Genomic DNA, 57671 nt, shown 5'->3' with positions numbered 1-57671 from the left:
ACCCGGTCCATGGTCTCCTCGTCCATCTCGGCCAGCGCGCCCTTCTCCAGGATGCCGGCGGTGACCACCACGTGGTCGATCCGGCCGGTGGCCTCGAACGCGGTCTTCAGTGCGGCCTCGACGTCGCCGGTCTGCTCGACGTGGGTGCCGGTGCTGGAGCGGCTGAACGCGAAGACCTGCGCGCCGTAGCCCCGGGCCAGCTCGGCCAGGTCGTGCCCGATGCCGTAGCTGCCGCCGAAGATGACGATCGTGCGCCCGGCCAGCTCCTCGGTGTAGCTGCGGTGCGACAGCCGGGGGGCCTGGGCGGCGGCGAGCTGGAACAGCTTGTCGGCGAGGTGCACGTCGACCGGGTGGGTGACCTTGATGTTCTCGTCCGACCCGTCGATCACCTTGATCGGGGTGCCGGGCAGGTAACGCAGCACCACACCGCAGTCGTCGGTGGCGGCGAAGTCCGGGTCGCCCTCGGCCCGCCGGTACGCCTCCCGGATGGTGCCCGAGCGGAACGCCTGCGGGGTCTGCCCCCGGCGCAGCCGGGACCGGACCGGGATGTCGGTGATGCACTCGTCCTCGTCGACCTGGATGATCGTGTCGGCGGAGGGGATCGCCACGTCGACGGCGGAGTAGCTCCACAGCGCGTTCACGCACTCGCGGACGATCCGGGCGCTGACCAGTGGGCGGACCGCGTCGTGGAAGAGGATGTTGACGTCGCCGTCGCCGACCGCGTCCAGGGCGGCCCGGGTGGTGGCGTTACGGGTCTCGCCGCCCTCGATGACCTTGCTGACCTTGCGGAAGCCGGCCTTGTCGACGATCTGCTGGGCGTCGGCGACGTGCCCGGTGGCCATCAGCACGATGATCTCGTCGATCTCCGGGGCGGCCTCGAAGACGGCCAGGGTGTGTTCGATGATCGGCTTGCCGGCGATCTTCAGCAACTGCTTCGGGATGCCCAGGCCGAGCCGGGTCCCGGTGCCTCCGGCCAGCACCACCGCCACCGTCCGCGAGGGCCGCCACGGTGCCGGGGTCTCCGGTGTGGCGTCCGGGCCAGTGGTGTGGTCCTGCGTCATTGCCGATCCTCACTCTCGGGGGATGTCTGCACGCGTCCCGGGGGTCACCCTGAACGAAGGATTGCGCCAGCGTGGCGACGGGATGAACCTTAACGCGCGGACCGCGCCGCCCCAACGGGACGACGCGGTCCGTGGAGCATCGGATCGATGCCGTACGTGCGCCCGGAATACTACTTGCCGTTGGCGAATGCCTCGTACGCCCGGATCACCTCGTCGGTGGGCCCGTCCATCCGGATCAGCCCCGACTCCAACCAGATCGTCCGTTCACAGGTGTCCCGTACCGAGGAGAGCTGGTGGCTGACCAGGAAGACCGTGCCGGCCCCCTCGCGTAGTTCCCGGACCCGCTGCTCGCTGCGCTTACGGAAGCCCTTGTCGCCGGTGGCGAGCGCCTCGTCGATCAGCAGCACGTCGTGCTTCTTGGCGGCGGCGATGGAGAACCGCAGCCGGGCCGCCATGCCCGAGGAGTACGTCCGCATCGGCAGGCTGGCGAAGTCGCCCCGCTGGTTGATCCCGGAGAACTCGATGATCTCCGGCGTCATCCGGGCCACGTCGTCGGGCTGCATCCCCATCGCCAGGCAGCCCAACGTGACGTTGCGCTCACCCGACAGGTCGTTGAGCAGGGCGGCGTTCACCCCCAGCAGGGACGGCTGGCCCTGGGTGTAGACCGCGCCCCGGTTGACCGGGAGCAGCCCGGCGATGGTCCGCAGCAGGGTCGACTTGCCGGAGCCGTTGCTGCCGATCAGGCCGATCGCCTCACCCCGGTACGCGGTGAAGGACACCCCCTTGACCGCGTGCACCTCCTGTATGTTGGGCGCGGAGGAGCGCTTGACCAGCCGGCGCAGCGCGGCCACCGGTGTGCTCCCGCCCCCGGCGCCCTTGTGCACCCGGTAGATCACGTGCGCGTCGTCCACCACCACGGTGGGGATCCGCTCGACGACCCGGGGCAGGGTCACGGTGACGTCGTTGGACGTCTCGTACCGGTCATCCACGGCCGTACTCCTGTTCGCCGCGCCAGAAGTAGACGTACCCGGCGATCCCGCCCAGAATCGCCCAGCCGGCCGCCACCAGCCAGAGCTGGGTCAGCGACTCGTTGAGCAGTGGCGCCTGCTCCAGCAGGGCGTACCGGGCCAGCTCGATGTAGACCAGGATCGGGTTGAACTGGATGAGCGTCGAGGCCCACTCCGGCAGCCGGTCGAACAGCTTGACGCTGTAGAGCACCCCGGAGCCGTACATCCAGGTGCGCAGGATGAACGGCATGACCTGCTTGAGGTCGCTGGCCTTGGAACCCATCCGGGCGACCACCATCACGACCCCGGCGTTGAAGGCCGCTTGGAGCAGCAGTGCCGGCGGCAGCATCAGCCAGGCCAGGGTGAGCGGCTCGCCGGTCACCAGCACGATGCCGACCAGCACGATCATCGAGGCCAGCAGCTGCTGGAACTGGGTCAACGTGGCGGCCAGCGGCAGGCAGGCCCGGGGGAAGTGCAGCGCCCGGATCAGCCCCAGGTTGCCGCTGATCGACTGGGTGCCGGCCAGCACGGCGCTCTGGGTGAAGTTGAAGATGAACAACCCGGTGGTCAGGTACGCGATGAAGTTCGGGATGGTGTTCTGCCCGAGCACCACGCCGAAGATCAGGTAGTAGACGGCGGCGTTGGTCAGCGGGGTGAGCACCTGCCAGATCTGGCCCAGCTTGGCGTTGCTGTACGAAGCGACCAGTTTGGCGTTGGCGTACGCGGCGGTGAAGTGCCGGTAGGCCCACAGTCTGCGGCTGTACTCGGTCAGAGAGGGGCGCTCACCGGCGACCCGTAGTCCGTGCCGAGCGGCCAGCTGCGCCTGGGTCAGGCCCGTTTCGGGGTCGACCAGCGCGGTGGTGGCCATGGGAAGGGCGCTCCGATCTTTCGTACCAACGGGATGCGCGCGACGATGGGAACTGTGGGTCGGCGCGGTGCCGGGGCAGCCTCGTCGCTGCGTGGACGGTAGTCCATAACACGTCGGGACGCAACCGTACCGTCGTTGCGCTACATTGGCCCACGTGACAGGTGCGAAGAGTCCCCGATGACCAGCGACAAGAGGCGTGCGCCGGCCGGTGCCGCAGTGCTGAGAGGCGACATCACCAGGGCCATCCGCCGCGCGTTGATGCAGGAACTCGCCGCCGTCGGATACGGGCGGCTCTCCATCGAGGCGGTGGCCCGCCGGGCCGGCGTCAGCAAGACCGCGATCTACCGGCGGTGGAGCTCGAAGCTCGACCTGGTGATCGAGACCGTGGTCGCCGCCGCCGGCAGCAAACTGCCGGCGCTGGACACCGGCAGCCTGCGCGGCGACCTGACGCTGCTGTTCCAGGTGGTCGCCCACGCGCTGAGCCACCCGCTGGCCTCGCAGATCATCCCCGACCTGCTCGCCGAGGCGGCCCGCAACCCGACCATCGACGAGACCCTGCAGCAGTTGCTGCGGGCCAAGCAGCAGGAGATCGGCGGCCGGCTGATCGGCCTGGCGGTGGAGCGCGGCGAGCTGCCCGCCGACACCGACGCCGACGCGGCGGTCGACCTGATCGTCGGGCCGCTGTACTGGCGACTGGCCATCGCCCGTACCCCGCTGACCCCGACCTACCTGGACCTGCTGGTGGAGTCGGTGGCCATCGGGCTCACCGCGAACGGCACCGTGCCCCGGCCGCGGGCGGCCCCGGTGTCCGGTTGACCCGGCATCCACCCCACCCGGCCAACTCCGGGACACCGCCACGCCGCCCACCGGCCATCGACGGACGATGGTTGCGGTTACCCTGCTTTCCGGACCGGAGCCGGGCGACCGTCCGCCGCCCGCCGGCCGTACGACTCTCGCGTACCGTGCCCGCACGACGACAAGGACGATCCGTGCCGAACGCCGACCCCGTTGCCGTCGCGCCTCCGCCCGTCGCACCACCCCCCGCCGCACGGCCGCGGCCCGCGCACTGGTTGCGGTCGGCGCTCGCCGCGGCCCCGGCCGTCGTCACCGACGCGGCCGTGCTGGGCTTCGCGCTGTGGACGGTGCTCTACCACGCGTCCTTCCTGTTCGGGCTGCGCCCGTCGGTGACGTTCCTGATCTGGCTGGTCGGCTGCGCCCTGATCACCGCCCTGGTGGCGGTGCGTGCCCTGCGCCGGGCCCGGGTCCCCGCCCCGGCGGGTGCGGCTTCCGACGCCGCCGGAGCGCCGACGGCTACCGAAGCCGTCCCGGCGGGCGGCACGGGCCAGCCGCGCCGCTGGCTGCTGCCCGTGGTCGCCGCCGGGGTGGTCGCCGCCGTCACCGCCGGCCTCGCCGGCACCCCGGCCGGCGACGTGCTCTCCTGGTGGGTCCCGGCCGCCGCCGGCGCGGTCGCGGGCGTCGGTGCCATGCTGCTCACCCGGCGGGCGTGGCGGGCTGACGACGCGGCGCCGCCCGCGTCACCGGTCCCCACCGCCCTCCAGGCCGGGTACGCGCTGCTGATCTCGGTCGGGGTGGCGATCTCCTCGCTCTACCTGGCCCGCAACACCCCGGACGACGTCTACTACGTCGGCAAGACCGTCTGGGTGGCCGACCGTGACCTGGTGCCCACCAACGACTTCCTGTTCACCGAGAACGTCGCCCCGGCGATGGGTTCGCTGCCACCGACCCCGTCGATCGAGGTGTTCGACGGCGCGCTCGCGCACGTGCTCGGCATCCACGGCGCGTCCGCCACCTGGTACCTGGCGCTGCCGGTGATGGCGGTGCTGGCCGTCCTGGCGTTGTGGCGGCTCACCCACCGGTGGGCCCCACGCCGGCCGGTGCTCGCGTTCAGCGTCGCGGTCACCTACCTCTACCTGGTGGCCGGCTCGGACGCCGCGCTCGGCACCTTCCACCTGCCCCGCCTCTACGAGGGCAAGGGGATGTTCGTCTCGGCGGTCATCCCGCTGATGTGGCTCTACCTCACCGAGTGGTTCGACACCCGGTCGCGCCGCTCGCTGCTGCTCGTCTTCGCCCTCTCCGTCACCGCGGCCGGCCTCACCACCACCTCGGCGATCATCCTGCCGATGCTGGTCGGCGCGGCCGGGCTGGCGATGCTGCTGGTCGGCCGCTGGAAGGACGCGGTGGTCGGCGGGCTGGCCGCCGTGGCGTACCCGGTGGGGGCGATCGTGGTGTCCCGGCTGGTGCTGGGCGGTATGGACGCGGCCGGCGCGGACGACGCCTTCTTCGACGCCGAGTACACCTACCGGCGGACGCTGCTGGTCGGGATCGTCGGCGTGATCAGTGGCCTGGCGCTGTGGTGCGGGCCGCTGCTGGCCCGTCGGCGCACCCCGGCCCTGCTGGCCGCCGGTGCCGCCCTGGTGATGAGCGTGCTGCTGGTGCCCGGCGTGCTGGAGACGCTCGGCGCGCTGACCGGCATCTCCGTGGTGCTCTGGCGGGTGCCGTGGCTGCTCGCCCTGCCGACCCTGATCGGCCTGCTCTGCACGGTGCGCGTCCCGTCGCCGTCGCGGCTGCTGCGCGGTGCGGTCGGCGGGCTGGTCGCCGCCGCGATGGTCACCTCGTTCGCCGTCTGGGCCACCCCGATGTGGTCGAAGGACAGTTGGGTCGAGACGCACACCCGCCCCACCTGGAAGCTGCCCCAGCAGCGGCAGGAGATCGCCTTCTGGATCTCCCGGCAGGACCGGCCGGCCGGGTTGCTCCTCGCCCCGTCGACGATCATGCGGACCTCACTGATCGTCACCAGCCGGGTCCGGGTCGTCCTGCCCCGCGACTTCTACCTGGTGGAGTACGACCTCAACTCCGACTTCGCCAAGGACCGGCTGTTGCTGGCGCACTTCGCCGACGGGCGGGAAAAACCCGCCCGGGACCAGGTCGACGCCGCCGTCGACCGGCTCGGGGTGGGCACCATCTGCGTCTACAACGGCAACCGGTACGCCCGGGACATGGCCGTCGAGCTGGGCTTCAAGGAGTTCGCGACCCGACCGGGACCGGGCGCGACGACCTGCTACGGCCGGGCGGGCTGAGCGGCGGACGTCAGGTGTCGCCCGAGGGGTATCGTCGCGTCTGACCGAAATGGACCTGGATACCCGAGCGACACCGGGACGCCCTCTCGCGTTAAAGTCGCAATCACCCGCAGACCGGCACGTTCGGTCGCGGTGCTGCGGTCACGCCCGTCGCACGACGAGGCCGTCGACCGCCGGGCCCCGCCCGTCAACGACCTCGTAGGGAGCGTCCTCCTTTGTTCGGCACGTTACTGGAACGCACCGGCACCGCCGCCCGAGGCGCACTGCTGGTGCTGTTCTACCTGGTCATGCTCGTCGCGGGCGTCTTTGGATGGGTGGTCCTGTTCGCCGTGGCCGGGCTGGCCGCGGTGGTCGGTGAGTTCGCCGTCACCCGCTGGTCGCCGCCCTCGGACACGCTGCTGGAAAAGGTCGGTCTCAACCGGGGCTACCGGCAACTGAGCCGGGACCTGGCGTCCGTGCTCCTGGTCGCCGCCACGGTCCCGCTCACCGGGGTCGAGCTGACCTGGCTGCTGGTGCTCCCGGCGGCGGTCTGGGTGATCGCCGTCTTCGCGGGTGCCCTGAACACGATGATCGACCGGCGCAACCCCGTCTCCGCCCTGGTCCGCAACATCGAGCTGGGGCCGATCCGCTCGGCGCCCCGCCCGCCGGACTGGATCGCCAACCTGGCCGGTGTGCCGCTCGCGGTGCTCAACGTGCTGCTGATCCCGGCCGCCGTGGTCGCCGCGGTCCGCGTCGACGCCACCCCCGTGCTGGCGGTCGCCGCGGTGGCCGCCGGGCTCGCCGCGCTGATCGGCGCGGTGGTCGCGGTGACCTGGCTGCGCGGTCGGGGCACCGGCAAGAGTCCGGTGCTGCCGGTGTTGCAGCGCTGGCTCGACAACCACCGGCCCGAGGTCGCGCTCTACTTCGCCGGCCCGGCCAAGGACGTCTACCAGGCCAACATGTGGCTGGCCCCGACCGAGGCGCTGCACCAGCGGGCGGTCGTGCTGATGCGCAGCAAGGAAGCGTTCTGCGAGCTGGCCGACACCCGGCTACCGGTGATCTGCGTGCCCACCGGGCCCGACTTCATGAACCTCGAACTGGGCACCGTCCGGGCCGCCCTCTACGCGGCGAACGTCGGCGCCAACATCCACATGTTGCGCGAGCCGGGCATGAAGCACGTCTTCGTCGGTCACGGCGACAGCGACAAGCAGGCCAGCGTCAACCCCTACAGCAAGGTGTACGACGAGGTGTGGGTCGCCGGCCTGGCCGGCCGGGAGCGGTACGCGCGGGCCGCGGTCGGCGTCCGGGACGACGACATCGTGGAGATCGGCCGGCCGCAGCTCGCCGGGGTGCACACCTTCGGCTCGACGGCCCCCGACCGGCCGTTCACCGTCCTCTACGCCCCCACCTGGGAGGGCTGGCTCGACGACGACCCCTACCACACCTCGCTGGTGCTGATGGGGGAGCGGATCGTCCGGGGTGTGCTCGCCTCGCCGCAGGTGCGCCTGGTCTACAAGCCGCACCCGCTGACCGGTTCCCGGTCCAAGGAGGCCAAGGCGGTGCACGAGCGCCTGGTGTCGCTGATCCGGGCCGCCGGTGGTGACCCGGACGCCGGTTCGCTGGACGGCCCCGGGCACCGGGTGGTCACCGGCCGGGTCCCCGCGCTGTTCGACTGCTTCAACCAGACCGACCTGCTGGTCAGTGACATCTCCAGCGTGGTCTCCGACTTCGTGCAGAGCCAGCGGCCGTACGTGGTGGCCAACCCGAGCGGGCTGCCGGAGGACGAGTTCCGGCGCGAGTTCCCCACCTCCCGGGGGGCGTACCTGCTCTCCCGCGACTGCGGTGAGCTGCCGAAGATCCTGGCGCTGACCCGGGCCGGCGACGACCCGATGACCGACGCCCGGCGGGAACTGAAGACCTACCTGCTCGGCCCGGCCGAGGCCAACCCGATGGACCGGTTCCAGGAGGAGATCGGCCGGCTCTGCCGCTGACCGGACGGGGTACGGGGCCCGGGGCGAACACCCGTCCCGGGCCCGGTCCCGTTCGCTGGCCGGCCCGGCACCGGCCGACCCGTGTTCCCCGTGGTTTCCGGCGGGCCGGTGCTTCTGCCACCATTCGCTCGTCATCCGTACGACGAATGGGGGTCACCGGTGCGCATCCTGCTGGTCGAGGACGACCGACGGGTGGCCGCCGCCCTCGCGTCGGCGCTGACCCGCCGCGGCTACGAGGTGGAGCACGCGGCCACCGTCGCTGCCGCGCTCTCGGCCGCCCCCTGTGACCTGGTGCTGCTCGACCTCACCCTGCCCGACGGGGACGGCACCGAGGTGTGCCGGGAGTTGCGGCGGCGCAGCAGCCAGCTCGGCATCATCGCGGTGACCGCTCGCGGTGAGGAACGGGACCGGGTGCTCGGGTTGCGGCTCGGTGCCGACGACTACGTGGTGAAGCCGTTCTCCATGGTGGAGTTGCAGGCCCGGATCGAGGCGGTGCTGCGGCGGGCGGCCCACGCCGCGCCGGCGCGGGACCTGATCGAGGTCGGGTCGGTGCGTATCGACGTCGCCGCCCGGACGGTCGCCGTCGACGGTCGGCAGGTGGCGTTGACCCGCAAGGAGTTCGACATTCTGCTCTCGCTGGCCCGCCAGCCCGGGACGGCGGTGTCCCGGGACCGGATCCTGCTCGACGTCTGGGGCACCACCTGGGCCGACCGGCACACCGTCGAGGTGCACGTCGGTTCGCTGCGGGGCAAGCTCGGCGACCCCCGGCTGGTGGAGACCGTACGCGGGGTCGGCTACCGGCTCCGGGGCGAGTGAGGGGCAGCCGGTGCGGCGTCGACTGGTGATCAGCTACCTGCTGCTGATGGTGCTGGTGCTCCTGGCGTTGGAGACGCCCCTCGCGGCGACGCTGGCGTCCCGGGAGACCGACCGGGTCCGGGCCGACCGGCTCGCGGACGCGACCCGGTTCGCCTCGCTGGCCGGGCCGGCGCTGCGGGGCGGCGGCGCCGGGCCGTTGACCGGCGAACTCGTCAGCTACGACCAGCTGTACGGCATCGGAGCCGCGGTCGTCGACCGGGACGGCCGGGCGCTGGTGGTGTCGACGAGTTGGCGTACGGGCCGGGACACCCGGGCGGCGCTGGACAGCGCGTTGGCCGGGCAGCAGTTCAACGGGCCGGACTCGGTCTGGCCGTGGGTGGACGGCCCGCTGGTGGTGGCGGTGCCGATCAACGACGGTGGTGAGGTGCTCGGCGCGGTGGTCACCAGCACCCCGGTGGCGAAGGTCCGGCGCACGGTCACCGCCTGGTGGCTGCTACTCGCCGGGATCGGCCTGCTTGCCGTGCTGGCCTGTGTCTCCACCGCGTTCGGGCTGGCCGGTTGGGTGTTGCGCCCGGTGACCGAGCTGGACGCGGTGACCCACGAGATCGCCGAGGGGGACCGGGGCGCCCGGGTGCAGGACCGGTGGGGGCCGCCCGAGCTGCGCCGGTTGGCAGCCAGCTTCAACCACATGGCGGTGGTGGTGTCCGACGTGATGGACCGGCAACGGGCCTTCGTCGCGCACGCCAGCCACCAGCTGCGCAACCCGCTGACCGCGCTGCGGCTGCGGGTCGAGGAGCTGGGGCCCAGCGTCACCGACCAGGCCGGCCAGGTCGAGCACCGGTTGGCCCTGGAGGAGACCGACCGGTTGGCGCTGGTCCTCGACGGGCTGCTCACCCTGGCCCGCGCGGAGCGGGAGCAGAACGAACGGGTCACCGTGGACGCGGCGGCGGTGGCCGCGTCCCGGGTCGCCGCGTGGGAGCCGCTGGCCCGGCACCGGTCGGTCACCCTGCTCCTGGCGGCGTCCGGCCCGGCGTACGCGCGGACCGTGCCGACCGCCGTCGACCAGGCGCTGGACGCGCTGATCGACAACGCGATCAAGTTCAGCGGGGAGGGCGGCGAGGTGACGGTGGCGGTCCGGCACGTCGACGGGGGCACCGCGCTGGAGGTGCGCGACACCGGCCCGGGGATGACCTCGGAGCAGCTCCACCAGGCCACCGAGCGGTTCTGGCGGGCCCCGGACGCGCAGAACATCGAGGGTGCCGGCCTCGGCCTGACCATCGTGGCGGTGCTGGTGGACGCCTCCGACGGTCGGCTCACCATGCATCCGGGTCAACCGCGCGGTCTGGTCGCCGAGCTGTGGTTCCCCGGCCCGTCCGACATCGCCCCCCCGTCGGACACCGGCTCCCCGTCCGACGCCGACTCCCCGCCGGACGCCGTCGTCCCCGCCCTGCCCGGCGGGGCGGGCTGAGTCAGGGTTTGGCGGACCGGTACCAGGCGGCTGCGCCCGGGTGCAGCGGTAGCGGGGTGGTGGCGATCGCCGAGCGGGGACTCATCCGGCCGGCTGCCGGGTGGGCGGCGGCCAGCTCCGACCGACGTTCCATCAGCAACCGGGTCACCTCGCGCACCAGGGGCTCCGGCAGGTCCGCCCGGACGATCAGGTAGTTGGGGTTGGCGACCGTGGTGACCGGGTCCACCCCGTACACCGAGCGGGGGATGTCCCGGGAGACGTACACCTCCCGGTAGGCGCGACGTAGCGGCTCGGTCCACTCGCCCAGGTTCACCAGCCGGATCGAGGTGGCGTCGGCGAGCGCCTTCACCCCGCGTACCGGCAGGCCACCGGAGAAGAAGAAGGCGTCGATCCGGCCGGCCCGCAGCGCGGCCACCGAGTCGTCCAGCCCGAGGTGTTCCTGCCGGACCTGGTCGCCGCCGAGCCGGGCCACCTCCAAAAGCCGGGTCACCGTGACCTCGGTGCCGGACCCGGCCGCGCCCACCGAGACCCGCCGTCCGCGCAGGTCGGCGAGGTCGCGGATCGGTCCGCCGGCGGTGGTGACCAGGTGCAGCAGGTCGTCGTAGACGCGCGCCACCGCGAGCACCTTCGGTGGGCCGTTCGGGTGGGTGTCGAGCACGTCGGCCTGGGTGAAGCCCAGCTCGGCGGCACCGGAACCGACCAGCCGGACGTTCTCGGCGGAGGCGGCGGTGACCACCACGCCGGCCCGGACACCGGGCATCTCGCGGTTGAGGACGGTGGCCAGCGACTGGCCGAAGGCGTGGTAGACGGCGGTCGGGCTGCCGGTGGCGATCCGGATCCGGACCGGTTCGTCGGGGGAGTCCTGGCAGGCGACCAGCCCGCCGAGCACCACGACCAGCAGCATCAGCAGCGCTGTGCCGGCGGAGGCGGACCGCCGGCCGCGCCCGGTCCGGCGACGGCTCACGCGGTGCACTCTGCGCCGTCACCGCCCTCGGCGCAAGCTCAGACGGCCGGTGCCGGGCCTGACCGCCGGGTCAGCCCGCTGCGGGGTGGACGCCTCGACGTCCGCCGCGCTCAGGCCGGGGCGGGCTGCCGGGCGGGGGCCAACGCGGCCCGCTCCATGATCCGCAGCCGGTCCGGCCCGTCGGCGACGCTGACCACCAGGCAGCCGGTTCCCGGTCGCAGCAGCGCCGGCACCTCCAACTGGGCCGCCGACCGGACCAGCACGGCGGCCAGTTCCCGGTCGGCCAGCCGGATGCCGAGGATGTGCCGCCGGACGTGCCGGCCGCCGGCCAGCAACGCCGAGCGCCAGGCCGCCGAGGCGAGCCGGGTCCGCCAGGCGGCCCGGGGGGTGGACGAGCCGACGGCGGGGCCGAGCAGTTCCCGCCGTCCCTGCCGCCAGCCGGCCTCGCGTAACGCCGTGTACCCGGGCACCTGCGCCGTCGGCACGTGCAACCGGTGCAGCTCGTAGCGGCGACGCAGGCCACCGGTGGCCACCTCGTGCTCGACGGGGACGCCGAGCCGGACGAGCAGTTGCCGCATCCGCAGCGCGGCGTCCTCCCGGTTGAACTCCACCACCGCCCGTGGTGGGGGTGGTGTCGGGCGGTGCGTGGCGACGGCCGGCGTCGGCGTGCAGCGCACCAGGCAGGCCACCTCGAACGCGTCGGCCAGGGTCAACCAGTCCAGCGGTGGTGGGGACGCCGGGGGGCGCGGCCGGTCGAGCAGGCGGGGTTCGGAGGTCATCGGACCGCTCCTTCTCGACGGGGGTTCCCCTACGGTCGCCTGCCGGTCCGCCCGCCTCCAGCCATCGGCACCGGATTTGAGGAAATCTTGCGTTCCTAGAGTTCGGTCACCACCACGTCGACCTGACGGGGGCGGCCCGCCGTCACCGGCTGCTCCTCGACCGGGTACTTCAGGTCACGCAACGCGCCGATCAGGGCGGTCGCGGTGCGCGGCCGGGCCCCCGCAAGCAGCAGGTCGCGGACCAGCCGGCCCTTGGTGGCCTTGTTGAAGTGGCTCACCACCGTGCGTTCCCCCGGCCGGCGTTCGTGCAGCACCCGCACGGTGACCGTCCGGGCGGCCAGCTCCGCCGGCGGCGTCCAGGTCGCCGCATAGGCGGCGGACCGCAGGTCCAGCACCGGGCCGCCGCCGGCCGCCGCCGTCAGCACCGGCGACAACACCCGCCGCCAGTACGCCGACAGCGCCCCCACCCCCGGCAGCCGCGCCCCGATCGGGCACCGGTACGGCGGGATCCGGTCGGTGAGGCGTACCGCGCCCCACAGGCCCGAGCTGACCAGCACCGAACGGCGGGCCGCCCGCAGCGCCCCGGGCGGCAGGGTGGCCAGGCCGAGCGCCTCGTAGAGCACCCCGGTGTAGACCTGCCCGGCCGGTGCGGTGGCGGCCCGGTCCAGCCGGGCGTTGCGGGCCAGCTCGCCCCGCTGACCGGCGGTCAACCCCAGGGCGGCCAGGGCGGCGTCGGCGACACCGGGCCCGTCCGACCGGTCGGCGGCACCGAGGGCCATCAGCGCGGTCAGCACCTCCTCGCGGGCCGGGGTCAACTCGGGCAGGGAGAGCCGGGTCAGGTCTAGCCGACGACCGGTGCCGGCGTCGGCCTTGCCCTCGGAGGGCGGCAGCAGGATGAGCACCCGGAAAGCGTACGGGCCGAGGTCAGCGCCACGGCCGGACGGCACTCGCCGGGTGGTACACCCGGTATCCGGCGACCTCGACCAGCCGGGCGGGGTCGGCCCCGTCCCCGAGCAGCCCCCGCAGCCGGCGCTCCGCCGGGGAGTCCACCGGCAGCACGTACCCGGGTCGTTGCGCCCCCTCCACCCGCCGCCAGTACGGTCGGTAGCGGTTCTGCCCGGGGGTGAGTTGCCCGTCGAGCACCGCGCAGACCACCCGCTCACCGGTGTCGAAGGTCAACCGGTTGCAGGTCCAGTAGTCGCCGTAGACCTCCCGCAGGCCGGTCCGGCGCACCGCGTCGGCCAGCTCCCGGGCCCGCCGCTGGTCGGCCCGGGGCGCGTCCAGCGCCGTCAGGAACAGCCCGGTCGCCACCACGGCGGTGGTGGTCAACCCGGCCAGCACCGCCGTGGCGCTCGCCCCGACCAGCCGACCGACCACCCCGACGGTGCCCCGCCAGCAGGCCGCCGCCGCCAGCCACAGCGGCCACAGCACCGCCGGCAGGGAGATCTGCACCACCGCCAGGTAGCGGGCGTTGGCCAGCGGGTCGGTCGCGGCGGGCGGACTGCGGACGTACGACAGCAGGGTCAGGGCGGCACCGGCGATCAGGGCGAGTTGGGCGACGGGCCGGACCCGCACGGCGGTCGGCCGGCCCGTGGTCCGGCGGTAGCCGACCAGGGCGAGCCCGGCGGCGGCGACCAGCAGCACCGGGTAGAGCACCCCGAACCACTCCTGCCGGCGGGCGCACCCGGTGACCTGGCAGAGGCCGGTGGCCAGCGGCACCCCGGTCAGCAGCCCACCGCGCACCCGGTCGACCAGCGGCGGCGTCGGCCCGGTGCCGGCGCTGAGCTGGCGCAGCACCGACCACGAGTCCGCGCCCGGCGGGGCGACCAGGTTGTCCCCGACCAGCGGGGCCACCCCGACCGCGAACCCGGCCACCAGCAGCAGCCCCGACCAGCCGAGCAACTCCCGGCGGGTGGCGTAGACCAGCAGCACCCCGGCGACCGCCAGGTAGGGGGCGAGCAGCCAGTCGGACCAGAGCGCCGCTCCGGCGCACACCCCGGCCAACCCCACCGCCGCCCGTCGCCACCCGGGCCGCCGCCACCGGCCCCGTCGCCCCGCCAGCCCCACCGCGATCAGCAGGATCGCCAGCACCATCGGTTTGCCCTCGGGCCGCCCGCCGACCACGGTGAGCTGGTCGCGGACCACCCGTTCGGTGCCGAGCGCCAGCAACCCGACGGTGAAGGTGGCGAACCACGGCCCGTAGAGCCGCCGGCTCAGCCGGTGCGACAACCAGAGGAAGAGCGCGTACGACGCGACGAGCGGCAGCCGTAGCACCGGCCAGGACGGTCCGGCCAGCGCCACCAGCGGGGCGGCCAGGTAGGACTCGATCATGCCCATGTAATGCTGCCCGTAGAGGAAGACCGGGTGTTCCCGGCCGGCGGCGATGTGCAGCGCGGCCAGCCCGAAGGTCGCCTCGTCGCTGTTCGCGGCGGGCACCGTCAGCAGGGTCAGAACCAGCCGGTAACCCACCCCGGCCACCCCGAGCAGCAGCGCGACCCGCGCCGGACGGTCCAGCCGTGCGCGGTCGGGCGGTACACGTGTCGACACGACCAACGCCCCCGTCGTCGTCCCGACCGGAGTGTGTCACGCCTGCCGGGCCTCCCGGGCCGGATCGGTCCAGCCGACCCGCTGCCGGTCCGCGCCCGCCCGACGCGCCCGCCCGACTGGTCTCCCGTCCGGACTGACTCGTTTCCCGTCCGGCCCGACCCGTCTCCCGTCCGGCCAGGCCCGGCTCGTTTCCGCCCGGCCCGGGGCGTCGGACGTCTGGTGCGTGCGCCGCCGTCCACCTGGGCGCTCGACCCGCTGTGCTCCTGGTCGCTCGCCTGGCCGCTGCCGGACTCCTGTGGCAGGGTTGCAACGTGCCCTCCACCACCGCGAGCCAGCTGGCCGTACCCACCCTGCACCGGGCCGCGCGGATCGAGGACGCCCTGCACCAACTGGTCGAGCGCCGGTTGCGCCGCACCGGCTGGCAGCCCAACATCGTCGCGTACGCCGGTTACGGCGCACCCGGTTGGGCCCGGGTGATGTGCCGGGTGCTGCTCAGCCGCCCCGACCGGCGGCAGGGCCGGCTGGAGAAGGTACGCGGCTGGCGCAGCTTCGCCACCCTGCCCGCCAAACATGTCGAGGTCACCATCGAGGCCGGCGACGGCGTACACACCGCCCGCGCCGACCGCAGCGGCTTCGTCGACACCATGGTCAAGGCCAACTTCGCCCCCGGCTGGGCCTCGGTGCGGCTGCGGGTCGCCGACGCCGAACCGGTCGAGGCGCTGGTCCGGGTGATCGACCCGGAGGTGCGCCTCGGCATCCTCTCCGACATCGACGACACGGTCATGGTCACCGCGCTGCCCCGGCCCATGCTGGCCGCGTGGAACACCTTCGTCCTCGACGAGCACGCCCGCACGGCGGTGCCGGGCATGGCGGTGCTCTATGAACGCCTGGTCACCGCCCACCCCGGCAGCCCGGTGTTCTACCTGTCCACCGGCGCGTGGAACGTCGCGCCGACGCTGACCCGGTTCCTGTCCCGGCACCTCTACCCGGCCGGTCCGCTGCTGCTCACCGACTGGGGGCCGACGGCCGACCGCTGGTTCCGCAGCGGCCGGGAGCACAAGCGGGCCACCCTGGCCCGGTTGGCCGCCGAGTTCCCCGACGTGCGCTGGCTGCTGATCGGCGACGACGGGCAGCACGACCAGGAGATCTACCGGGAGTTCGCCGCCGCCCACCCGGAGAACGTCGCCGGGGTGGCGATCCGCCGGCTCTCCCCGACCCAGTCGGTGCTCGCCGGTAGCCTGCCCGTGCCGAACGACCGGCCGTCGTCGGCGGGGCCGGTGGGGCAGAAGTGGCTCTCCGCCCCCGACGGCGCCGGCCTGTGGAAGCTGCTCCGCGACGCCGGCCTGGTCTGACCGCCGGGTCGCTGATCAGGCGGTGGCGCTGGCAGCCGTCCGGATGCCGAGCGCGGCGAGCCGGTCCCGGGCGGCGGGCACGGTCGCGGGGTCGGCCGACAGGTCCACCAGTTCGCCGAGCGGTAGCGGTTCGCCGGCCGTGGTGAGCAACTCGGGCGGACCTGACCAGGAGTGCCGCCAGGAGGCGGCTGCGGAGTCGACAGCCGCAGCCTCAACCGCACTCTCGTAGGCCACCGTCAACGACTGGAGTGCGTCCTCGTCCGCATCGTGCGGGGCCAGTTCCCGGGCGAGGTCGAGGCCCCGGTCATCGGCGAGGAGGTCCAGTAGCAGGTCGAGATCGGCATTGGGCCGTCCACTCAACCGTGCCGCAGCCTGGTAGAGCGGAGAGGCCAGTTCCCGGGCGGACCGGTGCGCGAGGGCGGGGGTGAGCCGGTCCCAGGACAGCAGCCGGACGTTGGGCCGATCGAACAGACTCGCCCGGAGTCGACGGCCTGCCGCGTCGAGGTCAGGCACCAGCACGGTGGCAGGGCGGCAGTCCGGGGTGACGGACACGTCCGGCACGAAGCGCAGCGCGGCGATCCGCTCCCCGATCGGGGGATGCGACTCCCACCAGGCCGGCTCGGCGGGTGCCACCTCGATGCTGCGCTGGCGGACTTCCTCGCGGCATTCGGCCAGGTAAGCGGCGAACCCGCCGAACAGGTCCTCCGGAAGGTACCCACGGTCGTACGCCGGCAGCACGTGGCGCTCCAGGTACTCGTCCCAGCCGGTGCTCAACACCCGGATCTCGCGCAGGGCGGTCACCATGGCGTCCCGCCCGGAGACGGCCACCGCGTAACGGTCCGCCTCGTACTCCATCTGCCGGCTGATGCCCTGCATGACGGCGACGAACAGGCGGGCGTACCCGGAGAGGACCGCGCGCAGCACGCCGTCGGTGGTGTGCCGGACGGTCTCGACGATCATCATCCGCGCCCGGTGGGCAGTGCGCACGCTGCGGGTGTGCCGGCCGGAGAAGTGCCCCATCTCGTGGGCGAGGACCGCCCGGACCTGATCGACGGTGTAGGCCGGCAGCAGGGGCAGCCCGAGGATCACCGTACGTCGGCCGGGGAGCAGGCCGAGCAGCCTCGCCTCCTCGGTCACGGCGGCGTTGGCCCCGGCGGTCAAGCGGATGTCGTCCGGCTCACGGGTGCTCATCCGGGTAGCCAGGTCGCGGACGATCCTCCACAACTCGGGTGCCTGTTCGGGGCTGAGCAGAATTCCGGCCGGCGGGGTCGGGCGCTGGGCAATTACCCGGCCGAGGGCGAAGACCAACGCGAGGAACAGGGCGATGGCGGCACCGACGAGGAACGGCCGGAACTCCCGGGTGCCGGAGCCGTCCCAATCGGTGCCGTATCCCATGCCGAACGCCCCGAGCGCCACCACCAGCCCGACCGCGAACACGTAGAAGCCGACGAGCAGTACGACAGAGAGCACGGCCTGCAGCCACGTCTTCACTCGCGCTTCCTCCCCCGGTGCGGCGTGCACAATATCGACCGGAGAGGATGCGCCACAAGGCCCTTTCGGACTGTCAGTCGCGGCGGAGCCAGAGTACGCCGAGTGGGGGGACCCGCAGCGCCGCCGAGGCGGGCAGGCCGTGCCAGGGGACGTCCTGGGCGTGCACCGCGCCGAGGTTGCCCACCCCGGAGCCGCCGTAGTGGTGGGCGTCGGTGTTGATCACCTCGGTCCAGGTGCCGCCGGCGGGCAGGCCGACCCGGTAGTCCTCCAGCGGGCTCGCGGAGAAGTTCGCCACGCAGACCAGGGTCGCGCCGTCCGGGGCGATCCGGACGAAGGAGACCGTGTTGTTGGCGACGTCGTCCCCGGCGATCCAGCGGAACCCGGCCGGGTCGGTGTCCTGCGCCCACAGCGCCGGGGTGTCCCGGTAGGCGGCGTTGAGGTCGGCGACCAGCCGCTGCACCCCGGCCCGTGCCGGATCGTGCAGGAGATACCAGTCGAGGCCGCGTTCCTCGCTCCACTCCCGGTCGTCGCCCAGCTCGCAGCCCATGAAGAGCAGTTGCTTGCCCGGGTGCGCCCACATGTACGCCAGCAGCGCCCGTACGTTGGCCAGCCGTTGCCAGGTGTCGCCGGGCATCTTGCCGGCCAGCGAACCCTTGCCGTGCACCACCTCGTCGTGGCTGATCGGCAGCACGTAGTTCTCGCTCCAGGCGTACGCCAGGGAGAAGGTGAGCTGATGGTGGTGGTGCTGCCGGTAGATCGGGTCCTTGGCGGTGTAGAGCAGGGTGTCGTGCATCCAGCCCATGTTCCACTTGAAGCCGAAGCCGAGCCCGCCGTCGGCGGTGGGCCGGGTCACCCCGGGCCAGGCGGTGGACTCCTCGGCGATCATCACCACCCCGGCGTGGTGCTTGTAGACGGTGGCGTTGACCTCCTGCATGAAGGCGATCGCCTCCAGGTTCTCCCGGCCGCCGTGCTGGTTGGGCAGCCACTGTCCCTCGGGGCGGGAGTAGTCCAGGTAGAGCATCGAGGCGACCGCGTCGACCCGCAGGCCGTCGATGTGGAACTCGTCGCACCAGTAGAGGGCGTTGGCGACCAGGAAGTTGCGCACCTCGCGGCGACCGAAGTCGAAGACGTACGTGCCCCAGTCGGGGTGTTCGCCGCGGCGCGGGTCGGGGTGTTCGTAGAGCGGGGTGCCGTCGAAGCGTGCGAGGGCCCACTCGTCCTTGGGGAAGTGCGCGGGCACCCAGTCGAGCAGCACCCCGATGCCGGCGGCGTGCAGCCGGTCGACCAGGTGCCGGAAGTCGTCCGGGTCACCGAACCGGGAGGTGGGCGCGAAGTAGCCGGTGACCTGGTAGCCCCAGGAACCGCCGAACGGGTGCTCCATCACCGGCAGGAACTCCACGTGCGTGAAGCCCATCTCGGTGACGTACGTGGTGAGCTGTTCGGCCAGCTCCCGGTAGCTGAGGCCGGGCCGCCACGAGCCGAGGTGCACCTCGTACACGCTCATCGGTTCCCGGTGCGGCTGCCGGCGGGCCCGCTGTTCCAGCCACCGCGCGTCGGTCCACTCGTAGCGGGACCGGTGCACCACCGAGGCGGTGGCCGGCGGCACCTCCGCGTACGCGGCCATCGGGTCGGCCTTGTCCCGCCACCGCCCGTCGGCACCGAGGACGCGGTACTTGTAGCGGGCCCCCTCCGGTGCGCCGGGCACGAAGATCTCCCAGACGCCGCTGGATCCGAGGCTGCGCATCGGCCAGCCGTCGTCGGGACCCCAGCCGGTGAAGTCGCCGACCACGCGCACCCCACCGGCGTTCGGGGCCCACACCGCGAAGGCGACACCGCCGTCGCGGACCTGCGCGCCGAGCGCCTCCCAGAGCCGTTCGTGCCGGCCCTCGCCGATCAGGTGCAGGTCCAGCTCGCCGAGGGTCGGCGGGTGGCGGTAGGGATCGTCGGTGACCCAGCCGTCGACGTCGACCCGGTAGTCGAGCACGCTGCCTTCGACGCGGGCCTCGAAGACGCCGACGTCGTGCACCCGCTTCATCGGGTGCCGGTCGTCGCCGACGAGCAGCGTCACGTCGCCGGCGCCCCGCCGCAGGGTGCGGATCGTGGTCCACCCGTCGGCGGGGTGCGCGCCGAGCAGGGCGTGCGGGTCGTGCGTCGCGCCGGCGATCAGCTGGTCCATCGGTCGTCCTTCGGGGCGGGGTCGGTCGGGGTGCTGCCGTGCGGGGCACGGCCGGTCCTGGAGCCACCGGTCCGGGCGCGGCGGGCCCTGGCGGGGCGGGGCGCGGCGGGGCCGGTCGGCTGGTCGGCCTCCGGGGCGGGGGTGGTGGGCGCGGTGCCGCCGGAGAGTTCGGCGGGCACCTCCGTCACGGTCAACTCGGCCGGTTCCGCGCCGGCCGGCAACTCGGCCGGTTCCGCGCCGGCCGGGATCTCGGCCGGCGGGTTCGGCGGGCGGCGGACCGTCAGCACGTGCGCCGGTTGCAGGTACGGGTCGAGCCGCACCGCGTTGCGCTGCCCCCACTCGTAGCTGGCCCCGGTCAGCTCGTCGTGCACGGTGAACCGTTCGTGCCAGTCGAAGCCCAGCGCCGGCATGTCCAGGGTGGTGTTGCCCCACTGGACGGTCTGGGAGTCGAACGAGCAGACCACGATGACCGTGTCGCCGGTGTCCGGGTCGTGCTTGGACCAGCACAGCAGCGTCGGGTTGTCGATGTCGTGGAAGATCAGGTTGCGCAGCCGGTGCAGGGCCGGGTGCTCGCGGCGTACCCGGTTGAGGGTGGCGACGAACGGGGCGAGCGAGCGACCGTGTGCCTGCGCGCCGGCCCAGTCCCGGGGGCGCAGCTCGTACTTCTCGTTGTCGAGGTACTCCTCCGCGCCGGGGCGGGCGACGTGCTCGAACAGTTCGAACCCTGCGTAGATGCCCCAGGAGGGGCTGAGCAGGGCGGCCAGCACCGCGCGGATCTTGAACATCGGCGGTCCGCCGTGTTGCAGGGACTCGTGCAGGATGTCCGGGGTGTTGGGCCAGAAGTTGGGCCGCATCCAGTCGACCGAGGCGACCAGCTCCTCGCAGTACTCGCGCATCTCGGCGGCCGTCGTGCGCCAGGTGAAGTAGGTGTACGACTGGGTGAAGCCGACCTTGCCGAGCCCGTGCATGATCGCCGGCCGGGTGAACGCCTCGGCCAGGAAGAGCACGTCCGGGTCGGTGCGCTTGACCTCGGCGATCAGCCAGTGCCAGAAGTCGAACGGCTTGGTGTGCGGGTTGTCCACCCGGAAGATCCGGACGCCCTCGCCGATCCAGTGCCGCACCACCCGCAGCACCTCGGCCCGGATGCCCTCGGGGTCGTTGTCGAAGTTGACCGGGTAGATGTCCTGGTATTTCTTGGGCGGGTTCTCCGCGTACGCGATGCTGCCGTCGGCGCGGGTGGTGAACCACTCCGGGTGCTCGGTCACCCAGGGGTGGTCGGGGGCGCACTGCAACGCCAGGTCCATCGCCACCTCCAGGCCCTGCTCGGCGGCGGCGGCGACGAAGTCGCGGAAGTCGGCCGGCGTACCCAGGTCGGGGTGGATGGCGTCGTGGCCGCCCTCGGCCGCGCCGATCGCCCACGGCGAGCCGACGTCGTCGGGGCCGGCGGTCAGCGCGTTGTTGCGGCCCTTGCGGTTGACCCGGCCGATCGGGTGGATCGGCGGCAGGTAGAGCACGTCGAAGCCCATCGCCGCGACCCCGGGCAGCCGGTCCGTCGCGGTGACGAAGGTGCCCGAGCGGGCCGGGGCGTCGACGGTGGCCGGGACCGCGCCCTCGGAGCGGGGGAAGAACTCGTACCAGGCGGAGAAGAGCGCCCGGGAGCGGTCCACCCAGAGCCGGTGCGCCGCGCCGGTGGTGACCAGTTCCCGCACCGGGTGGGCCCAGAGCAGGTCGGCCAGGTCCAGTGCCGGGGCGACCCGGCGGGCCAGCTCGGCCTCCTTGTCGCCCAGCGCGGCCACCGCCGCCTCGACCCGCCCGACGTCGCCGGTCGGTACGAGGTCCAGGGCGGCGGTCAGCACCCGCACGCCCTCGGCCAGGTCGTTGGCCAGCTCGGCCGCGCCCTGCCCGGCGGCGACCTTCTTGGTCACCGCGTTCTGCCAGGTCAGGTAGGGGTCCTGGAACGCCTCGACGGTGAACGACCACTCGCCGACGGCGTCCGGCCGGATGGTGGCGTGCCAGCGGTCCTGCCCCGGTTCGCCCGGACGCATCCGGGTGAACGGGCGGGCCGCGCCGTCCGGGCCGTGCCAGACCACGTTGCAGCCGAGCGCGTCGTGCCCCTCCCGGTAGGCGCGTGCCGACACCGGTACCACCTCGTCGACCACCGCCTTGGCCGGGTAGCGACCGCAGGCGACGACGGGGGAGACGTCTTCGATCGGGAACCGTCCGCTCACCCGCTCAACCTACTGTGCGAGATCCTCTCGCGCTCAATCAAGCGGCTCCTTCTCCCGCCGACCGTCCCGTCGGACGTTCGCCCAGCCCCGGACACGTGGCGTTGCGGGAAGATCACCGCCTGTGTATGGTCGGCCGGGTTAATCGACAGATCACGATCTGGAGGTAGGATGAAACGGCTCAAATCTCGCGCGGTGACCCTCCTGGCAAGCGCCACGATCGTCGGCCTCGCGGTGGTCGCGGTTCCCGGTGGAGCCGCCCAGGCCGGCTACTACCAGTACCGGAAGTGCTCCGACGCGGTCTCGCTCTCCTTCTTCGTCGACAGCACCTCGTCGACCACGCGGTGGCCGCACTCGATCGGCTGGAACAACGTCATGTACGCGGCGCAGGAAGCCAACGGCCGCTACCACGTCTCGCTCTGGGACACCTCGGGTGACACCAACGGCTGGGTCAGCACCGCCTGGGTCCGCGCCTGCTGAGCCGGCCCGTGTCGGCGATGACGCCGACGCGGCCCGTACCCACCACACCCGACGACCCGGAGGTACCCCGTGAGCACGACCAGCAAGCGCGCGTTCGCCCTCCTGGCGGTAACCGCCCTGACCAGCCTCGGCGCGGCCGTGGCCACCGGTGGCGCCGCCCAGGCGGCCTACTACCAGTACAGCAAGTGCTCCACCGCCGTCAGCCTGTCCGTGTTCGTGGACAGCACCTCGTCGACCACGAAGTGGCCGCACTCGGTCGGCTACAACACCCGGATGTTCGCGGCGCAGGAGGCCAACGGCCGCTACCACGTCTCGCTGTGGAACGACAGCGGCGACACCAACGGCTGGGTCAGCACCGCCTGGGTACGCCCCTGCTCGTAGCCCTCCCCGCTGCGGTGGGCATCCGTCCCGCCCGTAGCTCTCCGGCGGTGCTGCACGCGGCCCAGCCGTGCGGTAGGTCCCTGCCCCCCTCTCAGGCCCCTGCCCCGCGTCGGATCCCCTCCCCGCGTCACCTGTCCGGAGACACGTGTGCCCGGCTGACATCCCCCCTGCCAGCCGGGCACACGTCTTACCTGCGAGTGAGTGGCGCAGGGTGCCGGCTCCCACCGCCGGCTAGCCGGCCGCATCCGCTGTGCTGGGCGGGGATGTTCAGGTGGCGGGAGTCGCGGCGACGTACAGGCCGGCCCCCTGAACGCCGACGATGATCCCGTGGGCCTGTAGGAGCATCACCGCTTGCTGCACGGTCGAGACGCTTGCCGAGTAGAGCCGGGCCAACTCGGCGTAGGTGGGCAGCCGGCTCTCCGGCGGGTACTCGCCCTGCTGGATACGGGCGTGCAGGTCGGCGGCGATCTTCCGGTAGCCCATCGGGATGGTCATGGAGCCTGCCTCCGTCCGGCAGTACTTTCGTCGGAGACCCGTATGACTGTCAGGCATTTTTATGCCTGACAGTCATACGACCTTCCGGAGAGTGGTACCCCTGTCGGGGTTACGCATTGTGCGGGCGGGCTATCTACTCCGGGCTGTCGGGTGTCCAGCAGCGGTTCCCGCGCTATGCGGGAGGCTTCGGCGCGACGAACGACCCCTTGCCCTGGTGCACCTCGATCCAGCCCCGCTCATCCAGGATCCAGAGCGCTCGTTTGATCGGGTTGTCGGACGAGCTGTACTGCTGGGCGAGTTGAGCGATCGTCGGCAGTCTGTCGCCGGGTTTGAGCGTGCCGCTGCGGACCGACGCGATGACGTCGTCAACGACCTGTTCATAGACGGGCTTGCGGGGCATGGGACCACCTCTCGTCAGCCGGTCCAGAATCTCACCAGGCGCGACACGGTGTGGACTCTGTGTTGACTCAGGTACCTGAGGGTCCTAAGTTGGTTCCTGTCGGGAGGCTTTCTCGTCAGCAGCGGAGCGCCTTCCGGCCCGATTGGCAAGCTGGCACAACCGCCCGGCCGTCGGCCGTGGCCTGCATCTTTGGTGCACCCAGGAGGAGAACGGGATGGATGAGCGTCCACATCAGGGGCCGCTGCGAGGGGCGTATCCGGTGCCGGGTGGTCCTGCTCCGCTGCCGGATGGCGACCGGGTGCCAGTGCCGGTCCGGCCGCGTCGCACGGCGCTGCGTCGGCGGCGGTTCGCCTACGGTGTGGCGGTCGCGGTGTGCGTACTCGTGCTGCTCGTGGTGGGGATCGTCCGGTGAGCGGGACGGGCCGGCGGTGAACGAGCTGCCGGTGGGCCGCCGGGTCGCCCAGTGGCGGGTGCGGCGCAACATGACGCAACAGCAGTTCGCCGACCATCTCGGCAAGTCGAAGAGCTGGGTCGACAAGGTCGAGCGTGGGGTACGCCGGCTGGAGCAGGTGTCCCACCTCCGGATGGTCGCCGAGACGCTGCGCATCGACCTGGAGGTGCTGCTCGCCGGGTCGGCGGGGGAGTCGGCGCGACCGGAACCCGCTGCCACCGGCGTCGAGCCGGTGTTGGCCGCGCTGGCCCGCTACCACGTCGAGACACCGGCCCGGCCGCCCGACCTGGCGGAACTGCGCGCCCGCCTGGCCCACGCGGAGCAGAGCTACCGGCACGCGCGCTATCCGGAACTGCTCGTCCTGCTGCCCGGCCTGGTCGACGGGGTCCGCGCGGCGCGGGCACTCCGGCCCGGTCGGGCCACCGACGGGCTGCTCGCACGGGGGTACGGCCTGGTCGCGCTGGTGCTGCTCAAGGTCGACCGGCCGGAGGTGGCCTGGCTGGCCGCCGACCGGGCGGTGGCCGCCGCGCAGGTCACCAGGGACCCGTGGGTGGCCGCCGCCGCCACGGTGCCGCTGGCCCAGGCCCTGCGCCACGGCGGCCGGCGGCGGGCCGCGCTGGAGGCCGCCGCCGTCGCCGCCCACCGCCTCCTGCCGGGGCGTTCCCCGGGCACGCCATGGGCGACCTCATCGACGACCGGTGACGACCAGTCAACCGACCCGGCCCTGCTCGCCACGCTGCTGCTCCAGGCCGGCCTGGCCGCCGCCGGGCGGGGTGATGGCCGGGCCGCCCGGGATCTGCTCGGCCGGGCCGGCCGGGCGGCCCGTGATGCCGGGGCCGAGGGCGGCGGCGCGGCGGTGGAGGCCGCGCGGGTGGTCGCCGAGGCCGCCCTCGGCGAGGTCACGGCGGCGACGGTACGCCACGAGCGGCTGGTGGCCGGCGACGAGTGGCGGTGGCTGCCCCCTGAGCACCGGGCCGCGTACCTGCTCGACGCCGCCCGTGCCTACGTGCTCGACGGCAACCTGCTCCGCGCCGGCCGGGCGGTGCTGGAGGCGGAGCGCACCGCGCGCAGCGAGGTGCACGACCGCCCGGCGGTCCGGCCCCTGGTCGCCGTGGTGGCCCGTTCCGCCGCCGCCCCACCGGCCCTGGTCCACCTCGCCGCCACCCTTCACGTCACCTGAGAGCAGCCAGGCAGAGACCTGCGACACGTATCATGTGTATTACGTATCTAGGGGGCTGCCGTGAAGTTGAACAGCAAGGGTCAGGTGACGATCCCGGCGGAACTGCGGGTCCGGTACAACCTGCACGAGGGTGATGAGGTCGACGTGATCGAGGAAGGCGGCGCACTGCGTATCGTGCGGGTCAGTGACGCCGAGACCCGTGGTCAGCGTCTGGTCCGGCACATGCGCGGCAGGGGCAATGCGCCGGAGGTGCAGGGCATGTCGACCGAGGACCTGATGGACCTACTCCGTGGGGAGTGAACGGATCCGGGCTGTCGCCGCTCGGGTGCCGGAGACGGCTGCCACGCTGGTCGACACCAACGTCCTGTTGGACGTCTTCACCGAGGACCCGCAATGGGCCGACTGGTCGGCTGAGGCCCTGGCCAGCGCCCGCGACGCGGGCCTTCTGGTGATCAATCCGATCGTGTATGCCGAGGTTTCAGTGCGATTCGAAGGTGTCGAGGAACTCGACGCCGCGCTGCCCGCCACAGATTTCCTCCGTGAGGAACTGCCCTACCCGGCGGGCTTCCTGGCCGGCAAGGCGTACGCGCGTTACCGCAGGCAGGGCGGCACCAAACGTTCGCCAATCGCCGACTTCTACATCGGCGCGCACGCCGCAGTGTGCCGCTATCGCCTTCTCACCCGTGACAGCAGCCGCTATCGCTCGTACTTTCCGACGCTGCGGCTGATCACGCCCGGCGAGTAGCGGCCGTCCTTCGCCTGGCCCGCGCGGCGGTAGCCCAGGGCGGGAACTCGCCCTATGCCAGGAGTGAGCGGTACAGCTCCAGGGTCTGGACGGCGATGGCGTCCCAGGAGAAGTGCTCCACGGCCCGCTGCCGGCCGGCGAGACCCAACGCCTCGGTGCGCTTCGGGTCGGCCAGCAGCTCGTTGATCGTCGCGCCGAGGTCGGCGACGAAGCGGTCCGGGTCCAGCGGGTTGCCGCTGCCGTCGCCGGCCTGCTCGATCGGCACCAGCAGCCCGGTCTCGCCGTCGGCGACCACCTCGGGGATGCCCCCGGTGGCGGTCGCCACCACCGCGGTCTCGCAGGCCATCGCCTCCAGGTTGACGATGCCCATCGGCTCGTAGACCGACGGGCAGACGAAGACGGTGGCGTGGGTGAGCACCTGGATCACCTCGGGCTTGGGCAGCATCTCGGCCACCCAGACCACCCCGGACCGGTTGGCCCGCAGCTCGGTGACCAGCCCCTGCACCTCGGCGGCGATCTCCGGGGTGTCCGGGGCGCCGGCGAGCAGCACCAGCTGGGTGTCGGCGGGCAGCTCCCGGGCGGCGCGCAGCAGGTAGGGCAGGCCCTTCTGCCTGGTGATCCGCCCGACGTACACCACGCTGGGGCGGGCCGGGTCGATGCCGAGCCGGTCCAGCACGTCGGTGCCGTGGTCGGGGGCGTACTGGGCGGTGTCGATGCCGTTGTAGACCACCCGGACCCGGTCCGGGTTCACCGCCGGGTAGGCGGTCAGCACGTCCCGCCGCATCCCCGCGCTGACCGCGACGATCGCGTCGGCGGACTCCATCGCCGTCCGCTCGCACCAGGAGGAGAGCGCATAGCCGCCGCCGAGCTGCTCGGCCTTCCACGGGCGCAGCGGCTCCAGGCTGTGCGCGGTCACCACGTGCGGCACCCCGTACAGCAGCTTCGCGGTGTGCCCGGCCAGGTTGGCGTACCAGGTGTGGCTGTGCACCACGTCGGTGCCGGCGCATCCGGCGGCCATCGCCAGGTCGACGCCCATGGTGCGCAGCGCCGCGTTCGCGCCGCCCAGGCCGGCCGGCTCGGGGTACGCGGTGACGCCCGGCTCGACGCGCTCCGCGCCGAAGCAGTGCACCCGGACGTCGGCGAGCCGGCGCAGCTCCCGGGCCAGGTACTCGACGTGCACCCCGGCACCGCCGTACACCTCCGGCGGGTACTCGCGGGTGAGCAGGTCCACGCGCAGCGGGGCGGAGTCGGTCATGCCCGGCACCCTAGTGCAGAAACCGGCCGCGCACCGGTCACGGAACTGTGCCCGTACGAGTGGTGAAGTCGCAGCGGTATGGATAGCGTCTGGTCATGGCTGCCAAGGTGCTCGCGATCGTCCTGGCCGGCGGAGAGGGCAAGCGCCTCATGCCGCTCACCGCGGACCGGGCCAAGCCGGCCGTCCCGTTCGGCGGGATGTACCGCATGGTCGATTTCGTCCTGTCCAATCTGGCGAACGCCGGCTTTCTCAAGATCGTCGTTTTGACCCAGTACAAGTCCCACTCCCTGGACCGGCACATCACCAAGACGTGGCGGATGTCGACCCTGCTCGGCAACTACGTCACGCCGGTGCCGGCCCAGCAGCGCCGGGGCCCCTGGTGGTTCGCCGGCTCCGCCGACGCGATCTACCAGAGCTTCAACCTGATCAACGACGAGCAGCCGGACCACGTGATCGTCTTCGGCGCCGACCACATCTACCGGATGGACCCCCGGCAGATGGTCGACGACCACATCGCCTCCGGGGCGGCGGTCACCGTCGCCGGTATCCGCCAACCGCTGTCGATGGCCGACCAGTTCGGCGTGATCGAGGTCGGCGAGGACGGCAAGCGGATCCGGGCGTTCCGGGAGAAGCCCACCGACGCGGTCGGCCTGCCCGACGCCCCCGACCAGATCTACGCCTCGATGGGCAACTACGTCTTCTCCACCCGGGCGCTCTGCGAGGTCGTCGAGCGGGACGCGGCCGACAAGACCAGCAAGCACGACATGGGCGGCAGCATCATCCCGATGCTCGTCGAGCGGGGCGAGGCGAACGTCTACGACTTCAAGGACAACGAGGTGCCCGGCAGCACCGACCGGGACCGGGGCTACTGGCGGGACGTGGGGACGCTCGACTCGTTCTACGACGCGCACATGGATCTGATCAACGTGCACCCGGTGTTCAACCTCTACAACTTCGACTGGCCCATCTACACCGACCAGCCGCCGTACCCGCCGGCGAAGTTCGTCCACCAGTGGGGCGAGCGGGTCGGCCGGGCCGTCGGCTCGATGATCTCGCCCGGCGCGGTGATCTCCGGCTCGCTGGTGGAGAACTCGGTCGTCTCGCCCAAGGTCAAGGTGCACTCCTGGGCGCAGGTCGACGGCGCGGTGCTGATGGAGGGCGTCGAGGTGGGCCGGCACGCGGTGATCCGCAACGCCATCCTCGACAAGAACGTCTTCGTGCCCGAGGGCGCCGAGATCGGCGTCGACCTGGAGAAGGACCGGCAGCGCTACACCGTCTCCGACAACGGCGTCGTCGTCATCGGCAAGGGTCAGCGCGTCGAGCCCTGAGCCGGGTGTGACCCGGCCGACGCCGGGGAAGACAGCGCACCGACCCGTACCCCAAGGAGGTTTCCGCAGTGGCCCATCCCCGTGCCGGACAGCCCGCCGAGCCCGCCGACCTGGTCGACGTGCCCCGGCTGGTGACCGCCTACTACGCCGAGCACCCGGACCCGGACGACCCGGCGCAGCAGGTCTCGTTCGGCACCTCCGGCCACCGGGGGTCCAGCCTGCGCAACGCCTTCAACTCCGACCACATCCTCGCCGTCACCCAGGCGCTGTGCGACTACCGCCGGGAGCAGGGCCTGACCGGGCCGCTCTTCCTGGCCCGGGACACCCACGCGCTGTCCGCCCCCGCCGAGGCCGACGCGCTGGAGGTGCTCGCCGGCAACGGGGTGACCGTGCTGCGGGACAGCCGCGACGGCTACACCCCCACCCCCGCGCTGTCGCACGCAGTGCTCACCCACAACCGGGGCCGCACCGACGGGCTCGCCGACGGCATCGTGATCACCCCGTCGCACAACCCGCCCGACGACGGCGGCTTCAAGTACAACCCGACCAACGGCGGGCCCGCCGACACCGACGTCACGAGGTGGATCCAGGACCGGGCCAACGCCATCCTGGCCACCGGGCTCAAGGAGGTCAGGCGCATCCCGTACGCGCGGGCGCGCGCCGCCGACACCACCGGCACGTACGACTTCCTCGCCGGCTACGTCGACGACCTGCCGTCGGTGCTCGACATCGACGCGATCCGCGACGCCGGGGTGCGGATCGGTGCCGACCCGCTCGGCGGGGCCAGCGTCGCCTACTGGGGTGAGATCGCGCAGCGGCACCGCCTCGACCTCACCGTGATCAACCCGTTGGTCGACCCGACCTGGCGGTTCATGACCCTCGACGGCGACGGCAAGATCCGGATGGACTGCTCGTCGCCCAACGCGATGGCGTCGCTGATCGCCGCCCGGGACCGGTTCCAGGTCTCCACCGGCAACGACGCCGACGCCGACCGGCACGGCATCGTCACCCCCGACGGGGGCCTGCTCAACCCCAACCACTACCTGGCGGTGGCGATCGGCCACCTGTTCCGGACCCGGTCGCAGTGGGGGCCGGCGGCGGCCGTCGGCAAGACCCTGGTCTCCTCCTCGATGATCGACCGGATCGCCGCCGACCTGGGCCGACCGCTGCTGGAGGTGCCGGTCGGCTTCAAGTGGTTCGTCTCCGGGCTGCTCGACGGCACGGTCGGCTTCGGCGGCGAGGAGAGCGCCGGGGCGTCGTTCCTGCGCCGCGACGGCAGCACCTGGACCACCGACAAGGACGGCATCCTGCTCTGCCTGCTCGCCGCCGAGATCATCGCCACCACCGGCCGGACCCCGAGCGAGCACTACGCCGCACTGACCGAACGCTTCGGCGCACCCGCGTACGCCCGGATCGACGCTCCGGCCAGCCGGGAGCAGAAGGCGGTGCTGGGCCGGCTCTCCCCGGAGCAGGTCACCGCCACCGAGCTGGCCGGCGAGCCGATCACCGGCATCCTGACCAGCGCTCCGGGCAACGGCGCGTCCATCGGCGGGCTGAAGGTGACCACCGAGTCGGGCTGGTTCGCGGCCCGGCCGTCGGGCACCGAGGACGTCTACAAGATCTACGCCGAGTCGTTCCAGGGGCCCGAGCACCTGGCCCAGCTCCAACAGGAGGCGAAGACCCTGGTCGACACCGTGCTGGGGTAGTGCCGACCGGCACCCGCGCGCCCCGTCCGGCCACCGGACGGGGCGCACGCCGTGCGGCCCCCGATGCCCGGAGTTTCCCCTCCGGAGCGTTTCGTGGACCTCGCCTCGCTCGTTGCGCATGCGGCGACCGAAAACGGGGAGGGGCGGACGATGACCTGGTCCAGGGCGGTCTCCGACCCTGGCTCCGCAATCGATGTCGGCTACTCCCGGGCAGCCCGTCCGGCCCGTGCAGCGTCGTCGGGACGCCATCGGGAACTGGTCGGTCGGCTGCTGCGCTGCTATCCCGTGAGCTTCCTGGTGCTCGCCCCGTACGCGCTGTTGATCTTGCCGATGGCGGTGGTCAATGACAACCCGCGTACCGGTTTCATCGTGTTCCTGGTGGGCCTGGCATTGCTGGGCAGTGTCTCCGTGGAGACGTTCTGTCTGCTCCTCGGACGGCCCGATCCGCAGTGGCGGCGCGGCATGCGCCAGGCGACCGCCCGGTACCCGGGGATCTATCCGGTGGCCCGCCTGGTCGTGCTGGTCAGCATCGCGGCCGAACTACTGGGAGCGCACCTCGGGGAGGGGAACCTCGTCGCGCAGATCTCCGAGGAGGTGTCCGACACGCCGATGGTGGCGCTGACCAAGTTGTTCTCCGGTTGGGCGGCGCTCGGGTTCGCGCTGCTGGTCGCCAGTCACCTCGGCGGCTACCTGTCCAAGGTGAAGCTGTACGGCTGGCTGGGCGCGCTCGTCGCCACCAAGGCCGTCGTCACCGTGCTGACCGCCCTCACGGCGCCCCTGATCGCCTTCGTCTTCTTCGCGGTCACCGCCGGGGTGATCTGCGGCGTGTTCCGGTTGCGGTACCTGATAGTCGGCACGCTGATGCTGGTGCTGCTGTGGCCGGCCATGTTCGACTACCGCAACGGGCTACGGGAGGACCAGGGCGTCGCGGTGGACGACGCGGTCACCGCGACGGACCGGATGCGCCTGGACCGGCAACTGACGGTCGTCGCCGCCACGGAGGTCCCCGTCGACCTCGGCCAGCCCGAGGGCGTCGACTACCTCAGGTACGGTCTGGTGCCGCGGCTTCTGGACCCCGACCGGCCGGCTCTGACGACCGGGCAACGGATCAACCGGTACCTCGGCGGTAGCCGGACGTCGGCCTCCAACTTCCTGTTGCTGGGCAACATGTGGTTTTTCGACGGTCCCGACGGGGTGGTGGCCGTGCACGCCTTCTGGGCCGGGTTCGTGGCGCTGCTGCTGCGCTGGCGGGGCCGGCCCGGCCCGGCCCGGTTGAGCCTGGTCTGCCTGGTGTTCTCCGACGCGTTGCTGTGGTCCGGCACCTACCCCGACTCGATGATCGGGTTCCTGCAACACGCGGTGTCGGCGATGGCGGTCTTCTCTCTGCTGTGGTTGGCCCGCAGCTTCCCCGGCCGGACGCGCGCATGACCCGACCGGGGCGGAGTGCCCGGGCGGAACGTCAGCGGGAGTTCGTCGGCGGGCTGCTGCGGTGCTATCCCGTCAGCTTCCTCGTGCTCGCCCCGTACGCGGTGTTCATCGTGCCGATGGCGGTGCTCCACCACAACCCGCGTACCGGTTTCCTCGTGTTCCTGGTGGGCCTGGCGTTGCTCGGCAGCGTCTGTGTGGAGACGGCCGGCATGGCCTTCGGGCGTCCCGATCCGCAGTGGCGGCAGGGTATGCGACAGGCGACCGCCCGGTACCCCCAGATCTATCCGGTGGCCCGGCTGGTAACCCTGACCGGCATCGCGGCGAACATCGTCGGGGCCCACCTCGGTCGGGGGACCGTCGTCGCCCAGGTGTCCGGCGACCTGTCCGACACACCTCTGGGGATGGTGTGTGCGCTCTTCTCCGGCTGGGGCACGCTGGGCTTCGCCCTGCTGGTGGGCAGCCGACTCAGCGGTCGGCTCTCGCAGCCGAAGCTGTACTGCTGGCTGACCGCTCTCGTCGGCGTGGAGGCGTACGTCGCAGCGCTGACCGCCCGTTCCGCGCCACTGATCGCGCTGGTGTTCTTCGTGGCTGCCGCCGGGGCGGTCTGCGGCGTCTTCCGGCTGCGTCATCTCCTGCTCTGGGCGGTGGTCCTCCTGCTCGCCTGGCCCGCCATGTTCGCCCAGCGCAACGCCATCCGTGAGGAGCACGGGGTCGTGGTGGACACCCAGGTCACCGCCGCCGACCGGATCCGTCTGGACAGTCAACTCACGGCGGTGGCGGGCTTCGAGGTGCCGGTCGAGATCGGCCAGCCCGGTGTCGTGGACTATTTCCGGTACGGGCTGGTGCCCCGGGTGCTTGATCCGGACCGGCCGGCGCTGTCCACCGGGCAACGGATCAACCAGTTCCTCGGCGGCGGGCCGACGTCGGCCTTCAACTTCCTGTTGCTGGGCAACATCTGGTTGTTCGACGGTCCCGTCGGGGTGGTGGCCGTGCACGCCTTCTGGGCCGGGTTCGTGGCGCTGCTGCTGCGCTGGCGGGGTCGACCGGGCCCGGCCCGGTTGACGTTGTTCTGCCTGGTCTTCTCCGATGTGCTGCTCTGGTCCGGGACCTATCCCGACTCCACCATCGGCTTCCTGCAACACCTGATGTCGGCGGTACCGGTCTTTCTCCTGCTGTGGCTGACCCGTCGCGCCCCCGTCGGGCGGGACGACCGGGTGCCGCTGCTGGCGGGTGCCGCCCGGTGACCGTTCGGGCCCGCTCCCGCGTCGGTCGTAGCGACGCCCCGGTTGTCCCCCGCAGCGGTGGTCGGGCCGTGCTCGCCCTGCTCGTCGGGGGGTTGTCCAGCGGCGGCAACCTGCTGGTGGCGATCACCGTCACCCGGCTGGAGTCAATCGGCGGGGTGGGCGAGTTCGCCCTGGCCTTCTCGTTCTACGTTCTCGGCTCCGGGCTGGTCCGCAGCATGGTGACCGACGCCGTCCTGGCGGCGGGGACGGGCGTCACCTCCGCCGCCCGGCGGGTCACCCTGCTCGGCACGGTCTGCGGCACCGTGCTCGGGGCCGCGGGTGCGGCGTATGGCTCGCCCTATCTGGTGTTCGTGGGCCTCGCCCTGCCGGGTCTGGTGCTCTATGACTACGCGAAGGCGATCGCCGTCGGCGTCGGCACCCCGTCGGGGGCGCTGTTCCAGGAGACCGCCTGGGCGGCGGTGACCGGCTGCGCCGCGCTGAGCGGCCTGCTCCGGCTGCTCGACGCGCCGTACGTGGTCGGCATCTGGGCCTTAGCTGGTGGGCTGATCGGCGTGGTCGTCGGGGTCCGCCGCGGCTACGTGGTGCGGCCCGGCTGGTGCATCGGTCGGGCGGAGAGCCGTGTCGCAGTGGGGTTCGGGGCGCAGTTCCTGCTGACCACCGGATCGGCGCAGTTGTCGCTGAGCGCGGTGGCCGCCTTCGCGGGCACCTCGGTGGTCGGTGCGTTGAGCGCCGGAAGGACGCTGCTGGGGCCGGTGAACCTGGTCCTGTCCACCGCCGCCACGCTGACCCTGCCGTACCTGGCCCGCAGCCGCACCGAGTCCCGGGCGGTGCGGTCCAGGGCGGCCGTTCGGGTCTCGCTGCTCGTGGCTGCCGGCATCCTGCCGATGACGACTGCGGTCGCCCTCCTGCCCGACGCGGTCGGCAGGACGCTGCTCGGCGGCAACTGGGACCTGGCCCGCAGCCTGCTGGTGCTGCTGGCGCTGGAGAGCCTGTTCGCGGTGCCGGCTGCCGTCGGCTTCGCCGGGCTGCGGGTGGAGCAGGCGAACCGGCGGGCGATTCTGCTCGGCATCCTGCTGGGCGGATTGCGGGTGCCCGTGGTCGTCGGCGCGGCGGTGCTGTTCGGGGCCACCGGCGCGGCCGGTGCGCTCGCGGCGCTCGCTCTGGTCAGCGCGGTTGCCTGGGCCAGCAGCTACCTGCTGCTGCTGCGGCACCGTGCGGCGCACCGCGCGCCGGCACACCGCCGGCTCGACCCGGTCCCGCCCGGCGGGTGAGCCGGGGCGGGACCGCCCGGCGGGTGAGCCGGGCGCGGGCCGGACGGGCGGGCCGCAGGGGGCGGGTCGACCGGTCAGGCGACGGTCGACAGGGCGGCGCGGACGCGCTCCACCACCGCCTTGACCCCCGCGTCGGTCAGCTCCGGATAGGTGGGCAGGTTGATGCCGCGCCTGCTCAGGTCGACGGTCACCGGGCAGTGCGCGCCCGGATCACGGTGCGCCGGCAGGTCGGGGATCGGCACGAAGAAGGGCCGGGTCTCCACGCCGAGCCGGTCGAGCGCCCGGGCCACCGCGTCCCGGGAGATGGCGTCCCCTTCGGGCCCGACCAGAAAGGCGGCCATCCACGGCGCGCGGCGGACGCCGGCGAGCACCGGCTGCGCCGACAGCGCCGGCTCGTCGGCCAGCTGCGCCTCGTAGCCGGCGATCACCGCGTCCCGCCGGGCGATGATCTCGTCGGCCCGCTCCAGTTGGGCGCAGAGCAGCGCGGCGGCCAGGTTGGTCATCCGGTAGTTGTAGCCCAGCACCGGGAAGTAGTACCGCCGTTGCGGATCCATGCCCTGGTTGCGCAGCAGCCGCATCCGCTCGGCCAGCGGGGCGTCGGAGGTGGTGACGCAGCCGCCCTCGCCGGCGGTGATCACCTTGTTGCCGAAGAACGAGAAGGTCGTGGCGTCGGCCAGGGAACCGGTCGGCTCCCCGTCGACCGTGGCCCCGAAGGACTCCGCGGCGTCGGCGACCAGCAGCAGGCCGTGCCGGTGGCACAGCGCGCGCAGGGCGGGGTAGTCGGCGGGATGGCCGTACAGGTCGACGGCGATGACCGCCCGGGTGCGTGGCCCGATCGCGGCCCGGACCGCGGCGGGGTCGACGCACCAGTTCTGCGGCCGCACGTCCACACAGACGGCGCGCGCCCCGCAGTACGCGACGGCGTTCGCGGTCGCCACGTAGGTCAGCGCGGGAACGATGACCTCGTCGCCCGGACCGATCCCGGCGGCGGCGAGGACCAGATGCAGGGCGACCGTGCCGTTGGCGGTGGCCACCGCCGTGCCGGCGGCACACCGCCGGGCGAAGCGGTCCTCGAAGTCGTCGAGGTAGGGGCCCCGGGAGGAGACCCAGCCGCTCCGCAGGGCGTCGACCACGTACCGTTCCTCCAGGTCGGACAGGCTCGGTCGGGCCACCGGATAGCGGTCGTCCGTCATGCTCACGATGCTCCCTCCCCGCTGAGTTCGGCGGCGAACGCGGATCTCGGTATCGGCCCCGGTCGTCCCTGCGCCGCCCAGCGCAGCACGTCGAGGTAGTCGCCACCGGTCGCCGCCCAGGTGCGGGGGGCCAACCGGCCGTTGGCGTGCCGGGCGGCGGTGGCGTAGTGCGCCCGGTCGGCCAGCAGCCGCTGGACCGCCTCGGCCAGGGACGCCGGCTCCGTGGCCCGGAAGACCGTCGCCTCGGCGCCGGTGAACTCCAGCTGTGCCAGCAGCGGCTCGGCGTCGGCGCAGGCGACGGGTAGTCCCCAGCTGAACGCCTCCAGCATCGCACCGCTCGCCGCCTCCCAGAGCGACGGGATCACCACGGCGTCGGCCCGGGCGTAGAGGGCGTTCAGCTCGTCGAGGGTGACGAACCCGGGGAAGGACACCCGGCCCCGCAGGTCGGGCAGCGCGGCGCGGGCGAGCAGGCGACTGGCCTCGGGCTCGACCAGCGGGCCGGGACAGACCAGCCGGCACTGCGGGAGCGACGCCATCGCCTCCAGCAGCGTCGCGTGGTTCTTGTGGGCCGCGGTGGAGGACGGGTAGACCAGCAGCCCCGGTTCCGGCCGCGCGGTGGCGCGGGCGGGCGCGGGCTGGAACGTCGGGGTCGGGATGAGCGCGGTCCGGTCCGCTGCCTCGGGAAACAGCCGCAGGGTCTCCCGGTACGGGTGGGGCCAGGTGACCACGAGGGCGGACGCGCGGGCCACGTTCTCCCGGACCACGGCGGCGAAGCCGGGGGCGTGGAAGGCGGCATGCAGGTGTCGGAGGTCGTGCACGACGACGACCGACGGGCCGGGCCCGATCGGGGCGCTGTGGAACGGGTACAGCGTGACGTCCGATCCCCGCTGCCGGGGGACCGAGCGCTGCCGGACCGCGTTGACCGCCCTGCGGACGGCGAGGGAGTCGCGGACCCGGCTCGGCGTCCAGCGGCGCAACAGCTGCCCGGGAGGGGTGTCCGAGCGCAGCGGCTGGGCGACCTCGGTCCAACCGACCTGTTCGGCGGGCACCTGGTCACGCCACTGGTCGAGGGTGCCCCGCAGGATGTTCACCCGCAGGTCGTGGGAGGTGTCGGCGGCCATGCCGGTCAACAGGCCGTAGGTGAAGGCCTCGACCCCGGCGGCGTGTCCGGGGCGGATCGGGGTGGCCTCGACGGTGATCCTCATCGGTCCACCCGCACGAGGCGTCCCATCCGCTCGTCTTCCAGGAGTTGCCGGTCGGCGTCCACCATCACCCGTACCAGGTCGCCGAACAGGGTCTTCGGCGCCCAGCCCAGGTGCCGCCGGGCCTTGCTGTAGTCGCCGATGAGCGCGTCGACCTCGGCGGGCCGGAAGTAGGCGGGGTCGATCTCCACGTACCGCTGCCAGTCCAGACCGACCCGGTCGAAGGCGGCCTGGACGAACTCGCGGACGGAGTGCCCCTCGCCGGTGGCCACCACGTAGTCCTGTGGGGTGTCCTGCTGAAGGGCCAGCCACATCGCCTCGACGTACTCCGGGGCGTAGCCCCAGTCCCGGACCGCGTCGAGGTTGCCCAGGTAGAGCTTGTCCTGGATGCCGGCCTCGATCCTGGCCACCGCGCGAGTGATCTTGCGGGTGACGAAGTTCTCGCCCCGCCGGGGGCTCTCGTGGTTGAACAGGATGCCGTTGACGCAGAACATGTCCCACGACTCGCGGTAGTTGACCGCCGACCAGAAGGCGTAGACCTTGGCGCACGCGTACGGGCTGCGGGGGTGGAACGGGGTCTGCTCGCGTTGCGGGGGCGGGCTGGAGCCGAACATCTCCGAGGAGGACGCCTGGTAGAAGCGGCAGCCGATGTCGGCCGCCCGCGCCGCCTCCAGCATCCGCAGGGCGCCCAGCCCGGTGACGTCCGCGGTGTAACCCGGGATGTCGAAGGAGACGCGGACGTGGCTCTGCGCGCCGAGGTTGTAGATTTCGTCAGGCCGGATGTCCCGGATCAGCGAGGTCAACGAGGCCGGGTCGGACAGGTCGCTGTAATGGAGGAAAAGGCGTGCGTCGCCACTGCGGGGATGCACATCGACGCCGTCGATCCGCTCGGTGTTGAACGAAGACGATCTTCTTTTTATCCCGTGCACCGTGTAGCCCTTGTCGAGTAGGAACTCCGCCAGGTAGCTGCCGTCCTGGCCGGTGGTGCCGGATATGAGTGCCACTCGCGACATGGAGATCCTCTCGTGCTGTGCTTAGAGACTGTTTCTGCGACTTCCTTATACCCCCATCCGGGCGGCCGTCCACTATTCCTCGTCCCGTGGCGGCGAATTGAATAAAATTGCGAGGCGCGGTCACTGAATGGACGTTCGCTCGTTGGCCCACTCAGTTCCATCTCTTGAGCGAGGAGCGAGGATGGCCAGCGACACCACCCCCGCGGCGGACGTCAGAACACGGTTGGCGAGTGTCGACCGGGGGAAGTTCCGGGTCCTGGTCACGGCGAGCTACTTCAGCCCCGGCTGGCGGGCCGGAGGCCCGGTCCGCTCCATCTCCGACGTGCTCGACACGGCCAGCGCCGACGTCTCGACGACCCTGCTGACCCGGGACCGTGACCTCGGCGCCAGCGATCCCTACGCCGGGCTCTCCGGCACCTGGGTACGACGTGGCCGGACGAGCATCTTCTATCTCGGTGTCCGGCACCCGGCGCACTGGCGGACGCTCTGGCGTTCCCTGCGGCCGGTGCGCTTCGACCTGCTCTACGTGAACAGCGTCTGGTCGGCCTTCTCGATCCTGCCCATCGTCGCGGCCCGGCTCGGCCTGCTGCGGGTGGACCGCATCCTGGTGGCTCCACGGGGCGAGTTCGGTGCCGCCGCTCTCGGCCTGCACCGGGCCCGTAAGCGGATGTTCCTGTCCGGCTGGCGATGGATGCTGCGGGGGCCCAGGGTGCTGTGGCACGCCAGCACGCCGCTGGAGGCCGTCGACATCCGACGGGCGCTGCCCCGGGCCCGGATCGGTGTCGTCGCGATCGCCAGTGGCCCGGAGCCGCGTCGCGCGCCGGCCGGACTGCCGGCGACCGACCACGCACGACTGGTCTTCATCGGACGGATCTCCCCGATAAAGAACCTGGACCTGCTGCTCGCCGCGCTCGCCCAGGTGCGGGCCCGGGTGCGGCTCGATATCTACGGCCCGCTGGAAGACCCGAAGTACTGGCAGCGCTGTGTGGAGCTACGAGCGGCCCTGCCGGACCCGTCCGTGGTCAGCTACCGGGGAGAGCTGCGCCCCGAGCAGGTCGGCGAGACCTTCTCCCGGTACGACGCGTTCGTCCTGCCGACCCGGGGTGAGAACTTCGGCAACGCCATCGCGGAGAGCCTGGCGGCGTGCTGCCCGGTGATCTGCTCGGACCGGACACCGTGGACGACCGTGTTGCGCGACGGTGGCGGGCAGGTCCTCACCGAGTTGACCCCGGCGGCGTTGGGTGCACTGGTCACCCAGCTCGCCACCGCCTCGCCCGCGCAGCGGCAGGCGGCCCGGGCGGCGGCGGGGGCTGCCTACCGCCGGTGGCGGGCGAGCCGGCCGCGGATCAGTGTTCTCGACCAGGCACGGCAGACGATCAACGACCCGGTGCGCCGGGTGCCCCCACAGGGCCGGTCGTCGTGAGACCGACCCGACCGCCCGCCGGGCGGTGCCCCCAATCCCACCATCGGCTACGAGGAGGCGTCCAGTGACCCGGGTGATGACCGTCGTCGGGACCAGGCCGGAGATCATCCGCCTGGCCCGGGTGATCGACATGTTGGACCGGACCGTGGAGCACACCCTGGTGCACACGGGACAGAACTGGGATCCCGCATTGTCGGACATCTTCTTCACCGAGCTGGGTGTCCGGTCCCCGGACCGCTTCCTGCGGGCCGACACCCGGTCGCTCGGCAGTCTGCTCGGTGCCGTGCTGGTCGGCACCGAGCAGGCGATCGGTGAGCTGCGTCCGGACGCGCTGCTGGTGCTCGGCGACACCAACAGCGCCATCTCGGCGTTGATGGCGCGACGGATGAAGGTTCCCGTCTACCACATGGAGGCGGGCAACCGCTGCTTCGACCTCAACGTGCCGGAGGAGACCAACCGCCGGCTGGTCGACCACGTCGCCGACTTCAACCTCGTCTACTCCGAGCACGCCCGGCGCAACCTGCTCGCCGAGGGCCTGCACCCCCGCCGGATCCTGCACACCGGCTCACCCATGCGGGAGGTGCTCGACCACTACCGGCCGCAGATCGAGCGGTCCACCATCCTGGCGCAGCTCGCCCTCGAACCGGGCGGCTACTTCGTCGTCAGCGCCCACCGCGAGGAGAACGTCGACCATCCGGACCGGCTCCGCCGGCTGCTGGACTGCCTCTGTGCCGTCCGCGACGAGTGGCGACTGCCGCTGCTGGTCTCCACCCACCCGCGTACCCGCAAGCGCCTGGAGTCGCTCGCCGTCGACGGCACGCTCCTGGACGGCATCACCTTCCACGAGCCGTTCGGCTTCTTCGATTACGTCACCCTGCAACGGCACGCCCGGTGCACGCTGTCCGACAGCGGCACCGTCAGCGAGGAGGCGGCGATTCTCGGGTTTGCGGCGGTGACGCTGCGCGAGTCCATCGAGCGCCCCGAGGCGCTGGACTCCGGGGCGATCGTGATGACGGGTCTGGACCCGGCCGGGGTGGTGGAGGGCGTGCGGGTGGTGGTGGCCCAGGTGGCGGCCGGCCCGGTCGCCTGCCCGCTCGACTACCAGGTCCCGGACACGTCACGCCGGGTGGTCGACTTCATCCTCTCGACCGTGCGCCGGCATCACGACTGGGCGGGCATCCGCCGCTGACCGACCCACCGGCCGGGCCGGCACGCCCGTGACCACCGTGCCCGCCGGGACGTCCCGGGTCACACAGGCGCCCGCCCCCACGACGGCGTCCCGGCCGACCGTCAGCCTCGGCAGGACGGCGGCGGTGGTGCCCACCATGACGCCGTCGCCCAGTCGGCAGTAGCCGGAGACCGCCGCGAGCGGGTTGACCGAGACATGGTCACCCAGGACGGCGTCATGGCCCACGGTGCAGTTCTGATTGAGGTGTACATGGCGGCCCAGCACCACGTTCGTCGTCACCCGGGCTCCGCCGGCGGCGAACAGGCCCTCCTGGAAGACGCAGTCCGGGCCGATCTCGGCAGCCGGATGTACCACGGTGGCGGCGGGCAGGCCGTACCGGGCGAGGACCTGGTCGGTCTCGCGGCGCAACTGCGGGTGTCCCACGCCCAGTGCCACCCGGGTGGTGGACGGCTGCCCGGCCAGCCAGCGGGTCGGCCCGAGGAACGGAACACCGAGCCGACGCACGAGTTCCACATTGGGCTCGGTGGGGTGGTCGTCGACGAAGCCGAGCACCCGCCAGCTGATCCCGTCGACCGGCCGGGCGTTCAGCAATCGAATAACGCCGTACAGCTCACGGCCCATCCCGCCCACACCTACGATTACCACGTCGGTAGTCATCCGTTGCTCCCTCGGCCACGGAGAACGCGGGTCGCTCCCCGTCATCTGGACCCCCTCGCGGCACCGATGGCGCCGGTCAGGCAGCGGTGGGGGCCGGTGTCCGTGGCCGCGAGCGCACGGCACAGGCCGCGCCCGGCGGGCTCCGACACCCTCCTCGCTGTCATTGCGTTCCGATACTCAGGTGGAGTGCCGATCTGCGGACGGCACGGTGAAGGTGGGCGATGGTGAAGCTGACGAGAACCCGTCCCCCCGACGACGCTGCGGCGGCGGCGAAGCGGGCGGTCCGGTCCGCCGACACCGCGGGCAACTACCGGGTGGTCGCCACCGCAGGTGTGTTCGAGCCGGGCTTCCGTGGTGGTGGTCCGATCCGTTCCCTGCGGTTCATCCTGGACACCCTGCCGGGGGATCTCGACGTCACCCTGGTCACCCGGGACCGGGATCTCCACTCGCCTGCACCCTACCCCGGGCTGTCCGGACGGTTGCTGCGGCGCGACGACCGCTCCGCCGTGTTCTACCTGGACCCGTGGGCGCCGCGGCACTGGGTCCGGCTGATCCGGCACGTCCGCTCCCGCCCGATCGACCTGCTCTACGTCAACAGCATCTGGTCGCTGTTCTCGGTGGTGTCGATCCTGGTGGTGGCGCTGCGCCTGGTGCCTGTCGGGGCCATCCTGGTCGCCCCGCGCGGTGAGCTGTCGCCCGGCGCCCTGGCGATCAGGGCCGCCAAGAAGCGGCTCTTCCTGGCGGTGTGGGCACCGCTGCTGCGCCGGTTGCGGGTGCGCTGGCAGGCGTGCAGCGGTCTGGAGGAGAAGCAGATCCGGGCGAACATGCCGTGGGCGCAGGTGATGGTGAACGGCAACGAGAGCCCGATCCCGGCGCACCCGGCGCCGCCGTCCCGCGCGCACGACGGGCCGCTGCGGTTGGTCTTCGTCGGCCGGATCTCGCCGATGAAGAACCTGTCCACGGCCCTGGAGGCGGTGGCCGGCACCACCCGGCCGATGGAGTTCGACATCTTCGGGCCGCCGGAGGACCCGCACTACTGGTCGCGATGCCAGCGGATCATCACGGCCATGCCGGGCCACGTCCGGGTCCGCTACCTCGGCGAACTCGCGGCGGCGGACGTCATGCCGACGTTCAGCCGGTACGACGCCTTCCTCTTCCCCACCCTCGGCGAGAACTTCGGTCACGTGATCCTGGAGAGCCTGGCCTCCGGCTGCCCGGTCGTCTGTTCGGACAACACGCCGTTCAGTGAGCTGATCGCCGACACCGGCGGGCTGGTGGTGCGGCCGGCGACGGCGGCCGGCCTCAGCCGGGCTCTCGACCTGCTCGCCGCTCGGTCGCCCGAGGAGCGGGCCGAGGCGAAGGGCACCGCCGGACGGCGGTACCGGCACTGGCGGCAACGCCACCGGGAACCGAACGTGCTGGCGCACGCCCGCCAGTTCTGCCGCTGATCCCGTCCGGGGCGGAACCGGCGTCACCCTGGCCGGACCCGACTCGTTTCCCCAGTGACCGGGCCCGCCTGCCCGGTCCGGTGGTCCGTAGCCGTCCCCTGCGATCGAGGACAGTAAGTGCCCAGTCGTGTTCGTACGATGGCCCGGCGGGTGCGGGACCATCTGGCCGCGTCCCGTGACCCCGAGGCGTTCGTCCGGTCCCTGGGGGTCAACCTGACCGGTCGGGTCAGGTTCTACGGGGTCAACCGGGCGATGTTCGGCTCGGAGCCGTGGCTGATCACCATCGGCGACAACGTCTACATCACCTCCGAGGTGCAGTTCATCACCCACGACGGTGGCACGTTGATCCTGCGCAAGGACCATCCCGACCTCGACTGGACCGCGCCGATCACCATCGGCGACGACGTCTACATCGGCATGCGGGCGATGATCCTGGCCGGCGTCACCATCGGAAGCCGGTGCGTCATCGGGGCCGGTTCGATCGTCACCCGGGACATCCCGGACAACACGGTGGCGGCCGGGGTGCCGGCGCGGCCGGTGCGTACCACCGACGAGTACCTCGAACGGCTGCGGGCCAAGTCGCTGGGCATCGGCCACCTGCCGGTCCCGGCCAAACACGCGGCGATGAAGCGGATCTACGGCGTCACGACCGGCTGACGTCCACCGGGACACGACGCCCGCCGGTGCGGCCCCGCCGGGGCACGGGCCACCGGGTCAGGCCCGCCTGTACGCCACCTGCGGCGGCGGGAACTGGTGGACTCCGATGATCGTGATCGCGCCCAGCGCACCGGTCACCCCGGTCACCTCGTAGCCGAACCGGTCCCCGGTCATCGCCGCCGCGCCGGCACCGAGGTTCAGCGTGGTGGCGGCGCCGACGCCACTGACCCGTACGGCGGGCGGCGTGGTGCCGCTGGCCTGCCAGACGTGCGCGTACCAGTGCCAACCGGCGGGCAGCACCACGGGAGCGACCAGCACGGACTCCCGCACCCCGACCGAGGTGACGGCGACGGTGCCGAAGTCGGCGATCGGGCCGAGGACGGCGGGACGCCCGGTGGACGGATCGTGGGCGTACACGCCGTGCCGCAGGACGCCGGTGCCGGCCACGGTGACCTCCACACAGACCCGGTCGACCGGGGTCGGTTCGGCCAGGAAGACCGGGTGCAGCAGGAGCCGCTGGTAGGTGCCGGTGCAGGTGCGGCTCAGCGTCGGGCCGGACCGGACGAGGAAGTAACTGCCCCGGGGTCCGGTCGCCCCCGGTAGCGGTCCCGATGCGACCTGGTCGGGTTCCGCGCGCCACGTCCCGTACCCGGGGGAGACCGGCACGGTGTACGGGATGCCGTCGACGGTGACCCGGTCCGGCACGTCGAGGTTCGTCGGGCCGACCGGGACCAGCAGCCGGTGGAACAGTTGCGGCGCCGTCATCTCGGCCTGCGCCACGGTGCCGACCCGTTCGATCACCACGAAATCCGCGCCGTCGGCGGACACCACGATCTCGGTGGCGGTCGACGGGGGCGCCAGGTAGCGGCGGTAGGCGGTGCCGGTCACCGACTCACCGGCGGCCAGGGTGCGGCCCCAGACCAGTTGCGGGTAGTTCTTCTTGAGGCTGGAGCTGATGAACCAGCCCTTGGCCGTGGTGTAACGGACCCGGATCTCGGGCTTCCCGTCCGCGACCGGCAGCAGCCCGACGGCGATGCCCCACTGTTGGACGCCCCCGCCGCTGACCACCCACTGGGTCATGCTGCTCGCCGGCATCAGCCGGTTCCGCAGCGTCGCCGGGGTGAAGTCGGTGAGCGCCGTCAGGGTGTCGATGTTCGCCCAGACGGACCAGTTCAGGCCGCCGGCCACCCCCACGTTCGGCATGAACTGCCGACGGGTGCCGCCGGCCACCGGGGTCAACGGCCCGCACTGGGTGACCCCCGCGTTGAGGGTGAACCGGCTCAGGGCGGTGACCGTCTGCGCGACGATCAGGCTGCCACCGGGCGACCAGCGGTATTCGTTCGAGATCCGGCACAGGGACGGGATCCTCGGCATGATCGTGGCGATCGGGGTGCCGATGTTCGCCCGTGCCGTGTCGATCATCCCCTGGTAGGAGGGGATGACGTACGACTCCCGGATCACCAGCTCCTGGCCCGTGGACCGACCGTCGGGCACCGGCCGGCCGTCGAGTTCGACGGCCACTGTGTGGGAGTGGGTGGCCGGGCGGATCTGCACGTCGGGGGTGAGGCCGGTGATCGGCACGGTGGTCCGGTTGGTCGCCCCCGAGACGTGGGTGAGCGGTGCGGCCGGTTTCACCCGCGCGCCCTGGGCGATGCCGTCCACGATCGTGTACGGGTTGCCGAACAGCAGGCTGTTGGCGTTGGTCACCGCCAGCAGGGTGAAGATGCGGGTCCCGTCGCTCCACTGCGAACCCACGTCGGCGGTCGTCTTGCCGTGGTTGGCCACCGCGATCTGGTTGCCGACGTTGTAGCCGTGGTTGCCGCCGACGTACGACCAGCCGGTGTTGATCGGGCAGTTGTCGTCCGAGGTGTCGTGGATGCGGGTGCCGACGGCGGACAGGACCGGCCACACCTGGGCGTCGGTGGCGGTCGAGGGCACCAGGCTCACCTGGGGCAGGCCGGAGTGCCACATGCCGACCATGCTCTCCGCGTACGCCAGGTTGACGGGCATGATCACGTCCCGGGTGGCGTCGATCCGCGACCTGACGGACATCAGGGCGTTGGACCGGTAGACGATCAGCTCGGCCATCCTCCACACCTCCACCGTTGAACTGCGACGATGCTGTCACTGTGCGCGTTTGCCCAGCTGGCGGTTGGTGTCGGTCGGCTCCCGGACAGCACCACCGGCCGTTCGGTGGACCCCGGCCGGGCTGCTGCAGGCCGACGGCCGAGATTTGTCCTAATTGTGATGAAGATTCCGTCTGTGCCGTAATGTGCTGCATGCCTGCTTCGACGAACAGGTGAGGTGTGTACCGGGGGGTTGTCCATGCGCATTCTGATCACCGGTGGGGCCGGCTTCATCGGCGCCAACCTGGCCCGCGCCGCCCTGGACGAGCCGGCTGTCAAGGAGGTCAGCGTCCTCGATGATCTCTCGGTCGGGCTCCGGGGCAACCTCGACGGGCTGGACGTCGAATTCGTCGAGGGGTCGATCCTGGACCCGGCCGCCCTGGACGCGGCGATGGCGGGTCGGGAGGCGGTGGTCCACCTGGCCGCCCTGCCCAGCGTGCCCCGCTCGCTACGCGACCCGCTGGCCTCCCACCACGCGAACGCCACCGGCACGTTGATGGTGCTGGAGGCGGCCCGCCGGCACGACGTGGGACACGTGCTCGTCGCCTCCTCCTCGTCGGTGTACGGCATGAACCCGGCGTTGCCCAAGGCGGAGCAGACCTGGACCCGCCCGATGAGCCCCTACGCGGCCAGCAAGCTCGCCACCGAGGCGTACGCCCTGGCGCACCAGGCGTCGTTCGGGCTGCCCACCCTGGCCTTCCGGTTCTTCAACGTCTACGGCCCCGGGCAGCGGCACGACCACGCGTACGCGGCCGTCATTCCCCGGTTCACCCACGCCGCCCTGCGCGGCGAACCAGTCGTGGTGCACGGCGACGGCACCCAGTCCCGTGACTTCACCTACGTCGGCACGGTCTGCGACGTCATCCTCGACGCGCTGCGCCGCCGGGTGCACCACCCGCATCCGGTCAACCTCGCCTTCGGGGCGCGGGCCAGCCTGCTCCAGGTGCTCGACGAGTTGGAGGAGCTGCTCGGACGGCCGATCGCCCGGGAGCACGCGCCGCCGCGTACCGGCGACGTCCCCCACTCGCTGGCGGACGACAGCACCCTGCGGCAACTGTTCCCGGACGTCACGCCGGTCCCCCGGGCGCAGGGGTTGCGGGCGACCGGCGCGTGGCTGGCCGCGCGGCTGGGGGTCGCCCCCGCCCCCCTCCGGTGACCCGGGCCGTGGGCCGGCCCGCCGCCGAGGCGGTCGCCGCCGGACCGCCGGTTGCCGGCCCGCCGCCGGCCCCCGCGCCGACGCCGGCTGCGGCGCTGACCGGCACGGCGGTCGTCGCCCCGGTGGCGACGTCCGGCCCACCGTCGGGGCCCGGTCGCGACCGCGCCGTCACAGTGGGCATCGCCACCGCGATGGTGGCCAAGGGGATCGGCCTGGCCGCTCCGCTGGTCATCACGCCCGCCTGCTTCCGGTATCTCGGCGACCAGCGGTACGGCCTCTGGATGGCGATCACCGCGCTCACCGGGATGGCCTGGTTCGCCGATCTGGGGCTGGGCAACGGGCTGCTCACCCGGCTCGGTCAGCTGGCCGACGACCCCCGGCAACAGGCCCGGGAGATCTCCGGGGCCTTCGCCACCCTCGGTGTGGTCGCGGTGCTGCTGCTGGCGACACTCGCGGTGGTCACGCCGGTGGTCCCCTGGGTGGACCTGTTCGCCGTCCGCGACCCGGCCGTCGCCGCGCAGACCACCACCATGGTGCTGATCTGCTTCGGCGCGTTCGCGGTCAACATCCCGCTGTCGGTGATCCAGCGGATCCAGTACGCCCGCGGCCAGATGGTGCAGAGCAACGCCTGGCAGTCGGCCGGGGCCCTGGCCGCCCTGGCCGTCGTGCTGGTCGCCATCGCCGCCGACTGGGGACCGCTGGTGGTCGTCGGCGGCGCGGTGCTGGCCGTGCCGGTGACGAACCTGCTCAACACGGTCACCTACTTCTGGTCCGCCGACCCCGCCAGCCGGCCGGGACCCCGGCTCGTGCACCGGGCCACCGTCGTCGGCCTGCTCCGGCTGGGTCTGCAGTTCTTCGCGCTCACCACGATGTCGTCGATCGCGCTCAACGTGGACAACCCCCTGGTCGCGAACGTCCTGGGGCTGACGGTGGCGGCGCACTACGCGGTCGTCGGAAAGCTGTTCGGGGTCCTGTGGATCTTCGTCGGGCTAGTGGGCATGACGGTCTGGCCGGTCAACGGCGCCGCCCTGGCGCGCGGCGAGGTGGCCTGGGTACGCCGCAACACCCGTCGCATGATGGTGCTCTACGGCGTGATCGTCGGGGCAGTCGGGCTGCTGCTGGTCGGCTACGGCCACCGGCTGATCGAACTCTGGGTCGGCCAGGTCGACCGGTCGACGATCCGGCTCCCCGTCCTCGTCGGGCTGGCCGGCTGGTCCCTGCTGGTCGCGGTCACCTCCCCGCTGATCCTGGTGCAGAACAGCATCGGGCTGCTCCGGCCGCAGTTCGTCGGCTGGGCGTCGTTCCTGGTGCTGGCGACCGGGCTCAAGGTCTGGGGACTGCGACAGTTCGGCCTGGCCGGGCTGCCCGCGGCAGCCTGCGCCGGGTACCTGCTCACCATGGTTCCGGCGGCGCTGGTGGGATACCGGCGGGCCCTCGCCCGGTGCGGACCGTCGTGACCGGCCGGGTCCGGGTGCTGCGGGTCGTGGGTGAGCTGAACTTCGGCGGCACCGAGATGCGTACGGCCGAACTGCTGCCCCGGCTCGCCGCCGCCGGCACCGAGCTGCACCTGGTGACCCTCAGCGACACGGTGGGGCCCGGACCCCTGGCCGACATGGTCACCCGGCACGGCGGCACCGTCACGGCGATCCCGCTCGACCTGCGCTTCCCCGCCCGGTTCCTGCGCCTGGTCGGGAGGCTGCGCCCGGACGTGGTGCACGCGGACTGCGCCAACTTCTCCGGGGTGCCGCTCGCGCTCGGCGCGCTGCGGGGCGTACCCGGACGGGTCGCGCACTTCCGGGGGGACGACAACCGGCCGCGTACCCTGCGCCGCCGGGTCTACCGGTGGATCTGCGGTCGGCTGCTGGGCAGCTGCGCCACCGACATCCTGGGTGTCTCACCCAGTTCGCTGACGTTCGGCTACCACCCGGGTTGGCGTGCCGACCCCCGCTGCCGGGTGGTGCTCAACGGGCTCGACCTCGACCGGCTCCGCCGCCCCAGCCCCGACGACCTGCGGGCCCTGATCGGCGCGGGGCCGGCCGACCTGGTCTGCGTGACCGTGGGCCGGGCCTCGCCCGAGAAACGCCGCTGGCTGTTGCCGCCGATCCTGGTCGCGCTGCGGGAACTGGGCGTGTCCGCGCACGCGGTGCTCGTCGGGCCGGGTGACCCGGCCGACGACGACCGGGTCCGGGCGGCGGCGCACGCCGTCGGGCTCGGCGACCGGGTGCACCTGCTGGGCCCCCGCGACGACGTCGGCGGGCTGCTGCGGCAGGCCGACGTCGTCGTCCACCCGTCCTGCCTGGAGGGGTTGCCCGGGGGAGTGCTGGAACCCGTTGCGGTGGGCGTGGGCACGGTCGCCGCCGACCTGCCGGGCGTGCGCTTCATCGGCGACCGGCTACCCGGGGTGAGCATCGTCGGTGTCGACGCCCCGCCGCACGTGTGGGCGCGGGCGGTGGGCCGGGCGGCGGCGTACACCGCGTCGACCGCCCCGGCGGTGGCCGCCGACCGGTTCGAGCACAGCGTCTTCGCCATCGACACGGCGGCCAGCATCCACCTGGAGATCTACCGACGGTGGGCCTCGGCCCACCCCGGGCGGGACCGGGTGCCACGAGAGAGCAGCCGACCCCCGGTCGGCTCGGGATGGTGAGAGAGATGACCGATCAGAGCATGCTCGTCGGCCGGGAGCCACGGCCGGCCGGCGGATCGACTGCACGGGCCGACCAGCCCCGCCCGCTGCTCGTCGGCGCCTACGCCTTTCCGCACGGGGACGCCACCTCGAACCGCCTGCTGCAACTCGCCCGGTCCGCCGCCCCCGAGGGCAGCCGCACGCTCGTCGTCAACGACTGGCCCTGCGAGCTGGCCTTCCCGGCCCGACCACCCGAGGCGGCCGGCGTCGACCTGGTCACCCTGCGCGTGCGTGGCCGGCACCGGCTCACCCGGCTGCCGGCCCGGCTGGCCCGCCCGGTCCGGGTGCTGCGGGCCGCCCGCCGGCAGGGGGTACGCCGTGGCGACGTGAACGTGGTGCTGCTCCCGATGGCGTTGATGACCCTCGGCAACTGGACGGTGCTGCGTCTGGTGCTGCGCTGCCCGATCGTGGTCGACGCCAGCGAGCGGCACGACCGGCGGCAGTTCCGGCACGGCTGGCTGACCCCGTACTTCGTCCGGCACCGCTGGTCGACGTTCCTGGCCACCCGGCTCGTCGGCCGGGCCACGGCGGTGTCCACCACGTTGGCCGGATACCTCGCGGCGCACGGGCTGGCGGTGCTGGTGGTGCCGCCGCAGGTGGACTGCGACGACTTCCCGACCGGCCGGCCGCCCGCCCTCTCCACCGGCCTGCGGCTGCTCTACGCCGGCACCCCCGCCCGCAAGGACATGCTGGACGTGATCCTGCGCGGCATCGGCCGACTCACGCCGGAACAGCAGCGACGGGTCAGCCTCACCATCGCCGGGGTCACCCGGGAGGCTGCCGCCGCCCACTCCGACCTGGACGTCTCGGTCCTCGACGGGCTCCACGCCGAGGTGCGGTTCCTGGGTCGGGTGCCCCGCGCCACCGTGCTGACGCTGCTCGCGGAGTCGCACTTCTCGATGCTGGTCCGCCCCACCGGGGGATACGCCGCCAACGGCTTCCCGTCCAAGGTGCCGGAGAGTCTCGCCGCCGGCTGCCCGGTGCTGCTCAACCACACCAGCGACCTGGCCACCTACGTGCACGACGGTGTCGAGGGGCTGGTGCTCGCCGGCAACGGGCCGGACGACGTGCGGTGGGCGGTCGAGCGTGCGTTGCGGCTGACCGACGACGACTGGACGGCGATGAGCCGGGCCGCCCGGTCGAGGGCCCGTGAGTCGTTCGACCACCGGGCCTGGCGGGACCGGGTCAGCGCCTTCCTGGCGGCCGACGACCGGAGCTGACCCGGGCGTTCCGACGAGGCGGTGGGCGTCCCGACCGGACGCCCACCGTCGTGCGATCCCAGGCCCGGTACCGAAGCCGGGTCTCAGTTTCTCCGCCGTCGGGTGATCGTTGCGCAGCGCCGTCGGGTGAGCTCAGTGCAGCACCGTCGGGTGAGGTGAGCTCAGCGCAGCGCCGTCGGGTGAGGTGAGCTCGGGGCAGCGCCGTCAGGTCGATGTCAGCGCAGCACCGGCACCGGCCGGCGCGGCACGGCGTCCACCGGGGCGTTGACCTGGTGCGGGTGTGCCGGCGCGGGGGAGGGCTCGACGCCGTCGTCCGCGTCGGCCCGGCGGTCGGGCAGGTGCCGCAGCACACCGGCGGCCACCAGCCAGAACACGTACGGGTAGGTCTGCCCGGTGCCGAAGATGGCCGACTCGGTGATCTGGATCAGCACCCCGGTGACGACGAGCCAGACCAGACCCGAGTCGGCCCGGCGCACCGGTGCCCGCAGCGCGACCCGCCCGACGGCCAGCAGCAGCAGCGCCAGCGGCGCCACGGCGGCGAGCCCCAGCTCCAGCAGCAGTTGCAGGTAGCTGTTGTGCACCACGCTCACCCCGGTCCCGAAGGACTCGTCGAGGCTGGCGAGGGCGAACAGGTGGTTGCGGGACGCGTACCCGAAGCCCAGGGTGGGGCGGTTCTGCCACCACAGGTCGACAGTCGCCTGCCACATCTCGGTGCGGCCGTTGGACAGGTCGCCGCCGGTGGGGTCGGTGAAGCGCAGCACGAGCTGCCGCATCCAGGGGCCGGCGAACAGGATCGGCAGCAGGTTGAACAGGTACGCCACCAACAGCCCGGCGGCCAGCCCGGCGGCGATGCGGACCATCCGGCCCAGCCCGTGCCGCAGCACGACCCAGAGGGCGCCGACGAGCACGGCGATCAGCCCGGTGCGGGACTGGGAGAGCAGCAGACAGGCGACGGCCGGCACCATGCCGAGCAGTTCCGCCCGTCGCCGGGACGCCCGGTAGACCGCCCAGCCCAGCGGGGTGGTCAGGGCACAGACGATGCTGAGCATGTTGGGGTTGTTGTAGAGGCCCTCGAAGCGGTCGGTCTGCGACAGCGCGGCGACGAGGGTGCCGTCGGCGAGCCCGAGGCCGAGGCTGAGCAGGGCGGAACCGCTGAGGACCAGGTAGACCACGCGCAGGTCGGCCAGCATGACCGCCCGGTCCGCCCACCGGCAGCGGATCAGGACGTGCACCAGCGCGGCCAGCAAGAGCAGCGCCACGCCGCGTTGGAGAGTCTCCAGCGGCACCACCGACCAGGTGAAGCTCAGCGTGGCGAGTCCCGCCATCGCCCAGAGCGCGCCGATGAGCAGGCGGGTCCACCGATCGAGCCGGGCCACCGTGCGTCCCGGGGTGCGCAGCGCCCAGACGATCAGGGCGGCGACCGCCGCGTACCGGGGATAGAAGCTGGCCTCCACCAGGGACGGCAGCTTGGACGAGGCGCAGACCAGGAGCACCATGGTCAGGCCCAGCAGCCACCGCCAGCCGTCCATCTGCCGCGCGAGGGCGAACAGCGCGAGCAGCAGCAGAGCCACCGCCCCGACCGCCACCATCGGGACGTTGACGCTGGCGACGGTGGTGACCACCGCGACGACGAACGCCCCGACGATCAGGCACAGTTGACCGACTCGGTTCCCCACGTGATGTCCTTTGACTCCAGCAGGCCGGCGGTGCCGGCGGTGGTCGTTTGGTCCGTCAGCGTGGGACGCCCGCCAGGCCCGGCCGGGCCCGGTCGAGCGCCCAGCGGGACCGGGCGGCGTGCATCGCCGCGATCATGTCCGGCCAGCTCGGCGGACGGTAGCCGGTGACCTGGGCGAGGGCGTCCGCGCACATCGACCGGTCGCAGACGAACTCGTCGTCCGGCACCAGTTCGCCGGGCCATCCGTACACCTCGGCGACCAGGCGAAGCAGGTCGTACTTGGCGATCGGTGCGGCGGCGACGTGGTAGAGGCCGGTCAGCTCCGCCCGGGGCAGGACCACGGTGCGCAGCAGCCGGGCGAACTCCACGGTCGTCACCCCGCTGTAGATGGCCCGGGTGAAACCGTGTACCTGGCTGCGTCGGGAGAGGAACCAGTCGACCAGGGAACGGTTCGTGCCCAGCTCGTGCCCGACGATCGAGGTACGCAGGGTGAGGGCCGACGCTCCCGACGCCTCGCCCAGCAGTTTGGACCGGCCGTAGAGGTCGGGCGGGTCGGGCAGGTCGTCCTCACGGTAGCCGCCCCGGCGGCCGGAGAAGACGCAGTCGGTGCTGACGTGCACGAGCCGGCTGCCGACCTGCGCGCAGGCGTCGGCCAGCAGGTGGGGCAGGAGAGCGTTGAGGGTGACCGTGGGCACCGCGTCCTGCACGTCCGGTCGCTGCTTGATGACGCCGACGCAGTTGACGACGACGTCCGGTCGCAGCTCGTCCACGAGCCGCCGGACGTCGTCGAACTGGGTCACGTCCACGGCCGCGACGATGCGCGCGAGCAGGTGCGCGGGGAACCACCCCGCCCGGTCGTCGATGGTGCGGGCGAGGCCGTGGACGTCGAGATCCGGGTCGTCGGCGAGTTCGCGCAGCACGGCGTGGCCGAGCATGCCGGTGACGCCGACGACGAGGACCCGACGGGCCGGGCGGTCGGCCTGGTGGTCGCTGCGCCGCCGGGGCACCCGGTCGGGCCGACCGGTGTCGGCGGCCGCGCTCATGTCGTCACCACGGCCGCTGCGTGGGCCTGCACCTGCGCGCGCACCTCGGGCAACGTCATCAACAACGACTCGATCTCCGGTACGGACAGCCGGCGGGCGTTGTGCGAGTGGAAGTCGGCCAGGCCACCGTGCTCGACGTCACCCTCCTCGAAATAGAGGGAGTAGTTGAGGTCGCGGCTGTCCACCGGCACCCGGAGGAAGTCGCCGAGGTCCTCGGCGAACGCGAGTTCCTCCCGGCTGGCCAGGGTCTCGTAGAGCTTCTCCCCGTGCCGGATGCCGAGCACGGTGAACTTCGCCGGCACCCCGAACAGGTTGCACAGGGCGGTGGCGAGGTCGCCGATGGTGCAGGCGTCGGCCTTGCGGATGAAGACGTCCCCCGGCTGGCCGAAGGTGAACGCGTGCTCCACCAGATCGACCGACTCGGGCAACGACATCAGGAAACGGGTCATCGTCGGGTCGGTGACCGTCGGCAGGCCGCCGCGCAGGATCTGGTCGATGAACAGTGGAATCACCGATCCGCGCGAGTACATGACATTGCCGTACCGCACGCAGCAGACCCGGGTCCGGGCCGCCGCGTTGTTGCGGGAGTGGGCCTGGGCGACCTTCTCCATCAGCGCCTTGGTCATGCCCATCGCGTTGACCGGATAGACGGCCTTGTCGGTGCTCAACAGGACCAGCGTCTCCACACCGACCCGCTCACAGGCGTCCACCACGTTGGCGCTGCCGAGCACGTTGGTGCGGACCGCCTCGAGGGGGAAGAACTCGCAGGAGGGCACCTGCTTGAGAGCTGCGGCGTGGAAGACGAACTCCATCCCCCGGGCGGCCTTGAGCACACTGTCGTAGTCGCGGACGTCGCCGACGTAGTAGCGCACCCGGTCGTTGCCGAGGCGGTGCCGCATCGCGTCCTGTTTCGACTCGTCCCGGCTGAGCACCCGCACCTCGGCGGCGCCGGCGTCGAGCAGTCGGGAGACCATTGTCTGGCCGAACGACCCCGTGCCCCCGGTGATCAGGAAACGCCTGTCCGAAAGCGAGGGAAGCATATCTCCTCCTGCCTGTTTCCCGGCGGACCATCCTCGGGAATCGCGATCTCGTCAAAGGTGACCATACTGTTGCAATAACGAGACCGGGCGGGCTTCCGGTAAAGGGAGGAACAATCATGTTTCACCTTTACCGGGGATGCTGCGCACTCCATTGTCGACCTGTCCGGGGTGGCGAATGTGAAAGCGCGGATCGTCCTTCGTAAAGGTGGTAGGTGTGTTTCATGCCCAAAGTTGCTGTCCACACGGCACCGCCGCGAGCCGGGGCCGACGGGCGGGGAACCACCCCGACACCCCGGCGGCCGTACGACCGCTGGAAGCGGTTGTTCGACGTGCTCGGCGCGCTCGTCGTGCTGACCGTCGGCGCACCCCTGCTGGCCCTCGTCGCCCTGGTGGTGCTCGTGACGCACGGGCGGCCGGTGCTGTTCCGGCACACCCGGCCCGGCCTGCACGGCGAACTGTTCGACGTGGTGAAGTTCCGCACCATGCTCCACCCCGACCCGGACCGGGGGCTGGTGACCGACGCCCAACGCCTCACCCGGGTGGGTCGTTGGCTGCGGGCGAGCAGCCTCGACGAGTTGCCCGAGTTCTGGAACGTGCTGCGCGGCGAGATGAGTGTGGTCGGTCCCCGTCCACACCTGGTGCGCTACCTCGACCTCTACAACGCCGAGCAGGCCCGCCGGCACGAGGTGCGGCCCGGCATCACCGGGCTCGCCCAGGTGCGCGGGCGCAACGCCCTGAGCTGGGAGGCGAAGTTCGGCTACGACGTCGAGTACGTCGACCGACGCTCCTTCCTGCTGGACCTGAAGATCCTGCTGACCACCGTCCGGGTGGTGCTCACCCGGGAAGGTATCTCGGCTCCCGGTGCCGCCACCTGGCACGAGTTCACCGGCAACGCCCCTGCACCCGTGTCGGCACCGGCCGACGCCCGGACGGACGCGTCGTCGCCGGCCTACGTCCGGCCGGTCGACGGCCCGAGGCCCGTGTCGTCGCCGGTCGACGACCGGGACGCCGCGTACCGCCGATGAGCCGGGTGCTGCTGCTGGGCGCGGGTGGTTTCCTGGGCCGGCACATCGGTGCCGCACTGGCCGGGCACACCGACCTGCGGTCGCCCACCCGGGCACAGTGCGACCTTGTCCGGATGGACCTGCCGGAGCTGACCGCGCTGGTCGCCCGGGAACGACCGGACGTGGTGGTGAGCGCGGCCGGCCGGATCGTCGGTTCCGGGCTCGACTTCGTGCGGGCGCACGTCGTGACCACGGCGAAACTGGTCGAGGCGGTGGCCGTCGCCGCCCCCCGGGCCCGGCTGGTCCGGATCGGCTCGGCCGCCGAGTACGGCGTCGTGCCGCACGGCCTCGCCGTCGCGGAGGACCACCCTGCCGCCCCCGTGAGCGAGTACGGGCTCAGCCACCTGGCCGCGACCCGCCTGGCCGAGCTGGCAGGCGACACCGGTCGCCTCGACACGATCGTACTGCGGGTCTTCAACCCGGTCGGACCGGGGATGCCGGCGGGAAACATGCTGGCCCGGGTGACCGCGATGGTCCGCGCGGCGGCGGCCGACGGGGCGGGTGACCTCGCTCTGGGGCTGCACGACACCTACCGGGATCTCGTCGACGTGCGGGACGTGGCGGCGGCGGTGCTGGCCGCGACGCGGTGCGCCGCGCCCACGCAGCGGGTCGTCAACGTGGGCAGCGGACGTGCGGTCGCGACGCGCGACGTCGTGCGGCTGCTGGCCGACGTGGCCGGTTTCCCCGGGGAGATCCGGTCGGGCGGCTTCCCGCCCGACGCCACCCGCTCGGCCGCGGTGCCGTGGATGTGCGCCGACCTGGACCGCGCCCGCCGGGTGCTCGGCTGGACCCCGGTCCACGACCTGACCGAATCACTGCGCGCCCTGTGGGCGGCTGACGGCGTGCGGCCGACCGGCCCGGTGGCTGACGGCGTGCGACCGACCCGCCCGGTGGCCGGCGTGGCGGCGGGGTGAGAACGATGCGGATCGGCCTGCTCACCCAGTGGTTCGACCCGGAACCGGGCCCGGCGGCCCTGCCCGGGATGCTCGCCCGCGCTCTCGCCGACCGGGGACACGAGGTCCAGGTGCTGACCGGTTTCCCGAACTACCCGAGCGGCCGGCTGGCCCCCGGCTACCGGCTGGCCCGCCGGGTCGACGAGACCGACGGCCCGGCCCGGGTCCGCCGGGTCGCCCTCTATCCCAGCCACGACCGTTCCGCGCCACGTCGGTTGGCCAACTACGGGTCCTTCGCCGTCTCCGCGCTGGTCTCCGGCACCCCGGTGCTGCGGGGTCTGGATGCCCTCTGGGTCGGCAACTCGCCGATCAGCGTCGCCCTGCCGATGTGGTTCACCCGCTACGTGCACCGGGTGCCGGTGCTGCTGCACGTGCTGGACCTGTGGCCCGACAGTGTGCTGGCCAGCGGCTTCCTCGGCACCGGTCGGGTGTCACGGACCGTCGAGCGGGGGATGGCCGCCTGGTGCGGTGCGATGTACCGCAGCGCCGCCCGGGTCGCCCACGTCTCCCCGGGCGCCGCCGAGCTGCTCGCCGGCCGGGGGGTGCCCCGGGAGAAGCTGGTGCACATCCCGATGTGGGCGGACGAGACCCTGGGCGTCCGCGCCACCGACCTGCGCGCCGACCTCGGACTCCAACCCGACCAGGTCGTGCTGGTGTACGCGGGCGCGCTCGGCGAGGCGCAGGGGCTCGACTCGCTGATCGACGCCTGCGCCCGCACCGGCGACCCCCGCCTGGTCTGCCTGATCGCCGGTTCCGGCACCACCGAGGAGCGGCTGCGTCGGCGGGCCGAGGCGGTGGGGGCGGCGAACGTCCGCTTCCTCGGGCAGCTGCCCCGGGACCGGATGCCCGCGTTGATGGCCACCGGTGACGTCCACTACGTGAGCCTGCGGCCCGGTGGCATGTCCGCGTACACGATGCCGAGCAAGGTGCAGTCGACCCTCGCCGCCGGGCGGGCGCTGCTGGTCGCTGCGGAAGGCGACGCCGCCGCGGTGGCCCGGGACAGCGGCGCGGGCATCACCGCCCGCCCCGGTGACCCCGACTCGATCGCCGACGCCCTGCGGGAGGTCTGCGACCTGGGCCGGGAGAAACTGGACCTGCTCGGGCAGGCCGGCCGGGCGCACTACGACCGGATGTTCTCCGTCGCGACGGGTGCCGACCGGGTCGAGCGGACCCTGCACGAGATGGTGGCCGCCGGGCCGGTCAGGGCCAGTCGTCGCCGGCGGCCAGCCGACGGGTGAGCAGGTCGGCCAGCGGGACCGACTCACCGTCGCGTCCGCCCCGGCCGACGACCAGGGGCGGCCGGGCCGGTGGCACGTCCACGCCGAACAGTCTGGCGCGTACGCCCGGCGGCACGGTGAGCAGGAAGAACCGGCCGTCGACGGCGACCGCGCGCAGGCCGGCCCGGTCGACGTACCAGCCGGTCAGGCCGGTCCGGTAGCGGCCCCGTCCGTCGTAGCCCTGGGCCACCAGCCGGGCGGTCCGTAGCCCCCGCCGGGTCGCCTCGGCCGTGAACCGGGCGACCAGTGCCTCGGCCTGCGCGTGCTCACCGTCGCGTTGGCGGGCGTCGGCCGCCGCGTGCGCCCGCGCCGCCCGCTGCTGCTGCTCCCGCCACCCCGTACCGCCGTCACCACCCATGCCGCGACGGTACGCCCACCCCCTCGACCGCTCAGGCCAGGCCCGCCCGGCGCAACGCTTCGGCCATCGCGTCGTTGGCGGGTGCCGGTGCGGAGCCGCCCCGGCCCT

The 57671-nt window shown here is 72.5% G+C and carries 51 protein-coding genes (2 of these 51 running past the window's edge); 28 read left to right on the top strand and 23 right to left on the bottom strand.

The window, feature by feature from the left end; all coding sequences use genetic code 11:
- The 3 genes from AB0C22_RS18415 to AB0C22_RS18405 form a co-directional block, all read right to left on the bottom strand.
- A protein-coding gene (locus AB0C22_RS18415) for a bifunctional cytidylyltransferase/SDR family oxidoreductase (RefSeq protein ID WP_219469240.1) crosses the window boundary here: on the bottom strand, positions 1-1061 show its 5' portion. The gene continues 448 nt to the left of window position 1, outside the view; 1061 of the gene's 1509 nt are visible here — the first part of the coding sequence; it begins with the start codon at positions 1059-1061; its stop codon lies off the left edge, out of view.
- 170 nt (positions 1062-1231) lie between these two features.
- Positions 1232-2050, bottom strand: coding sequence for an ABC transporter ATP-binding protein (locus AB0C22_RS18410; RefSeq protein ID WP_067303417.1), 819 nt, complete (start codon positions 2048-2050; stop codon positions 1232-1234).
- Positions 2043-2936: an ABC transporter permease gene (locus AB0C22_RS18405; protein WP_357022630.1), complete on the bottom strand. Its 894-nt coding sequence runs from the start codon at positions 2934-2936 to the stop codon at positions 2043-2045. The genes AB0C22_RS18410 and AB0C22_RS18405 overlap by 8 nt, the downstream gene beginning before the upstream one ends.
- 177 nt (positions 2937-3113) lie before the next feature.
- Here AB0C22_RS18405 and AB0C22_RS18400 point away from each other — a divergent pair, with 177 nt between their 5' ends.
- From AB0C22_RS18400 to AB0C22_RS18380, 5 genes are all read left to right on the top strand, one after another.
- Entirely contained in the window at positions 3114-3752 is a 639-nt protein-coding gene (locus AB0C22_RS18400) for a TetR/AcrR family transcriptional regulator (RefSeq protein ID WP_208569036.1), read from the top strand.
- A 173-nt stretch (positions 3753-3925) separates the two neighbouring features.
- Positions 3926-6034 carry a DUF6077 domain-containing protein gene (locus AB0C22_RS18395; protein WP_357536068.1) on the top strand — a complete coding sequence of 703 codons (2109 nt, stop codon included), beginning with the start codon at positions 3926-3928 and terminating at the stop codon, positions 6032-6034.
- A gap of 215 nt (positions 6035-6249) precedes the next feature.
- On the top strand, positions 6250-8004 hold the full coding sequence (locus AB0C22_RS18390) for a CDP-glycerol glycerophosphotransferase family protein (RefSeq protein WP_357536066.1): 1755 nt from the start codon (positions 6250-6252) through the stop codon (positions 8002-8004).
- Positions 8005-8163: 159 nt separating this feature from the next.
- Positions 8164-8820: a response regulator transcription factor gene (locus AB0C22_RS18385; RefSeq protein ID WP_208569033.1), complete on the top strand. Its 657-nt coding sequence runs from the start codon at positions 8164-8166 to the stop codon at positions 8818-8820.
- A gap of 10 nt (positions 8821-8830) precedes the next feature.
- A complete protein-coding gene (locus AB0C22_RS18380) occupies positions 8831-10288 on the top strand; it encodes a HAMP domain-containing sensor histidine kinase (protein WP_219469252.1) in 1458 nt (485 codons plus the stop codon).
- Between the two features lies 1 nt (position 10289).
- On the opposite strand, the gene AB0C22_RS18375 is transcribed toward AB0C22_RS18380, so the two are convergent.
- From AB0C22_RS18375 to AB0C22_RS18360, 4 genes are all read right to left on the bottom strand, one after another.
- A complete protein-coding gene (locus AB0C22_RS18375; RefSeq protein ID WP_219470843.1) occupies positions 10290-11192 on the bottom strand; it encodes a TAXI family TRAP transporter solute-binding subunit in 903 nt (300 codons plus the stop codon).
- A 170-nt stretch (positions 11193-11362) separates the two neighbouring features.
- Complete coding sequence (locus AB0C22_RS18370) at positions 11363-12031, bottom strand: hypothetical protein (protein WP_219469255.1); 669 nt, start codon at positions 12029-12031, stop codon at positions 11363-11365.
- Positions 12032-12126: 95 nt separating this feature from the next.
- The gene (gene yaaA, locus AB0C22_RS18365; protein ID WP_357536063.1) at positions 12127-12933 is read right to left on the bottom strand and encodes a peroxide stress protein YaaA; all 807 of its coding nucleotides are present in this window, start codon (positions 12931-12933) and stop codon (positions 12127-12129) included.
- A gap of 22 nt (positions 12934-12955) precedes the next feature.
- Positions 12956-14584 (bottom strand): hypothetical protein, encoded by a 1629-nt coding sequence (locus AB0C22_RS18360; protein WP_357536061.1) that lies wholly within the window; start codon positions 14582-14584, stop codon positions 12956-12958.
- Positions 14585-14889: 305 nt separating this feature from the next.
- Between AB0C22_RS18360 and AB0C22_RS18355 the strand changes: the two genes are divergently transcribed.
- The gene (locus AB0C22_RS18355; protein ID WP_308291075.1) at positions 14890-15930 is read left to right on the top strand and encodes a phosphatase domain-containing protein; all 1041 of its coding nucleotides are present in this window, start codon (positions 14890-14892) and stop codon (positions 15928-15930) included.
- Positions 15931-15945: 15 nt separating this feature from the next.
- Here AB0C22_RS18355 and AB0C22_RS18350 read toward each other — a convergent pair whose 3' ends face one another.
- The 3 genes from AB0C22_RS18350 to AB0C22_RS18340 all read right to left on the bottom strand — a co-directional run bounded on the left by AB0C22_RS18350 (position 15946) and on the right by AB0C22_RS18340 (position 21825).
- Positions 15946-17421: a M48 family metallopeptidase gene (locus AB0C22_RS18350; RefSeq protein ID WP_357536059.1), complete on the bottom strand. Its 1476-nt coding sequence runs from the start codon at positions 17419-17421 to the stop codon at positions 15946-15948.
- Positions 17422-17494: 73 nt separating this feature from the next.
- Positions 17495-19597 carry a 1,4-alpha-glucan branching protein GlgB gene (gene glgB, locus AB0C22_RS18345; protein WP_357536057.1) on the bottom strand — a complete coding sequence of 701 codons (2103 nt, stop codon included), beginning with the start codon at positions 19595-19597 and terminating at the stop codon, positions 17495-17497.
- The gene (locus tag AB0C22_RS18340) at positions 19585-21825 is read right to left on the bottom strand and encodes a maltotransferase domain-containing protein (protein ID WP_357536055.1); all 2241 of its coding nucleotides are present in this window, start codon (positions 21823-21825) and stop codon (positions 19585-19587) included. The genes glgB and AB0C22_RS18340 overlap by 13 nt, the downstream gene beginning before the upstream one ends.
- Before the next feature lie 192 nt (positions 21826-22017).
- On the opposite strand from AB0C22_RS18340, the gene AB0C22_RS18335 reads away from it, so the two are divergent.
- Entirely contained in the window at positions 22018-22302 is a 285-nt protein-coding gene (locus AB0C22_RS18335; protein WP_357536053.1) for a hypothetical protein, read from the top strand.
- A 69-nt stretch (positions 22303-22371) separates the two neighbouring features.
- Complete coding sequence (locus tag AB0C22_RS18330) at positions 22372-22683, top strand: hypothetical protein (RefSeq protein WP_357536051.1); 312 nt, start codon at positions 22372-22374, stop codon at positions 22681-22683.
- Between the two features lie 267 nt (positions 22684-22950).
- Here the strand turns inward: AB0C22_RS18330 and AB0C22_RS18325 are convergent, their stop codons facing one another.
- Both AB0C22_RS18325 and AB0C22_RS18320 read right to left on the bottom strand, forming a co-directional pair.
- Entirely contained in the window at positions 22951-23178 is a 228-nt protein-coding gene (locus AB0C22_RS18325; protein WP_357536049.1) for a winged helix-turn-helix domain-containing protein, read from the bottom strand.
- Between the two features lie 172 nt (positions 23179-23350).
- Entirely contained in the window at positions 23351-23578 is a 228-nt protein-coding gene (locus tag AB0C22_RS18320; protein WP_282272687.1) for a winged helix-turn-helix domain-containing protein, read from the bottom strand.
- Positions 23579-23792: 214 nt separating this feature from the next.
- Between AB0C22_RS18320 and AB0C22_RS18315 the strand changes: the two genes are divergently transcribed.
- The 4 genes from AB0C22_RS18315 to AB0C22_RS18300 are packed head-to-tail and all read left to right on the top strand — an operon-like array spanning position 23793 to position 25954.
- Positions 23793-23990 (top strand): hypothetical protein, encoded by a 198-nt coding sequence (locus AB0C22_RS18315; RefSeq protein WP_357536047.1) that lies wholly within the window; start codon positions 23793-23795, stop codon positions 23988-23990.
- A 16-nt stretch (positions 23991-24006) separates the two neighbouring features.
- Positions 24007-25209 carry a helix-turn-helix domain-containing protein gene (locus tag AB0C22_RS18310; RefSeq protein ID WP_357536045.1) on the top strand — a complete coding sequence of 401 codons (1203 nt, stop codon included), beginning with the start codon at positions 24007-24009 and terminating at the stop codon, positions 25207-25209.
- Positions 25210-25269: 60 nt separating this feature from the next.
- A complete protein-coding gene (locus AB0C22_RS18305) occupies positions 25270-25509 on the top strand; it encodes an AbrB/MazE/SpoVT family DNA-binding domain-containing protein (protein ID WP_282272693.1) in 240 nt (79 codons plus the stop codon).
- On the top strand, positions 25499-25954 hold the full coding sequence (locus AB0C22_RS18300; protein WP_357536043.1) for a type II toxin-antitoxin system VapC family toxin: 456 nt from the start codon (positions 25499-25501) through the stop codon (positions 25952-25954). The genes AB0C22_RS18305 and AB0C22_RS18300 overlap by 11 nt, the downstream gene beginning before the upstream one ends.
- A 52-nt stretch (positions 25955-26006) precedes the next feature.
- On the opposite strand, the gene glgA is transcribed toward AB0C22_RS18300, so the two are convergent.
- Complete coding sequence (glgA, locus tag AB0C22_RS18295) at positions 26007-27209, bottom strand: glycogen synthase (protein ID WP_357536041.1); 1203 nt, start codon at positions 27207-27209, stop codon at positions 26007-26009.
- A 95-nt stretch (positions 27210-27304) separates the two neighbouring features.
- Here glgA and glgC point away from each other — a divergent pair, with 95 nt between their 5' ends.
- The 5 genes from glgC (at position 27305) to AB0C22_RS18270 (ending at position 34186) form a co-directional block, all read left to right on the top strand.
- Entirely contained in the window at positions 27305-28537 is a 1233-nt protein-coding gene (gene glgC, locus AB0C22_RS18290) for a glucose-1-phosphate adenylyltransferase (RefSeq protein WP_357536039.1), read from the top strand.
- 68 nt (positions 28538-28605) lie between these two features.
- Positions 28606-30243, top strand: coding sequence for a phosphoglucomutase (alpha-D-glucose-1,6-bisphosphate-dependent) (pgm, locus tag AB0C22_RS18285; protein WP_357536037.1), 1638 nt, complete (start codon positions 28606-28608; stop codon positions 30241-30243).
- A 285-nt stretch (positions 30244-30528) separates the two neighbouring features.
- Positions 30529-31671: a hypothetical protein gene (locus AB0C22_RS18280; protein ID WP_357536035.1), complete on the top strand. Its 1143-nt coding sequence runs from the start codon at positions 30529-30531 to the stop codon at positions 31669-31671.
- Positions 31668-32915: a hypothetical protein gene (locus tag AB0C22_RS18275; protein ID WP_357536033.1), complete on the top strand. Its 1248-nt coding sequence runs from the start codon at positions 31668-31670 to the stop codon at positions 32913-32915. Before AB0C22_RS18280 ends, AB0C22_RS18275 begins: the two co-directional genes overlap by 4 nt.
- Complete coding sequence (locus AB0C22_RS18270; protein ID WP_357536031.1) at positions 32912-34186, top strand: hypothetical protein; 1275 nt, start codon at positions 32912-32914, stop codon at positions 34184-34186. Before AB0C22_RS18275 ends, AB0C22_RS18270 begins: the two co-directional genes overlap by 4 nt.
- A 74-nt stretch (positions 34187-34260) precedes the next feature.
- On the opposite strand, the gene AB0C22_RS18265 is transcribed toward AB0C22_RS18270, so the two are convergent.
- From AB0C22_RS18265 to gmd, 3 genes are read right to left on the bottom strand one after another with little or no spacing between them, the layout of a single operon-like run.
- The gene (locus AB0C22_RS18265) at positions 34261-35379 is read right to left on the bottom strand and encodes a DegT/DnrJ/EryC1/StrS aminotransferase family protein (RefSeq protein ID WP_357536029.1); all 1119 of its coding nucleotides are present in this window, start codon (positions 35377-35379) and stop codon (positions 34261-34263) included.
- A gap of 2 nt (positions 35380-35381) precedes the next feature.
- A complete protein-coding gene (locus AB0C22_RS18260) occupies positions 35382-36584 on the bottom strand; it encodes a glycosyltransferase (protein WP_357536027.1) in 1203 nt (400 codons plus the stop codon).
- Entirely contained in the window at positions 36581-37594 is a 1014-nt protein-coding gene (gene gmd / locus AB0C22_RS18255) for a GDP-mannose 4,6-dehydratase (protein WP_357536025.1), read from the bottom strand. The genes AB0C22_RS18260 and gmd overlap by 4 nt, the downstream gene beginning before the upstream one ends.
- Positions 37595-37775: 181 nt before the next feature.
- On the opposite strand from gmd, the gene AB0C22_RS18250 reads away from it, so the two are divergent.
- Positions 37776-39017, top strand: a complete 1242-nt coding sequence (locus AB0C22_RS18250; protein ID WP_357536023.1) for a glycosyltransferase — start codon at positions 37776-37778, stop codon at positions 39015-39017.
- A gap of 64 nt (positions 39018-39081) precedes the next feature.
- Positions 39082-40206 carry a UDP-N-acetylglucosamine 2-epimerase (non-hydrolyzing) gene (gene wecB, locus AB0C22_RS18245; protein WP_357536021.1) on the top strand — a complete coding sequence of 375 codons (1125 nt, stop codon included), beginning with the start codon at positions 39082-39084 and terminating at the stop codon, positions 40204-40206.
- Here the strand turns inward: wecB and AB0C22_RS18240 are convergent.
- Entirely contained in the window at positions 40135-40863 is a 729-nt protein-coding gene (locus AB0C22_RS18240) for an acetyltransferase (RefSeq protein WP_357536019.1), read from the bottom strand. The genes wecB and AB0C22_RS18240 overlap by 72 nt on opposite strands.
- Before the next feature lie 224 nt (positions 40864-41087).
- Between AB0C22_RS18240 and AB0C22_RS18235 the strand changes: the two genes are divergently transcribed.
- Positions 41088-42311, top strand: a complete 1224-nt coding sequence (locus tag AB0C22_RS18235) for a glycosyltransferase family 4 protein (protein ID WP_357536017.1) — start codon at positions 41088-41090, stop codon at positions 42309-42311.
- A 150-nt stretch (positions 42312-42461) separates the two neighbouring features.
- A complete protein-coding gene (locus tag AB0C22_RS18230) occupies positions 42462-42968 on the top strand; it encodes an acyltransferase (protein ID WP_357536015.1) in 507 nt (168 codons plus the stop codon).
- A 57-nt stretch (positions 42969-43025) separates the two neighbouring features.
- On the opposite strand, the gene AB0C22_RS18225 is transcribed toward AB0C22_RS18230, so the two are convergent.
- Positions 43026-45056 (bottom strand): hypothetical protein, encoded by a 2031-nt coding sequence (locus AB0C22_RS18225; RefSeq protein ID WP_357536013.1) that lies wholly within the window; start codon positions 45054-45056, stop codon positions 43026-43028.
- A gap of 237 nt (positions 45057-45293) precedes the next feature.
- Between AB0C22_RS18225 and AB0C22_RS18220 the strand changes: the two genes are divergently transcribed.
- The 4 genes from AB0C22_RS18220 to AB0C22_RS18205 are packed head-to-tail and all read left to right on the top strand — an operon-like array spanning position 45294 to position 50153.
- Positions 45294-46250 carry an NAD-dependent epimerase/dehydratase family protein gene (locus AB0C22_RS18220; RefSeq protein WP_219469331.1) on the top strand — a complete coding sequence of 319 codons (957 nt, stop codon included), beginning with the start codon at positions 45294-45296 and terminating at the stop codon, positions 46248-46250.
- On the top strand, positions 46247-47707 hold the full coding sequence (locus AB0C22_RS18215; protein ID WP_357536011.1) for an oligosaccharide flippase family protein: 1461 nt from the start codon (positions 46247-46249) through the stop codon (positions 47705-47707). Before AB0C22_RS18220 ends, AB0C22_RS18215 begins: the two co-directional genes overlap by 4 nt.
- A complete protein-coding gene (locus AB0C22_RS18210; protein WP_357536009.1) occupies positions 47692-48894 on the top strand; it encodes a glycosyltransferase in 1203 nt (400 codons plus the stop codon). Before AB0C22_RS18215 ends, AB0C22_RS18210 begins: the two co-directional genes overlap by 16 nt.
- A gap of 5 nt (positions 48895-48899) precedes the next feature.
- Entirely contained in the window at positions 48900-50153 is a 1254-nt protein-coding gene (locus AB0C22_RS18205) for a glycosyltransferase family 4 protein (RefSeq protein ID WP_219469341.1), read from the top strand.
- A gap of 215 nt (positions 50154-50368) precedes the next feature.
- On the opposite strand, the gene AB0C22_RS18200 is transcribed toward AB0C22_RS18205, so the two are convergent.
- From AB0C22_RS18200 to AB0C22_RS18190, 3 genes are read right to left on the bottom strand one after another with little or no spacing between them, the layout of a single operon-like run.
- Positions 50369-51829, bottom strand: a complete 1461-nt coding sequence (locus AB0C22_RS18200; RefSeq protein ID WP_357536007.1) for an O-antigen ligase family protein — start codon at positions 51827-51829, stop codon at positions 50369-50371.
- Positions 51830-51884: 55 nt separating this feature from the next.
- The gene (locus tag AB0C22_RS18195; protein WP_357536005.1) at positions 51885-52871 is read right to left on the bottom strand and encodes an SDR family oxidoreductase; all 987 of its coding nucleotides are present in this window, start codon (positions 52869-52871) and stop codon (positions 51885-51887) included.
- The gene (locus AB0C22_RS18190; RefSeq protein ID WP_219469350.1) at positions 52868-53911 is read right to left on the bottom strand and encodes a polysaccharide biosynthesis protein; all 1044 of its coding nucleotides are present in this window, start codon (positions 53909-53911) and stop codon (positions 52868-52870) included. The genes AB0C22_RS18195 and AB0C22_RS18190 overlap by 4 nt, the downstream gene beginning before the upstream one ends.
- Before the next feature lie 221 nt (positions 53912-54132).
- Here AB0C22_RS18190 and AB0C22_RS18185 point away from each other — a divergent pair, with 221 nt between their 5' ends.
- The 3 genes from AB0C22_RS18185 to AB0C22_RS18175 are packed head-to-tail and all read left to right on the top strand — an operon-like array spanning position 54133 to position 57166.
- Positions 54133-54936, top strand: a complete 804-nt coding sequence (locus tag AB0C22_RS18185; RefSeq protein WP_357536002.1) for a sugar transferase — start codon at positions 54133-54135, stop codon at positions 54934-54936.
- Entirely contained in the window at positions 54933-55889 is a 957-nt protein-coding gene (locus AB0C22_RS18180; protein ID WP_357536000.1) for an NAD(P)-dependent oxidoreductase, read from the top strand. The genes AB0C22_RS18185 and AB0C22_RS18180 overlap by 4 nt, the downstream gene beginning before the upstream one ends.
- Positions 55890-55894: 5 nt before the next feature.
- Positions 55895-57166 carry a glycosyltransferase family 4 protein gene (locus AB0C22_RS18175; RefSeq protein ID WP_357535998.1) on the top strand — a complete coding sequence of 424 codons (1272 nt, stop codon included), beginning with the start codon at positions 55895-55897 and terminating at the stop codon, positions 57164-57166.
- Here AB0C22_RS18175 and AB0C22_RS18170 read toward each other — a convergent pair.
- A complete protein-coding gene (locus AB0C22_RS18170; protein ID WP_357535996.1) occupies positions 57129-57563 on the bottom strand; it encodes a hypothetical protein in 435 nt (144 codons plus the stop codon). The genes AB0C22_RS18175 and AB0C22_RS18170 overlap by 38 nt on opposite strands.
- 31 nt (positions 57564-57594) lie before the next feature.
- Positions 57595-57671 carry the end of a Tex family protein gene (locus AB0C22_RS18165; RefSeq protein WP_357535994.1) on the bottom strand. The gene runs 2413 nt beyond the window's last position, so only the last 77 of its 2490 coding nucleotides appear in the window; the start codon falls outside the window, past its right edge; the stop codon is at positions 57595-57597.

Source organism: Micromonospora sp. NPDC048894 (assembly GCF_040649765.1).
Taxonomy (GTDB): domain Bacteria; phylum Actinomycetota; class Actinomycetes; order Mycobacteriales; family Micromonosporaceae; genus Micromonospora; species Micromonospora antibiotica.
The sequence above is the reverse complement of the archived record's forward strand: the minus strand, read 5'-3'. Positions and strand labels throughout refer to the sequence as shown.

Bases quoted from the DNA above. Each gene is read 5' to 3' on its own strand.
- AB0C22_RS18405 (WP_357022630.1), bottom strand. From the start codon at position 2,936: ATGGCCACCACCGCGCTGGTCGACCCCGAAACGGGCCTGACCCAGGCG.
- AB0C22_RS18400 (WP_208569036.1), top strand. From the start codon at position 3,114: ATGACCAGCGACAAGAGGCGTGCGCCGGCCGGTGCCGCAGTGCTGAGA.
- AB0C22_RS18375 (WP_219470843.1), bottom strand. From the start codon at position 11,192: ATGCTGCTGGTCGTGGTGCTCGGCGGGCTGGTCGCCTGCCAGGACTCC.
- AB0C22_RS18370 (WP_219469255.1), bottom strand. From the start codon at position 12,031: ATGACCTCCGAACCCCGCCTGCTCGACCGGCCGCGCCCCCCGGCGTCC.
- glgB (WP_357536057.1), bottom strand. From the start codon at position 19,597: ATGGACCAGCTGATCGCCGGCGCGACGCACGACCCGCACGCCCTGCTC.
- AB0C22_RS18325 (WP_357536049.1), bottom strand. From the start codon at position 23,178: ATGACCATCCCGATGGGCTACCGGAAGATCGCCGCCGACCTGCACGCC.
- AB0C22_RS18320 (WP_282272687.1), bottom strand. From the start codon at position 23,578: ATGCCCCGCAAGCCCGTCTATGAACAGGTCGTTGACGACGTCATCGCG.
- AB0C22_RS18315 (WP_357536047.1), top strand. From the start codon at position 23,793: ATGGATGAGCGTCCACATCAGGGGCCGCTGCGAGGGGCGTATCCGGTG.
- glgA (WP_357536041.1), bottom strand. From the start codon at position 27,209: ATGACCGACTCCGCCCCGCTGCGCGTGGACCTGCTCACCCGCGAGTAC.
- glgC (WP_357536039.1), top strand. From the start codon at position 27,305: ATGGCTGCCAAGGTGCTCGCGATCGTCCTGGCCGGCGGAGAGGGCAAG.
- AB0C22_RS18275 (WP_357536033.1), top strand. From the start codon at position 31,668: ATGACCCGACCGGGGCGGAGTGCCCGGGCGGAACGTCAGCGGGAGTTC.
- AB0C22_RS18265 (WP_357536029.1), bottom strand. From the start codon at position 35,379: ATGACGGACGACCGCTATCCGGTGGCCCGACCGAGCCTGTCCGACCTG.
- AB0C22_RS18260 (WP_357536027.1), bottom strand. From the start codon at position 36,584: ATGAGGATCACCGTCGAGGCCACCCCGATCCGCCCCGGACACGCCGCC.
- gmd (WP_357536025.1), bottom strand. From the start codon at position 37,594: ATGTCGCGAGTGGCACTCATATCCGGCACCACCGGCCAGGACGGCAGC.
- AB0C22_RS18250 (WP_357536023.1), top strand. From the start codon at position 37,776: ATGGCCAGCGACACCACCCCCGCGGCGGACGTCAGAACACGGTTGGCG.
- AB0C22_RS18240 (WP_357536019.1), bottom strand. From the start codon at position 40,863: ATGACTACCGACGTGGTAATCGTAGGTGTGGGCGGGATGGGCCGTGAG.
- AB0C22_RS18225 (WP_357536013.1), bottom strand. From the start codon at position 45,056: ATGGCCGAGCTGATCGTCTACCGGTCCAACGCCCTGATGTCCGTCAGG.
- AB0C22_RS18220 (WP_219469331.1), top strand. From the start codon at position 45,294: ATGCGCATTCTGATCACCGGTGGGGCCGGCTTCATCGGCGCCAACCTG.
- AB0C22_RS18205 (WP_219469341.1), top strand. From the start codon at position 48,900: ATGACCGATCAGAGCATGCTCGTCGGCCGGGAGCCACGGCCGGCCGGC.
- AB0C22_RS18195 (WP_357536005.1), bottom strand. From the start codon at position 52,871: ATGAGCGCGGCCGCCGACACCGGTCGGCCCGACCGGGTGCCCCGGCGG.
- AB0C22_RS18190 (WP_219469350.1), bottom strand. From the start codon at position 53,911: ATGCTTCCCTCGCTTTCGGACAGGCGTTTCCTGATCACCGGGGGCACG.
- AB0C22_RS18185 (WP_357536002.1), top strand. From the start codon at position 54,133: ATGCCCAAAGTTGCTGTCCACACGGCACCGCCGCGAGCCGGGGCCGAC.
- AB0C22_RS18180 (WP_357536000.1), top strand. From the start codon at position 54,933: ATGAGCCGGGTGCTGCTGCTGGGCGCGGGTGGTTTCCTGGGCCGGCAC.
- AB0C22_RS18175 (WP_357535998.1), top strand. From the start codon at position 55,895: ATGCGGATCGGCCTGCTCACCCAGTGGTTCGACCCGGAACCGGGCCCG.
- AB0C22_RS18170 (WP_357535996.1), bottom strand. From the start codon at position 57,563: ATGGGTGGTGACGGCGGTACGGGGTGGCGGGAGCAGCAGCAGCGGGCG.